The organism is Microbacterium sp. LMI1-1-1.1 (genome assembly GCF_040815675.1).
GTDB lineage: Bacteria > Actinomycetota > Actinomycetes > Actinomycetales > Microbacteriaceae > Microbacterium.
The window spans coordinates 1,127,224-1,183,582 of the sequence record NZ_JBFPNN010000001.1; the positions used below are offsets into that span (position 1 = coordinate 1,127,224).

53 protein-coding genes (2 of these 53 running past the window's edge) are annotated in these 56,359 nt (G+C 71.2%); 13 read left to right on the top strand and 40 right to left on the bottom strand.

Features of this window, described 5'->3' with window-relative positions; translation table 11 throughout:
- Positions 1–758 carry the 3' portion of an FUSC family protein gene (locus MRBLMI1_RS05290; protein WP_367727252.1) on the top strand. Its footprint begins 277 nt before the window's first position, so only the last 758 of its 1,035 coding nucleotides appear in the window; its start codon lies off the left edge, out of view; it ends in the stop codon at positions 756–758.
- An 81-nt stretch (positions 759–839) separates the two neighbouring features.
- Entirely contained in the window at positions 840–1,496 is a 657-nt protein-coding gene (locus MRBLMI1_RS05295) for an LON peptidase substrate-binding domain-containing protein (RefSeq protein WP_367727253.1), read from the top strand.
- A gap of 50 nt (positions 1,497–1,546) precedes the next feature.
- Here MRBLMI1_RS05295 and MRBLMI1_RS05300 read toward each other — a convergent pair whose 3' ends face one another.
- The 3 genes from MRBLMI1_RS05300 to MRBLMI1_RS05310 form a co-directional block, all read right to left on the bottom strand.
- Positions 1,547–2,323 carry an isocitrate lyase/PEP mutase family protein gene (locus MRBLMI1_RS05300; RefSeq protein ID WP_367727254.1) on the bottom strand — a complete coding sequence of 259 codons (777 nt, stop codon included), beginning with the start codon at positions 2,321–2,323 and terminating at the stop codon, positions 1,547–1,549.
- Positions 2,320–2,994 carry an SDR family oxidoreductase gene (locus MRBLMI1_RS05305; RefSeq protein ID WP_367727255.1) on the bottom strand — a complete coding sequence of 225 codons (675 nt, stop codon included), beginning with the start codon at positions 2,992–2,994 and terminating at the stop codon, positions 2,320–2,322. Before MRBLMI1_RS05305 ends, MRBLMI1_RS05300 begins: the two co-directional genes overlap by 4 nt.
- 544 nt (positions 2,995–3,538) lie before the next feature.
- Positions 3,539–3,952 (bottom strand): YchJ family protein, encoded by a 414-nt coding sequence (locus MRBLMI1_RS05310; RefSeq protein ID WP_367727256.1) that lies wholly within the window; start codon positions 3,950–3,952, stop codon positions 3,539–3,541.
- A 51-nt stretch (positions 3,953–4,003) separates the two neighbouring features.
- On the opposite strand from MRBLMI1_RS05310, the gene MRBLMI1_RS05315 reads away from it, so the two are divergent.
- The gene (locus MRBLMI1_RS05315; protein WP_367727257.1) at positions 4,004–4,924 is read left to right on the top strand and encodes a 5'-3' exonuclease; all 921 of its coding nucleotides are present in this window, start codon (positions 4,004–4,006) and stop codon (positions 4,922–4,924) included.
- A gap of 33 nt (positions 4,925–4,957) precedes the next feature.
- On the opposite strand, the gene MRBLMI1_RS05320 is transcribed toward MRBLMI1_RS05315, so the two are convergent.
- Entirely contained in the window at positions 4,958–5,950 is a 993-nt protein-coding gene (locus MRBLMI1_RS05320) for a PHP domain-containing protein (protein ID WP_367727258.1), read from the bottom strand.
- A 3-nt stretch (positions 5,951–5,953) separates the two neighbouring features.
- Positions 5,954–7,015, bottom strand: a complete 1,062-nt coding sequence (gene trpD / locus MRBLMI1_RS05325) for an anthranilate phosphoribosyltransferase (RefSeq protein WP_367727259.1) — start codon at positions 7,013–7,015, stop codon at positions 5,954–5,956.
- 182 nt (positions 7,016–7,197) lie between these two features.
- Between trpD and MRBLMI1_RS05330 the strand changes: the two genes are divergently transcribed.
- From MRBLMI1_RS05330 to MRBLMI1_RS05350, 5 genes are all read left to right on the top strand, one after another.
- Positions 7,198–7,827 carry a cytochrome c oxidase subunit 3 gene (locus MRBLMI1_RS05330; RefSeq protein WP_367727260.1) on the top strand — a complete coding sequence of 210 codons (630 nt, stop codon included), beginning with the start codon at positions 7,198–7,200 and terminating at the stop codon, positions 7,825–7,827.
- Between the two features lie 12 nt (positions 7,828–7,839).
- Complete coding sequence (locus MRBLMI1_RS05335; protein ID WP_367727261.1) at positions 7,840–8,649, top strand: c-type cytochrome; 810 nt, start codon at positions 7,840–7,842, stop codon at positions 8,647–8,649.
- Between the two features lie 39 nt (positions 8,650–8,688).
- Positions 8,689–9,747: a ubiquinol-cytochrome c reductase iron-sulfur subunit gene (locus tag MRBLMI1_RS05340; protein ID WP_367727270.1), complete on the top strand. Its 1,059-nt coding sequence runs from the start codon at positions 8,689–8,691 to the stop codon at positions 9,745–9,747.
- Entirely contained in the window at positions 9,744–11,582 is a 1,839-nt protein-coding gene (locus MRBLMI1_RS05345; RefSeq protein ID WP_367727271.1) for a cytochrome b, read from the top strand. Before MRBLMI1_RS05340 ends, MRBLMI1_RS05345 begins: the two co-directional genes overlap by 4 nt.
- A 251-nt stretch (positions 11,583–11,833) precedes the next feature.
- Entirely contained in the window at positions 11,834–12,268 is a 435-nt protein-coding gene (locus tag MRBLMI1_RS05350) for a rhodanese-like domain-containing protein (RefSeq protein WP_367727273.1), read from the top strand.
- A gap of 273 nt (positions 12,269–12,541) precedes the next feature.
- Here MRBLMI1_RS05350 and MRBLMI1_RS05355 read toward each other — a convergent pair whose 3' ends face one another.
- The 6 genes from MRBLMI1_RS05355 to MRBLMI1_RS05380 form a co-directional block, all read right to left on the bottom strand.
- The gene (locus MRBLMI1_RS05355; RefSeq protein WP_367727275.1) at positions 12,542–13,333 is read right to left on the bottom strand and encodes a PP2C family protein-serine/threonine phosphatase; all 792 of its coding nucleotides are present in this window, start codon (positions 13,331–13,333) and stop codon (positions 12,542–12,544) included.
- Positions 13,334–13,337: 4 nt separating this feature from the next.
- Entirely contained in the window at positions 13,338–13,754 is a 417-nt protein-coding gene (locus MRBLMI1_RS05360; RefSeq protein WP_367727276.1) for a cytochrome c oxidase subunit 4, read from the bottom strand.
- 4 nt (positions 13,755–13,758) lie between these two features.
- Positions 13,759–15,522 (bottom strand): cytochrome c oxidase subunit I, encoded by a 1,764-nt coding sequence (gene ctaD, locus MRBLMI1_RS05365; RefSeq protein WP_367727277.1) that lies wholly within the window; start codon positions 15,520–15,522, stop codon positions 13,759–13,761.
- Positions 15,523–15,524: 2 nt separating this feature from the next.
- Positions 15,525–16,409, bottom strand: coding sequence for a cytochrome c oxidase subunit II (coxB, locus tag MRBLMI1_RS05370; protein ID WP_367727278.1), 885 nt, complete (start codon positions 16,407–16,409; stop codon positions 15,525–15,527).
- A gap of 168 nt (positions 16,410–16,577) precedes the next feature.
- A complete protein-coding gene (erpA, locus tag MRBLMI1_RS05375; protein WP_367727279.1) occupies positions 16,578–16,943 on the bottom strand; it encodes an iron-sulfur cluster insertion protein ErpA in 366 nt (121 codons plus the stop codon).
- A 73-nt stretch (positions 16,944–17,016) separates the two neighbouring features.
- Entirely contained in the window at positions 17,017–18,411 is a 1,395-nt protein-coding gene (locus MRBLMI1_RS05380) for a dipeptidase (RefSeq protein ID WP_367727280.1), read from the bottom strand.
- 45 nt (positions 18,412–18,456) lie between these two features.
- Between MRBLMI1_RS05380 and MRBLMI1_RS05385 the strand changes: the two genes are divergently transcribed.
- On the top strand, positions 18,457–19,029 hold the full coding sequence (locus MRBLMI1_RS05385) for a DUF3043 domain-containing protein (protein WP_367727281.1): 573 nt from the start codon (positions 18,457–18,459) through the stop codon (positions 19,027–19,029).
- A 62-nt stretch (positions 19,030–19,091) separates the two neighbouring features.
- Here MRBLMI1_RS05385 and MRBLMI1_RS05390 read toward each other — a convergent pair whose 3' ends face one another.
- The 24 genes from MRBLMI1_RS05390 to MRBLMI1_RS05505 all read right to left on the bottom strand — a co-directional run bounded on the left by MRBLMI1_RS05390 (position 19,092) and on the right by MRBLMI1_RS05505 (position 45,910).
- A complete protein-coding gene (locus MRBLMI1_RS05390; protein ID WP_367727282.1) occupies positions 19,092–20,117 on the bottom strand; it encodes a quinone-dependent dihydroorotate dehydrogenase in 1,026 nt (341 codons plus the stop codon).
- A 49-nt stretch (positions 20,118–20,166) separates the two neighbouring features.
- Complete coding sequence (gene nrdR, locus MRBLMI1_RS05395; protein WP_367727283.1) at positions 20,167–20,652, bottom strand: transcriptional regulator NrdR; 486 nt, start codon at positions 20,650–20,652, stop codon at positions 20,167–20,169.
- Positions 20,653–20,664: 12 nt separating this feature from the next.
- Positions 20,665–21,966 (bottom strand): histidinol dehydrogenase, encoded by a 1,302-nt coding sequence (hisD, locus tag MRBLMI1_RS05400; protein ID WP_367727284.1) that lies wholly within the window; start codon positions 21,964–21,966, stop codon positions 20,665–20,667.
- A gap of 72 nt (positions 21,967–22,038) precedes the next feature.
- A complete protein-coding gene (locus MRBLMI1_RS05405; protein WP_367727285.1) occupies positions 22,039–23,220 on the bottom strand; it encodes a hypothetical protein in 1,182 nt (393 codons plus the stop codon).
- A gap of 213 nt (positions 23,221–23,433) precedes the next feature.
- Positions 23,434–26,898 (bottom strand): DNA polymerase III subunit alpha, encoded by a 3,465-nt coding sequence (dnaE, locus tag MRBLMI1_RS05410; RefSeq protein WP_387054856.1) that lies wholly within the window; start codon positions 26,896–26,898, stop codon positions 23,434–23,436.
- Positions 26,899–27,031: 133 nt separating this feature from the next.
- Positions 27,032–27,955 (bottom strand): RluA family pseudouridine synthase, encoded by a 924-nt coding sequence (locus MRBLMI1_RS05415; RefSeq protein WP_367727289.1) that lies wholly within the window; start codon positions 27,953–27,955, stop codon positions 27,032–27,034.
- Between the two features lies 1 nt (position 27,956).
- Positions 27,957–28,691 (bottom strand): signal peptidase II, encoded by a 735-nt coding sequence (gene lspA, locus MRBLMI1_RS05420; RefSeq protein ID WP_367727290.1) that lies wholly within the window; start codon positions 28,689–28,691, stop codon positions 27,957–27,959.
- Positions 28,692–28,697: 6 nt separating this feature from the next.
- Positions 28,698–29,321, bottom strand: coding sequence for a DivIVA domain-containing protein (locus tag MRBLMI1_RS05425; protein WP_367727291.1), 624 nt, complete (start codon positions 29,319–29,321; stop codon positions 28,698–28,700).
- 118 nt (positions 29,322–29,439) lie between these two features.
- The gene (locus MRBLMI1_RS05430; RefSeq protein ID WP_367727292.1) at positions 29,440–29,742 is read right to left on the bottom strand and encodes a YggT family protein; all 303 of its coding nucleotides are present in this window, start codon (positions 29,740–29,742) and stop codon (positions 29,440–29,442) included.
- A gap of 4 nt (positions 29,743–29,746) precedes the next feature.
- Positions 29,747–30,214: a cell division protein SepF gene (locus tag MRBLMI1_RS05435; protein WP_367727293.1), complete on the bottom strand. Its 468-nt coding sequence runs from the start codon at positions 30,212–30,214 to the stop codon at positions 29,747–29,749.
- Between the two features lie 31 nt (positions 30,215–30,245).
- On the bottom strand, positions 30,246–30,929 hold the full coding sequence (locus MRBLMI1_RS05440) for a YggS family pyridoxal phosphate-dependent enzyme (protein WP_367727295.1): 684 nt from the start codon (positions 30,927–30,929) through the stop codon (positions 30,246–30,248).
- A 61-nt stretch (positions 30,930–30,990) separates the two neighbouring features.
- Complete coding sequence (ftsZ, locus tag MRBLMI1_RS05445; protein ID WP_367727297.1) at positions 30,991–32,187, bottom strand: cell division protein FtsZ; 1,197 nt, start codon at positions 32,185–32,187, stop codon at positions 30,991–30,993.
- A 147-nt stretch (positions 32,188–32,334) separates the two neighbouring features.
- The gene (locus MRBLMI1_RS05450) at positions 32,335–33,288 is read right to left on the bottom strand and encodes an FtsQ-type POTRA domain-containing protein (protein ID WP_367727298.1); all 954 of its coding nucleotides are present in this window, start codon (positions 33,286–33,288) and stop codon (positions 32,335–32,337) included.
- Between the two features lie 3 nt (positions 33,289–33,291).
- Positions 33,292–34,698 (bottom strand): UDP-N-acetylmuramate--L-alanine ligase, encoded by a 1,407-nt coding sequence (gene murC / locus MRBLMI1_RS05455; protein WP_367727300.1) that lies wholly within the window; start codon positions 34,696–34,698, stop codon positions 33,292–33,294.
- Between the two features lie 120 nt (positions 34,699–34,818).
- On the bottom strand, positions 34,819–35,892 hold the full coding sequence (locus MRBLMI1_RS05460; protein WP_367727301.1) for a UDP-N-acetylglucosamine--N-acetylmuramyl-(pentapeptide) pyrophosphoryl-undecaprenol N-acetylglucosamine transferase: 1,074 nt from the start codon (positions 35,890–35,892) through the stop codon (positions 34,819–34,821).
- A 104-nt stretch (positions 35,893–35,996) separates the two neighbouring features.
- The gene (ftsW, locus tag MRBLMI1_RS05465; protein WP_414685790.1) at positions 35,997–37,229 is read right to left on the bottom strand and encodes a putative lipid II flippase FtsW; all 1,233 of its coding nucleotides are present in this window, start codon (positions 37,227–37,229) and stop codon (positions 35,997–35,999) included.
- Positions 37,230–37,257: 28 nt separating this feature from the next.
- Positions 37,258–38,763 (bottom strand): UDP-N-acetylmuramoyl-L-alanine--D-glutamate ligase, encoded by a 1,506-nt coding sequence (murD, locus tag MRBLMI1_RS05470; protein WP_367727303.1) that lies wholly within the window; start codon positions 38,761–38,763, stop codon positions 37,258–37,260.
- Positions 38,760–39,866, bottom strand: coding sequence for a phospho-N-acetylmuramoyl-pentapeptide-transferase (gene mraY / locus MRBLMI1_RS05475; protein ID WP_367727304.1), 1,107 nt, complete (start codon positions 39,864–39,866; stop codon positions 38,760–38,762). The genes murD and mraY overlap by 4 nt, the downstream gene beginning before the upstream one ends.
- Complete coding sequence (locus tag MRBLMI1_RS05480; RefSeq protein ID WP_367727324.1) at positions 39,863–41,275, bottom strand: UDP-N-acetylmuramoyl-tripeptide--D-alanyl-D-alanine ligase; 1,413 nt, start codon at positions 41,273–41,275, stop codon at positions 39,863–39,865. The genes mraY and MRBLMI1_RS05480 overlap by 4 nt, the downstream gene beginning before the upstream one ends.
- Before the next feature lie 47 nt (positions 41,276–41,322).
- Positions 41,323–43,116: a peptidoglycan D,D-transpeptidase FtsI family protein gene (locus tag MRBLMI1_RS05485; protein WP_367727365.1), complete on the bottom strand. Its 1,794-nt coding sequence runs from the start codon at positions 43,114–43,116 to the stop codon at positions 41,323–41,325.
- Between the two features lie 4 nt (positions 43,117–43,120).
- Positions 43,121–43,801 carry a hypothetical protein gene (locus MRBLMI1_RS05490; RefSeq protein WP_367727367.1) on the bottom strand — a complete coding sequence of 227 codons (681 nt, stop codon included), beginning with the start codon at positions 43,799–43,801 and terminating at the stop codon, positions 43,121–43,123.
- Positions 43,798–44,751, bottom strand: a complete 954-nt coding sequence (rsmH, locus tag MRBLMI1_RS05495) for a 16S rRNA (cytosine(1402)-N(4))-methyltransferase RsmH (RefSeq protein ID WP_367727368.1) — start codon at positions 44,749–44,751, stop codon at positions 43,798–43,800. Before rsmH ends, MRBLMI1_RS05490 begins: the two co-directional genes overlap by 4 nt.
- A 98-nt stretch (positions 44,752–44,849) precedes the next feature.
- Complete coding sequence (gene mraZ / locus MRBLMI1_RS05500; protein WP_367727680.1) at positions 44,850–45,281, bottom strand: division/cell wall cluster transcriptional repressor MraZ; 432 nt, start codon at positions 45,279–45,281, stop codon at positions 44,850–44,852.
- Positions 45,282–45,523: 242 nt separating this feature from the next.
- The gene (locus MRBLMI1_RS05505) at positions 45,524–45,910 is read right to left on the bottom strand and encodes a DUF3040 domain-containing protein (protein ID WP_367727370.1); all 387 of its coding nucleotides are present in this window, start codon (positions 45,908–45,910) and stop codon (positions 45,524–45,526) included.
- Positions 45,911–45,973: 63 nt separating this feature from the next.
- Between MRBLMI1_RS05505 and MRBLMI1_RS05510 the strand changes: the two genes are divergently transcribed.
- Positions 45,974–47,068, top strand: a complete 1,095-nt coding sequence (locus MRBLMI1_RS05510; RefSeq protein WP_367727378.1) for a polyprenyl synthetase family protein — start codon at positions 45,974–45,976, stop codon at positions 47,066–47,068.
- 93 nt (positions 47,069–47,161) lie between these two features.
- On the opposite strand, the gene MRBLMI1_RS05515 is transcribed toward MRBLMI1_RS05510, so the two are convergent.
- Positions 47,162–47,506, bottom strand: a complete 345-nt coding sequence (locus MRBLMI1_RS05515) for an Rv2175c family DNA-binding protein (protein WP_367727386.1) — start codon at positions 47,504–47,506, stop codon at positions 47,162–47,164.
- Positions 47,507–47,698: 192 nt separating this feature from the next.
- On the opposite strand from MRBLMI1_RS05515, the gene MRBLMI1_RS05520 reads away from it, so the two are divergent.
- Both MRBLMI1_RS05520 and pknB read left to right on the top strand, forming a co-directional pair.
- Positions 47,699–48,643, top strand: coding sequence for a LysM peptidoglycan-binding domain-containing protein (locus MRBLMI1_RS05520; RefSeq protein ID WP_367727396.1), 945 nt, complete (start codon positions 47,699–47,701; stop codon positions 48,641–48,643).
- 67 nt (positions 48,644–48,710) lie between these two features.
- Positions 48,711–50,660, top strand: a complete 1,950-nt coding sequence (gene pknB / locus MRBLMI1_RS05525; RefSeq protein ID WP_367727398.1) for a Stk1 family PASTA domain-containing Ser/Thr kinase — start codon at positions 48,711–48,713, stop codon at positions 50,658–50,660.
- Positions 50,661–50,741: 81 nt separating this feature from the next.
- On the opposite strand, the gene MRBLMI1_RS05530 is transcribed toward pknB, so the two are convergent.
- The 3 genes from MRBLMI1_RS05530 to MRBLMI1_RS05540 are packed head-to-tail and all read right to left on the bottom strand — an operon-like array spanning position 50,742 to position 53,740.
- Positions 50,742–52,079, bottom strand: a complete 1,338-nt coding sequence (locus tag MRBLMI1_RS05530) for a class II 3-deoxy-7-phosphoheptulonate synthase (RefSeq protein WP_367727402.1) — start codon at positions 52,077–52,079, stop codon at positions 50,742–50,744.
- Between the two features lie 9 nt (positions 52,080–52,088).
- The gene (locus MRBLMI1_RS05535) at positions 52,089–52,802 is read right to left on the bottom strand and encodes a lysophospholipid acyltransferase family protein (protein ID WP_367727404.1); all 714 of its coding nucleotides are present in this window, start codon (positions 52,800–52,802) and stop codon (positions 52,089–52,091) included.
- 2 nt (positions 52,803–52,804) lie between these two features.
- Complete coding sequence (locus MRBLMI1_RS05540; RefSeq protein WP_367727405.1) at positions 52,805–53,740, bottom strand: ROK family glucokinase; 936 nt, start codon at positions 53,738–53,740, stop codon at positions 52,805–52,807.
- A 127-nt stretch (positions 53,741–53,867) separates the two neighbouring features.
- Between MRBLMI1_RS05540 and MRBLMI1_RS05545 the strand changes: the two genes are divergently transcribed.
- Positions 53,868–55,724 carry an AMP-dependent synthetase/ligase gene (locus MRBLMI1_RS05545; RefSeq protein ID WP_414685793.1) on the top strand — a complete coding sequence of 619 codons (1,857 nt, stop codon included), beginning with the start codon at positions 53,868–53,870 and terminating at the stop codon, positions 55,722–55,724.
- A gap of 193 nt (positions 55,725–55,917) precedes the next feature.
- Here MRBLMI1_RS05545 and def read toward each other — a convergent pair whose 3' ends face one another.
- Positions 55,918–56,359 carry the 3' portion of a peptide deformylase gene (def, locus tag MRBLMI1_RS05550; RefSeq protein ID WP_367727408.1) on the bottom strand. Its footprint extends 50 nt past the window's final position, so 442 of the gene's 492 nt are visible here — the last part of the coding sequence; its start codon lies beyond the right edge, outside the window; the stop codon is at positions 55,918–55,920.

The window sequence follows — 56,359 nt, forward strand, 5'->3', positions numbered from 1 at the left end:
TCTCCGCGGGCGTCGCACTCGTCGTCGCCTGGGCGCTGCGCATGTCGCCCGGCACGACGAACCAGGTGGCGATCAGCGCCGTCCTCGTGCTGGCCCTCGGCACGGCGACCCCCAACTACGCCCTGGACCGCGTCCTCGAGACGCTCATCGGCGCCGTCATCGGGGTGATCGTGAACACCGCGCTCGTGCCGCCGGTCCTCGTCCCCGCCGCGCGCGCGAAGCTCGACGTCCTAGGCCGCGAGCTCGCGGGCGCCCTCGAACGCCTGGCCGACGCGCTTGAGCAGCCGCAGACGTCGCAGACCCTGGAGGGACTGCTCCTGGAAGCGCGTCTGCTGCGCCCGGTGCGGGACGCGGCGGCCGACGCGATCAACGACGCCGCCGACTCCCTCTCCCTCAACCCGCGGAGCCGCCGCCATCGTTCGGACCTCGCGACGATGCAACGCCTCCTCGACCGTTTCTCCCCCGTCGTCACGCAGGTCATCGGCATGACCCGGGCCGCCTACGACGGCTACGAGCAGAGCATCGCCGACGAGCCGTCCGTCCGCGCGATCGCCGAGCAGCTGCACCGCGCCGCCCACGACGTGCGCCTGGAGTTCGCGCTGCCGACGGGCGACCGCGACGAGCCCGTCGTCGAGGAGCCCGCGCTGACCCGGCCGCTGCAGATCCAGACGCCCTCCGCGGCGCACTGGGTGCTCGTCGGTTCCCTGCTCATGGACCTGCACCGCATCCACGAGACGCTGCGGGAGCCGCAGGGCTGAGAACCCGACGGCGCCTCCTCCGCCGTATCGTTCTCGCCCGATCCCGCGCCCACCCCCGAGAACGCTGCTTGACTGGGGGGCATGGGTACCGCGATGTTCCCGTTGGGCGCCGTCCTCTTCCCGCACACGCCGCTGGCGCTGCGCATCTTCGAGGAGCGCTACCTCGTGATGCTCGGCCGGCTGCTCGATGAGACCGACCCCGCCTTCGGCGTCGTCCTCATCGAACGGGGCGTCGAGACCGGAGGCGGCGATCAGCGCTTCGCGCTCGGCACGATCGCCCGCCTCAGCCACGTGGTGCCGCAGGCGGGGCAGATCCAGGTCGTCGCGCGCGGCGCGGAACGCTTCGAGATCGTCGAGTGGCTCGACGACGCGCCCTACCCGCGAGCCGACGTCCGCGCGCTCCCCGACCTGGAGTGGAACGAGGCGCTCGCGCCCCTGCTCGACGAGGCCGAGCGGATCGTACGTCGCGTCCTCGGACGCGCCCGCCAGTTCGGCGGCACGCGCTGGGACCCGGACGTCGAGCTCTCGGAGGAGCCGCTGGAACGGGCCTGGCAGGTCGCGGCGATCGCCCCGCTCGGCGAGCTCGACCAGATGGACCTGCTGCGCTCGGCCACCATGGGCGGGCTGCTGCGCGCGACCATCGATCTCACACTCGCGGCCGAGCCGCTGCTGGGCGACCCGGTCCCCGACGGCATCATCCTCACGGACGATCTCGACGATCCCGACGACGAGGACTGACGGCCCTCCCCGGACCCGGGGCACCGTGCCCGCCGGGTCCGGGGTCTCCCTCAGTTCAGGGCGCGGACCGTCGACGGGATGACACCGTCGGCGTAGAGGTCCTTCGCCAGATCCTGCAGCGCCGTCAGGGCGACGCGCTGGGTCTGCGGGCCGTAGGAGATGCGCGCCACACCCAGGGCCTCGTACTCGGCGGCCGTCAGCGCCCCGGGGACGCCGATGACGCTGAGCTTCCGCTCCCCGAGCCCGTCGACGAGCCGGCGCGTGACATCGGCGTCGAGCAGGCCGGGCACGAAGACCGTCGTCGCACCGGCGGCGAGGAAGGCGCGACCTCGCTCGATGGCATCCGCCACCTTCTCGTCCATGGGCCGGTCGCCGCCCTTCAGGACCGCATCGGTCCGCGCGTTGAGGACGAAGGGGACGCCCTCCGCCTCACCGGCGGCGATGACCGCCTCCACTGCGGCGACCGACTCGGCGAACGGCTTCATCCGGTCCTCGACGTTCGCGCCGACGACGCCGACCCCGATGGCGCGCCGGGTCGTCTCACCCGGGTCGCCGTAGCCGGAGTCCAGGTCGGCCGTCACCGGCACGTCGACCGCGGCGACGATGCGCCCCACCATGTCGAGCATCGTGTCGAGCGGGATGTTCTCGCCGTCCTCGTACCCGAAGGTCGCGGCGATCGAGTGGCCCGCCGTGGCGAGCGCGCGGGTCTCGGGAAGAGCGGCCACCGCGCGGGCGGAGACGACGTCCCACACGTTCACGACGCGCAGGATCTCCGGGGCGGTGTGCAGCCGGGCGAAGGCCTCGGCCGTGTCGTTCAGAGCGTTCATGCGTCCACCGTAGAGCCGGAGCCGGCCTCGCTCGCCAGGGCTTCCGCGATGAGCGTCCCCCCCTGTCCGAACCGGATGAACCGGCCGATCGTCGCAGACTGCACCAGGCTACCGGCGGCCACCGCCGCGACATCGGCCCGGCTGACGTCGCCCGATCCCTCCGGCGCCGTCGTGATCCGGCCGGTGGGCGGGTCGAGGGTGAGCGTCCCCGGTCCCAGGATCGTCCAGTCCAGGTCGCTCTGCCGCAGGTGATCGTCCGCGGCGAGCTTCGCGTCGGCGTAGGCGAAGAAGTCGTCGTCGGGCGAGATGCCGTGGTCGGGCGTCGAGCCGATCCACGACACCATCACGAAGCGTCGGACACCCGCTTTCGCCGCCGCGTCGATCGCGCGGATCGCCGCGTCCCGGTCGACCGCGTAGGTGCGCTCGGCACTGCCCCCACCGGCACCCGCCGACCAGACGACCGCATCGGCGCCGGCGAACGCGTCCGCCATGGCATCCAGGTCCGCCGTCTCCACGTCGAGCTCGAGGGGCTGACCGCCGGCCTCTCGCACGTCGGACGCGTGGTCCGGGTTGCGGATGACCGAGGTCGCCTCGTCCCCCCGCTCCGCCAGCAGGCGCGCCAGGTGCAGCGCCACCTTTCCGTGTCCTCCGATGATCACGATGCGTTCCATGTCGTCCGTCCTCCCGGGTTGCGGTGTCGTCATCGACGCTACGCAGGCGGCCCGCGGCGGCCGCCGGGGGTTGACGCGCACCCCGCCCCGGCCGACGGCGCCCCTTCCCCCTCCGCCCCCTCCACGCTGACTTGTCACAAATGCACGCGCCCGCGCCCTCCCCGCGTACATCTGCGCCCACTCACGGCAGGGCTCACTCACCGCCCGCCTACCCCGTCACGCTGACTTGTCGCAAATGCACGCGCCCGCGCCCTTCGCGCGTACATCTGCGCCACCTCACGGCAGGGCTCACTCACCACGCTGACTTGTCACAAATGCACGCGCCCAAGCCCTCCCCGCGTACATCTGCGCCACCTCACGGCAGGGCTCACTCCCCACGCTGACTTGTCACATATGCACGCGCCCAAGCCCTCCCCGCGTACATCTGCGCCCACTCACGGCAGGGCTCACTCCCCACGCTGACTTGCCGCAAATGCACGCGCCCAAGCCCTCCCCGCGTACATCTGCGCCACCTCACGGCCTCACGGGCCGCGCGCGCCCGCCCTCAGCGCTCTTCGACGTCGCCGTCGTTGTACACCCAGCGGCCGCCGCGCCGCACGAAACGGCTCGTCTCCGACAGCGCGCCGCGCTCCCCGCCCTGTCGCCAGCGGGCGGTGAACGACACGGTCGCCGCGTCGACGTCCTCGGCGGAGCGATGGACCTCCAGGCCGGTCCAGGTGGTCGCGGCATCCAGGTCCAGCGTCTCGGGGCGGGACCGGGGATGCCAGGACCGTCGCAGGTGCGGCTCGTCTCCGACCGCGAAGGCGGTGTACCGCGACCGCATCAGCCGTTCCGCGGTCGGCGCGGGCGTCCCGTCCAGGATCGGACCGCAGCAGTCCCCGAATGCTCCCCCGCCGCACGGACAGGGCTCCCCCGCCGACGGACGGCGGAACCGGGCGGACGCGTGGCCGAACGACATCGTCCCAGCCTAGGTCCGAGCTCACCGGGACCATCGTGGGAGACTGTGGCCGTGACCGACCGCCTCATGCTCCTCGACACCGCGTCGCTGTACTTCCGCGCCTTCTACGGGGTGCCCGACAAGGTGCGCGCGGACGACGGCACGTCCGTCAACGCCGTCCGCGGCCTGCTCGACATGATCGCCAAGCTCGTCACCACCTACGAGCCGACCCGGCTCGTCGCGTGCTGGGACGACGACTGGCGGCCCGCCTGGCGGGTCGAGCTGCTCCCCAGCTACAAGACGCATCGCGTCGCCGAGGCCGTCGCGACCGCGCCCGACGTGGAGGTCGTGCCCGACCCGTTGGAGGCGCAGATCCCGCTGATCCGCGAGGCGCTCGGCGTCCTCGGCATCCCCGTCGTCGGCGCGGCCGAGCACGAGGCCGACGATGTCATCGGCACCCTGGCCACCCGCGCGACGGTGCCCGTCGACATCGTCACCGGCGACCGCGACCTCTTCCAGCTCGTCGACGACGAGCGCGACGTCCGCATCGTCTATACCGCCCGCGGCATGAGCAATCTCGAAGTGGTGACCGACGCGACCGTCGTCGCCAAGTACGGCGTGCACGCGGCCCAGTACGCCGACTTCGCGGTGCTGCGCGGCGACCCGTCGGACGGCCTGCCCGGCGTGTCCGGCATCGGGGAGAAGTCCGCCGCGACGCTCCTCACCGCGCACGGCGACCTCGCCGGCATCGCCGCCGCCGTCGAGGACGGCACGGGCGGCACCCCCGCCCAGCGCGCGAAGATCCTCGCCGCCGCCGACTACCTCGCCAAGGCCCCGGCCGTGGTGCGGGTCGTCCGCGACCTCGCCCTCCCGGACCACGACGACGTCCTCCGTCCCCTCGACGAGGATGCGGCCGCCCGCGCCACCGACCTCGCTACACGATGGAACCTCGGCTCGTCGATGACCCGCGCCGTGGCCGCCCTCGCGCGCTGACCCCCGTCACCGGCCCGAACCGTCGCGGCCCTCTCAGCGTTCGCGGGTGAGCCACTCCCGCAGACGCGGCAGGTCCCACGTCGTCACGATGCGCTCGGCGGGGACGCCCGCGGCCTCGGCCCGAGCCGCTCCGTAGTCGAGCAGCGAGAGCTGTCCGGGCGCGTGCGCGTCGGAGTCGATGGAGAAGAGGCATCCCTCCTCCAGCGCGATGGCGAGCAGGTCGTCCGGCGGGTCCTGACGCTCCGGCCGCGAATTGATCTCGACCGCCACCCCCGAGGCCGCGCAGGCGGCGAAGACCGCCCGGGCGTCGAACTCCGACGGCGGACGGGTTCCCCGCGACCCTTCGACCAGGCGTCCGGTGACGTGTCCGAGCACGTCGACGCGGGGGTCCTGGGCGGCGGCCACCAGACGCCTCGTCATCGGCCCGCGCTCCATGCGCAGCTTGGAATGGACGGATGCCACGACCACGTCGAGCGCGTGGAGCAGCTCGTCCTCCTGGTCGAGCCCGCCGTCGTCGAGGATGTCGACCTCGATCCCCGTGAGGAGCGTGAACCCGTCGGACGACAGGCCGCGGACGACCTCCATCTGCGCGCGCAGCCGCTCCGGCGACAGCCCGTTCGCGACCGTCAGGCGCGGCGAGTGGTCGGTCAGCGCGAGGTAGTCGTGACCGAGCCGCCGCGCCGCGTCGACCATCGTCTCGATCGGGGTGAGACCGTCGGACCACTCGCTATGGCTGTGGAGGTCGCCGCGCAGACGCCCGCGGAGCTCGCCCCCCGCGGTGAGACCGGCCTCTTCCCGCAGCGTCGCCAGTCGTTCGGGGACCTCGCCCGCCAGCGCCTGCTGGATGACCGCGAAGGTGGAGGCGCCGATCCCCGGCCGCCGCTGCAGCGCCGGGTCACGCAGCGCGGCGTCGTCGAGCCCCTCGATCGCGGCGGCCGCCGTGCGGAACGCCTTCGACTTGTAGCGCGAGGACCGCTCCCGCTCGAGCAGGTACGCGATCTCGGTGAGCGCGTCGAGCGGGTGCACGGGTCAGCCCGCCAGCGCGCGGGTGGTGTCCACCCAGTCGTCGAGCTTGGCCGCGGCGCGGCCGTCGTCCACCGCCGCCGCGGCATCCGTCATCGCCTCGGCGAGACGTTCGAGGATCGGCCGCTGGACCTCGCCGGCGTCCTGGAACAGGCGGTACGACACGAGGCCGGCGGCGGCGTTCAGCAGCACGATGTCGCGGACCGGTCCCTCCTCGCCGGCGAGCACCCGGCGGACGACCGCCGCGTTGTGGTCGGGCTGGCCGCCCAGCAGGTCGTCGATGTCGGCGAGGGGGATGCCGAGATCGCGGGGGTCCAGGTCGTGCTCGTGCACGTCGCCGCGGCTGATCTCCCACAGCCTGCTGTGACCGGTCGTGGTGAGCTCGTCGAGTCCGTCGTCGCCGCGGAAGACCAGCGCCGTCGCCCCGCGGGTGCGGAACACGCCCGTGATGAGGGGGACGCGGTCGAGGTGCGCGACGCCCACGGCGTTCGCCTCGGCCCGGGCCGGGTTGCACAGCGGGCCGAGGAAGTTGAAGACGGTCGGCACCCCCAGCTCGGCGCGCGTGGGACCCGCGTGCCGGAACCCCGGGTGGAAGGCGGCGGCGAACGCGAAGGTGATGCCCGTGCGCGCCAGGGTCTCCGCGACCTGGTCGGGGTCGAGGGTCAACGCGATCCCGAGGGACGACAGGACGTCCGAGGACCCGGACGACGAGCTGGCCGCCTTGTTGCCGTGCTTCACGACCGGCACGCCGGTGGATGCCGCCACGACGGCTGCCATCGTGGAGACGTTCACGGTGCCGTATCGGTCCCCGCCGGTGCCCACGATGTCGAGGACGTCCGCCTGCACGGGGAGCGGCAGGGCCGCCTCCAGGATGGCGTCGCGGAACCCGACGATCTCCTCGACGGTCTCCCCCTTGGCGCGCAGCGCGACGAGGAAGCCGGCCAGCTGGGAGGGGGTCGCCTCGCCCGCCATCACCTGGCGCATCGCCCAGGTGGACTCCGACACGCTGAGGTCGCGCCCGGCGAGGAGCGAGGTGAGCAGATCGGGCCAGGTGAAGCGTTCCGCCATGCCCACGATCCTTCCACACCGTGTCGTGCGAACATGTGCGCGGATTCGCCGGAGGGGGGCCGACCGGGAACACCGGGCGCACCGGGGATTCCTTGGGGACTCTGAGGTTTCCCTAAGTCTCGACGTTGGAATATCGACAGGTTCGGATGGGAATATCCGTCCCGGGGATCGCGCATAATGGGATGGTGACGACCCCAGCGACGTATTCCCAGGCCGTGCGTGCCGTCAAGCGGCCCGATCCGGTCGCTGTCGGCACCATCGTGTGGCTGGGCAGCGAAGTCATGTTCTTCGCCGGCCTCTTCGCCATCTACTTCACGCTGCGCAGCACCTCCGCGGGGCTGTGGGCGGAGGAGACGCAGCTGCTGAACGTGCCGTTCGCGCTCGTCAACACGATCATCCTCGTGCTCTCCTCGGTCACCTGCCAGATGGGCGTGTTCGCCGCCGAGCGGTACCAGCCGTACCGCACCGGTCGCGGCATCCGCCGGTGGGGCATGGTCGAGTGGTTCTACGTGAGCTTCTTCCTCGGCGCGATCTTCGTGTCGGGCCAGGTCTGGGAGTACGCGACGCTCGTCGCGGAGGGCCTGTCGATCTCCACCAACCCCTACGCGTCCGCGTTCTACCTGACGACCGGCTTCCACGCCCTGCACGTCACCGGTGGACTCATCGCCTTCCTCCTGGTGATCGGCCGCGCCTACGCCGTGAAGAACTTCGGCCGCAAAGAGATGACCACCGCCATCGTCGTGTCCTACTACTGGCACTTCGTCGACGTCGTGTGGATCGCCCTCTTCGCCGTCATCTACTTCCTCAAGTAAGAGAGCTGCACCATGGCACGAGAGAAGAACAAGCGCCGCGCATCCGGACGCCGCAGTCCCCTGGCCGCCGCCGCCCTCATCGGCATCGGCCTGCTGCTGACCGGTGGCATCTACGCCGGCGCGACGGCCGCGATGGCGGCATCCGATGTCCCCGAGTCGCAGTCCACCTCCGCCACCGCGGTCGAGGACGGCGAGAAGCTGTTCCAGGCGAACTGCGCCACCTGCCACGGTCTCGACCTGCAGGGCTCCGACCAGGGCCCGTCGCTCTTCGGCGTCGGTGAGCTGTCGGTGCACTTCCAGGTGTCGACCGGACGCATGCCGCTGCAGGCGCAGGGACCCCAGGCCCCCGTCAAGCCGGTGCAGTTCACCGAGGAGCAGATCAACGCCCTCGCCGCTTACGTCCAGGCGTCGGCCCCCGGCCCCGCCTACCCGTCGGCCGAGCTGCTCGACGGCGAAGGCGACGTCTCGCACGGCGCCGAGCTGTTCCGCATCAACTGCGCGATGTGCCACAACGTCGCCGGCGCCGGCGGCGCGCTCACCGAGGGCAAGTGGGCCCCCGGGCTGCACGAGACGAGCGGTCTCAACATCTACGCCGCGATGGTCACCGGCCCGCAGAACATGCCGGTCTTCAACGACCTGAACCTGACGCCCGAAGACAAGCGCGACGTCATCTCCTACCTGATGTTCCTCCAGAAGTCCGAGTCCCCCGGCGGGTTCTCGCTCGGATCTCTCGGACCGGTTTCTGAGGGTCTTTTCATCTGGATCTTCGGCATCGGGGCACTGATCGCCCTCACCGTGTGGATCACGGCGAAGTCCAACTGATCGTCGTCACCGACGCAACGTAAACGTACGAGGAGCACCATGGCACACGAGGAAGACGCACTCGAGCACGGAAGGGCTTCGTGGAAGCCCTCCGCCGGGCTCGCCGTCGCGGTTCCCGACTCCGTGGAGAACCCGGGCCTGCCGCCGCACCGTCACCGTGCGACGGACCAGGACCCGCAGACGATGAAGCGCGCCGTTCGCACGGTCTACACGCTGTTCTACGTCTCGGTCGCCGCGAGCATCTGGGCGAGCATCGCCTACATGATCTTCCCGATCGAGTCGGGCGCGCTGATCGACATCCGCTACAACAACCTGTTCATCGGACTCGGCATCGCCTTCGCGCTGCTGGCCATCGGCATCGGCGCGATCCACTGGTCGAAGTCGGTCATGTCCGACAAGGAGTACATCGAGGACCGCCACGCCACGCGTGGGCAGGACACGACCCGCGAGGCCGCGGTGAACGTGTTCGTCGAGGCCGACAAGGACTCCGGCTTCGGTCGTCGCGAGATCATCCGCAACTCGCTCTTTGCCGCCCTGGCCGCCTCGGTCATCCCCGGCATCACCCTGTTCCGCGGCCTCGCACCGCAGGACCAGAACCCGGTCGCGCTCCTCAGCCACACCATGTGGGAGGAGGGCATGCGCCTGGCGCACGACCCCTCGGGCCGTGCCATCCGCGCCGCGGACGTCACCCTCGGCTCGGCCTTCCACGTCATCCCCGAGGAGCTCGCGGGCCTCGGCCACGACGAGGGCTACCTCGAGGAGAAGGCCAAGGCGATCGTGCTGCTCATGCGTCTGCAGCCCGAGCAGCTCAACCCCGAGACCAACAACCTCGACTGGTCGTACGACGGCATCGTCGCGTACTCCAAGGTCTGCACGCACGTCGGGTGCCCCGTCGCCCTGTACGAGCAGCAGACCCACCACCTTCTGTGCCCGTGCCACCAGTCGCAGTTCGACGTCGCGAATGGTGCGGCCGTCATCTTCGGCCCGGCCGCCCGTCCCCTGCCGCAGCTCCCCATCACCGTCGACGCCGAGGGCTACCTCGTCGCGAAGGGTGACTTCCAGGAGCCCGTCGGCCCCAGCTTCTGGGAGCGCTCATGAGTACCGGTACTCACCCCACCGAGAACGTCACCACCGAGCCGGCCGTCTACTCCGGTCCCCCGGCTGCCGGTCGTGACGGCAAGCCGCTCGGCGGCCGCTTCGTCGGCGCGGCGGCGAACTACCTCGACGAGCGCACGAGCCTCTCGGGCATCGTCAAGGAGATGGGTCGCAAGATCTTCCCGGACCACTGGTCCTTCATGCTCGGCGAGATCGCGCTCTGGAGCTTCGTCGTCGTGCTCCTCTCGGGTACGTTCCTGACGTTCTTCTTCCAGGCGTCCATGGTCGAGACGCACTACGACGGCGCGTACGAGCCCATGCGCGGCATCGCGATGTCCGCGGCGATGGAGTCGGCGCTGCACATCTCGTTCGACCTCCGCGGCGGCCTGCTGGTCCGTCAGATCCACCACTGGGCGGCGCTGGTCTTCGTGGCCGGCATCGGCGTGCACATGCTCCGCGTGTTCTTCACGGGCGCGTTCCGCAAGCCGCGCGAGCTCAACTGGGTGGTCGGATTCATCCTCTTCATCCTCGCGATGGCCGAGGGCTTCACCGGCTACTCGCTCCCCGACGACTTGCTCTCGGGCAACGGTCTGCGCATCATCGACGGCATGATCAAGGGCCTCCCGCTGATCGGCACCTGGACCTCGTTCCTGCTCTTCGGCGGCGAGTTCCCGGGCACGGCGATCGTCGGACGTCTCTACACGCTGCACATCCTCCTGCTGCCGGCGATCCTCGTCGCGCTGCTGGCCGTGCACCTGATGCTGATGATCATCAACAAGCACACGCAGTTCGCCGGCCCGGCCCGCACGAACAGCAACGTCGTGGGCTACCCGATCCTCCCGGTGTACGCGTCGAAGATGGGTGGCTTCTTCTTCATCACGTTCGGCGTCATCGTCCTCATCGCGGCGCTGTTCACGATCAACCCGATCTGGAACTACGGCCCGTACGACCCGTCCCCGGTGTCCGCGGGTACGCAGCCCGACTGGTACATCGGCTTCGCCGACGGCATGCTCCGTCTCATTCCGCCGCACCTCGAGTTCGTGCTGTTCGACCACACCTTCTCGTGGAACATCATCATCCCGGTCGGCATCCTGGGCCTGTTCATCGTCCTGGTGCTCATCTACCCCTTCATCGAGGCGTGGATCACCGGCGACAAGCGCGAGCACCACATCGCCCAGCGTCCCCGCAACGCGGCGACCCGCACCGCCATCGGCGCGGCCGGCGTCACCTTCTACGCGGTCATGTGGGCGGCGGCCTCGTCGGACATCATGGCGACCCACTTCCACCTCACGATGGAAGGCGTCATCCACACGCTGCAGGCCCTGCTGATCCTCGGCCCGATCCTCGCCTACTTCGTCACCAAGCGCATCTGTCTCGCGCTGCAGAAGAAGGACCGCGAGATCGCCCTGCACGGCTACGAGTCCGGTCGCATCGTCCGCCTCCCCGGCGGCGAGTACATCGAGGTGCACCAGCCGGTGGACGAGTTCGAGCGCTGGAAGCTCGTCGACAACGAGACATACGAGCCGCTCGTCGTGCGTCCCAACGCCAAAGGTCAGATCTCCCCGCTCCAGCACCTGCGTGCGGCCGCCTCGCGGTGGTTCTTCGAGGACCGTCTCACCCCGCTGACGCAGGCGGAGCTGGATGCCGCTATCGCACACCAGCACCACTCGCTCGACCACATCGACCGCGAGGAGGCCGACGAGATCGCCGGTGCGAACGCGCGGGCCGCGGAGGACGGACGTCTGCCGATGTCGCCGACGCACGAGAAGGCCGAGGTCGAGCTGCGTCAGCCGCGCGGTCTGGAAGAGCGCAACCGTCGCGACGACACGGGCGAGTAAGACCCGTCGTCCCTCTCGAAGCCCCCGGCGCCTCATGCGCCGGGGGCTTCGTCGTTCCCGTCCGCCCGCGGCGTTCTCCGGGCCGGCCCGCCGGCGGCGTTTCCCGGGCCGTGCAGGGCCGTGCCGCACGCCCGTCCGCCCGTGTGTGGCGGCTCCGCTCCCCTGCTCCCGCCAGGACGTGGCAGGAACCGGCGCATCGATGACGTTCGGCCGCCTCGGCAGCGCGCTCGGTGGGCCCTACCGTGGGGGTCATGACCGACGCTTTCGCCCACTTCTCCGCACGCCTCGCCTTCGAGACCGACTGTGCGGACGTCTACGCGGACCAGCGTGCCGGCGTCTCGTTCGCGCTCGTCGACGTCCGTGGCGAGGATGCATGGCGGCAGGGCCGTATCAGCGGGGCCGTGCACCTGCCTCACGCGGAGATCGCCGCACGCGCGCCACAGGAGATTGACAGGTCCCTCCCGGTCGTCGTGTACTGCTGGAGCCCCGGATGCAACGGTGCCCATCGCGGCGCCCGGGAGTTCGCCCGCCTCGGCTACGACGTGCGCGAGATGCTCGGCGGCTACGAGTACTGGGTGCGCGAGGGACAGCCGTGGGAGACCGACGACGGCCCTGAACAGCGTGTGTTCGACCCGCTCGTCATGGTCGTGCGGCAGAAGCCGCAGACGGCGTCCGCGACGGCGTGAGCGTTCCGTGACGGCGTGAGCGACTGTGCTGGCGCCCGAGCGTCTGTGCTTGCACCTGAGCGTCCGTGGAGGCGCCTGAGCGTCCGTGGAGGCGCCTGAGCGCCTGTGCTGGCTCCTGAGGATCTGTGGCGGACTCCGCCCGCCTTGACGGCCGGCGCTTCCGTGGAGGTGCCTGACCGTCTGCGACGACTCCTGAGCCTGCCCTGACGGCCAGACCTTCCGTGGAGGCGCCTGAGCGCGCCGTGGAGGCCGGCACGGCCGCCGACAGCGCCGTCAGGCCGTCTGCACGTCCTCGGCGAACCAGCGCGTCGCAGAGCCGAAGAACACCGGCTCCGGTCCTCCACGGTCGTCGTCATCGACGACGTCGCAGACGACGACGGTGACGTTGTCGCGGGTGCCCGCCTCGAGGGCGAGGGCAACGGCCGACGCCGCGGCGGCCTGCGGGTCCGGGGCGTCCGCGACCAGCTGCGCCACATCCGCTTCGGGGACGTAGTCCGTCAGACCGTCGCTGCACAGCAGCCAGCGGTCGCCGACGGTCGGACGCCGCTCGGCGACGGAGACGACGTCACCCTCCGCACCCGCGAGCGATGCAGTGATGATGTTGCGGCGCGGGTGAGCGGCCGCGGCCTCGGGCGGGATGATGCCGTGGTCGACGAGAGCCTGGACGTACGAGTCGTCGCGGGTCTCGCGCGAGAAGGCACCGTCCCGCAGGAGGTAGGCGCGCGAGTCTCCCGTGTGCGCGAGGAGCAGGTCTCCGGATGCCGCCAGGAAGACCCCCGTGAACGTGGTGGCCATGCCCTGCAGGGCGGGATCGCGCTCGACGTGGGCGCGGATGTCCCAGTTGGCCTCGCGGATGCGGACGAGGAGGTCGTCGGCATCCATCTCCGTCCCCCGTGTCGCCACGAGGCGGTGGATCAGCGCCGCGGAGGCCAGGTCTCCCGACGGTCCTCCCCCGACGCCGTCAGCCACCGCCGCACCCCAGGACGCCGCGAAGGCGGCGTCCTGGTTGGTGGGACGGTGGGCGCCGGCGTCGGAGACGGCGGCGACGTTCAGCCGGAGGGGCACGGGATCAGCGCGCGAAGTACCCGCGGTAGTACTCGTACACCCAGCCGACGATGGCGATCGCGAAGACGCCGAAGCCGATCGGGACGAGCCAGCTGCCGACCGCGAGACCCATGGCGGCGATCGCGGCCGAGGCCGCGAGCACGATGGGCCACCAGGACCAGGGGCTGTACTCGCCCATCTCGGGGTCGCCGTCGTCGATGTCCGCGGTGAGGATGTCCTCGGGCAGCTCGCCGCCCTGGGCCTTCTGCACCCGGCCCAGATAGAACGCGATCATTGTGCCCATGAGACCCGTGAAGACGAGGGCGACGGTGCCGACCCACTCCACCGAGCCGTGGCTGATGACGTTCCATACGGCGTACATGACCGCGACGGCGAAGAAGAACGCGGTGAGGATCCACCACAGTCCGACATTGGTGCGCATGGACTTACTTCACCTCTCCAGCAGCGGCGTCGACGACCGGGGCGTCCGGAGCGTCCTTCGCCGGGCCCACACCGACCGGGATGCCGGCCTCGGGGTGGTTCAGGTCGAACGCGGGCCGCTCGCTGCGGATGCGCGGGATGGACGTGAAGTTGTGACGCGGCGGCGGGCACGAGGTGGCCCACTCGAGGGAGGCGCCGTAGCCCCACGGGTCGTCGACGGTCACACGCGGCGCCTTGCGGGCGGTGATCCAGACGTTCAGGAGGAACGGGATCATCGATGCGCCGAGGATCATCGAGCCGATGGTCGAGACCTGGTTCTCCCACTGCCAGCCGTCAGCGGCCGCGTAGTCGGCGTAACGACGGACCATGCCGTCGACGCCCAGCCAGTGCTGGATGAGGAACGTCATGTGGAAGCCGACGAACAGCATCCAGAAGTGGACCATGCCGAGACGCTCGTTGAGCATCTTGCCCGTCCACTTCGGCCACCAGAAGTAGAAGCCCGCGAACATCGCGAAGACGACGGTGCCGAAGACGACGTAGTGGAAGTGGGCGACGACGAAGTACGAGTCCGACAGGTGGAAGTCCAGCGGCGGCGACGCGAGGATGACGCCGGTGAGACCACCGAAGACGAACGACACGAGGAAGCCGAGGGCGAAGACCATCGGGGTCTCGAACGTCACCGATCCGCGCCACATGGTGCCGATCCAGTTGAAGATCTTCACGCCGGTGGGCACCGCGATGAGCATCGTCATCAGGGCGAAGAAGGGCAGGAGCACACCACCGGTGACGTACATGTGGTGCGCCCACACCGCGACCGAGAGCGCCGCGATGGCGATCGTCGCGTACACGAGCGTCTTGTAGCCGAAGATCGGCTTGCGGCTGAAGACCGGGAAGATCTCCGAGACGATGCCGAAGAACGGCAGCGCGATGATGTACACCTCGGGGTGACCGAAGAACCAGAACAGGTGCTGCCAGAGCAGCACGCCGCCGTTCTCCGGGTTGTAGATCTGGGCGCCGAGCACGCGGTCGGCGGCGGCGGCGAAGATCGCGGCGGCCAGGACCGGGAAGGCCAGCAGCACGAGGATGCTCGTGATGAGGGTGTTCCAGGTGAAGATCGGCATGCGCCACATCGTCATGCCCGGGGCGCGCATCGTGAGGATCGTGGTGATGAAGTTCACCGCGCCGAGGATGGTGCCGAAGCCGCTGATGCCCAGACCCAGCATCCAGAGGTTTCCTCCGACGCCGGGCGAGAAGCTCGCGTTGGCGAGCGGCTGATAGGCGAACCAGCCGAAGCCGGCCGCACCCTGCGGGGTGAGGAAGCCGGAGACGGCGATGGTCGACCCGAACAGGAAGAGCCAGAAGGCGAAGGCGTTCAGACGCGGGAAGGCGACGTCGGGAGCGCCGATCTGCAGCGGCAGGAGCGCGTTGGCGAAGCCCGCGAACAGCGGCGTCGCGAACATGAGCAGCATGATCGTGCCGTGCATCGTGAACAGCTGGTTGTACTGCTCTTTCGTCGGGATGATCTGCATGCCCGGCTCGAACAGCTCGGCGCGGATGATGAGCGCCATCACGCCGCCGAGCATGAAGAAGATGACGGACGCGATCAGGTACATGTACCCGATGGTCTTGTGGTCGGTGGAGGTGATCCACTTGACGACCAGGTTGCCCTTCTGCTCGACACGCGTGGTGCTGAGCAGAGCGGCCTGACGCGGCGGGAGGGTCGTCGGTCGCCCGGCGCCCTTCTCCTGCAGAGGAAGCGTCGTCGCCATGATCACTCGTTCCCTTCGGTGGCAACCGTCGTGCTGAGGTTCTGCAGTCGCTGCAGGTCGCTGATGTCGCCCACGTCGCCGGCCGCCCGCAGGGTGTCGAGGTAGTCCTCGTACTCCTGCTCGCTCACGACCTTGACGTTGAACAGCATCGCGGAGTGGTACTCGCCGCACAGTTCGGCGCACTTGCCTTCGTACGTGCCCTCGCGGGTCGGCGTGAAGGACCAGTAGTTCTCGCGCCCGATGTACATGTCCTTCTTGTAGAGGAAGTCGACGATCCAGAAGGAGTGGATGACGTCGCGCGAGCGGAGCTCGATCTGCACCGTCTTGTCGACCGGCAGGTACAGCGTGGGGACGTCGTCGAGGTCGTAGCCGTCGGAGGTCTCCTGCGCCTGGACGCCCATGCTGTACACGGCGTCGGAGTTGTCCTCCTGCTCGCCGTTGTACTGGAAGTCCCAGGCCCACTGCTTGCCGTACGCGGTGATGGACACGTCCGGGTCCTCGTACTGCGTCTCGAGGATCGTCTGGTCGCGCGCGGTGAAGGCGAAGAAGCCGACCACGAGGATCAGCGGCACGACCGTGTAGAAGATCTCGACCGGCATGTTGTAGCGCAGCTGCACCGGGAGGCCGGACTGGCCCTTGCGACGCCGGTAGGCGATGACGGACCACAGCATGAGGCCCCACGTGATGACACCGACCGCGAGGAGGACGATCCACGAGTTGACCCAGAGACCGGCGACCATGTCGGTGTGGTTCGTGGCGGGCGTGCCGTCCTCGACGAAGCCGGGGAGGAAGCCGTGCAGCTGCGACGTGGTGCAGCCGGCCAGAAGCGTGGCCGAGGCGATCCCGACGGGGAGCGCTGCCCAGCGGAGGCGACGTTTGGAGGGCACAATGCACCTTTCCGAGTCAGGGATGTTGCTCTCGACAGTCTAGAGCAACCTCCTAGGGTCCTCAGGCCAATCGTCCAGCACCGAGACATCGAAAACCCCCGGAATCCACGGTGTGATCCGCGGTTCCGGGGGTTGTCGAATCGGCGAGGACGCCGGGCCCGTCGGGCGTCAGTGGAAGCTGTCGCCGCAGGCGCAGGAGCCCTGCGCGTTGGGGTTGTCGATCGTGAAGCCCTGCTCCGAGATCGTGTCCTTGAAGTCGATGCTCGCACCGTCGAGGTACGGCACGCTCATGTCGTCCACGATGACCTCGACGCCGTCGAAGTCGACGACCTTGTCGCCGTCGAGGTAGCGCTCGTCGAAGTAGAGCTGGTAGATGAGTCCGGAGCATCCGCCCGGCTGGACGGCGACGCGCAGACGCAGGTCGTCGCGGCCCTCCTGCGAGAGCAGGCTCTTGACCTTGTCGGCAGCGGCGTCGGACAGGGCGACGCCGTGCTCACGGGTGGCGGGGGCGGACGACAGGGTGGTGTCGGTCATGACGAAGCCCTTCGGATGAATCGGACGCGGACGGTCACGAGTCTACGCCCGCCGCGCCCGGATCGGTCCGAGATCACGCCGACCGCTCGTTCAACCGGGCCAGGAGCAGCGCCTCGGACACGACGGCGTTGCGGAAGGTGTCCAGGTGCAGCGACTCGTTCGGGCTGTGGGCGCGCGAGTGGGGGTCCTCCACACCGGTGACCAGGATCTGCGCGCCGGGGAACTCCGCGACGAGGTCGGCGATGAACGGGATCGACCCGCCCACGCCCACGTCGACGGACTCGACCCCGTAGCCGTCGGCGAACGCGGCGCGGACGTCCTCCACCGCGTAGCCCGAGGTGTCGACGAGGAACGCGTCGCCGCAGTCGACGTCGGCGAACTCGAGGTGCGCGCCGAACGGCGCGTGGGCGCGCAGGTGCGCCTCGATCGCCGCGAAGGCCTCCTCGGCCTTCTGCCCGGGGGCGACGCGCGCGCTGATGACGACGCGGGTCTGCGGGGCCAGGGTGTTGGACGCGGCCTCGACGGAGGTGGCATCCATTCCGGTGATGGTGATCGACGGCTTGTTCCACATCCGGCTGAGGATCGTGCCGCGGCCGATGGGCGAGACCCCGTCGAGGAGTCCCGACTCGGCGCGGAGGGTCTGCTCGTCGTAGGCGGGCGTCTCGGCGTCGCGCTCGTGGAGCCCCTCCACCGCGACCGCGCCGTCGTCGTCCCACAGCGTCGCGAGGAGCTTGACGGTCGCGAGCATCGCGTCGGGGACCGCGCCGCCGAGCATGCCCGAGTGGGACGCGTGGTCCAGGGTGCGCACCGTCAGCGTGAACCGGGCGTTGCCGCGCAGGGAGACCGTGAGCGCGGGGGTGCGCTCGTCCCAGTTGCCCGAGTCGGCCACGACGATCACGTCGGAGCGGAGCACGTCGGCGTGGTCGGAGAGGAACTGGCCGAACGAGCGGGAGCCGTACTCCTCCTCGCCCTCGATGAACATGGCGATGCCGAGGTCGAGGTCGTCGCCGAGCGCCTCGCTCACCGCGCGGACGGCCGCGACGTGCGCCATGACGCCGGCCTTGTCGTCGGCTGCGCCGCGACCGTACAGGCGGCCGTCGCGGACCGTCGGCTCGAACGGCGGCGACTCCCACAGCTCGTCGTCTCCCGGGGGCTGGACGTCGTGGTGGGCGTAGAGCAGGACCGTCGGGCGCCCGTTGCGGGCGGCACGGGATGCCAGGACGGCGGGCTGACCGACCTCGTCGGTGCCGGGGATTGCGGCGCGGGCCACCTCGACCCGGTCGAAGACGCCAGTGCCGCGCACGAGCTCGGCCACCGCCTCGGCGCTGCGGACGACGGCGGACTGGTCGAACGCCGGCCAGGCGATGGAAGGGATGCGGACGAGGGCGCCGAGGTCGGCGAGAGCGGTGGGGATGCCGGCGGATGCGGCCTCACGCACAGCATCCTGCCGGGACAGGTCGAGGGTCATGCGGGTAATCTTAAGTCTCCTGATCAGCGATCCCCGAGGTTTCCCGTGGCCAAGTCATCCGCCCCCGCCCCCAACGACACCCCCGTCGAGCCGACGGACCTCGGTTCGGGCAAGGGCCGCGCGACGCCGTCGCGCGCCGAGCAGGAGGCGGCGCGTCGGCGTCCCCTCGTCGCCGACACCAAGGAGGCGAAGCAGCGTGCGCGAGCCGAGCTCGCCGCACAGCGCGAGAAGGCGCGCGTCGGCATGGCCGCCGGCGAGGAGCGCTACCTCCCCGTCCGCGACAAGGGTCCGCAGCGCCGCTTCGCCCGCGACTTCGTCGACGCCGGGTGGCACCTCGGCGAAGGCGTGATGCCGTTCATGATCCTCGTCATCGTGGCCACGCTCATCCCCGTCGGCTTCTTCCAGTACTGGTCGTTCGTCGCGCTGTGGATCTTCATCCTGTTCGTGGTCGGCGACATGATCATCACCTCCATCCGCGTCAAGCGGGCCGCCAAGGAGAAGTTCGGCGAGACCAAGGTCGAGAAGGGCCTCGGCTGGTACGCGGCGATGCGCACGGTCCAGATGCGCTTCATGCGCCTGCCCAAGGCGCAGGTCAAGCGCGGGCAGTACCCGGTCTGAGTCCCCGGACAGACGGAAGCGGCGCGTCCCCTCGGGGGCGCGCCGCTTCCGTCTCCGCAGGCTCAGTGTCCGCGGGCGAGACCGCGGTTGATCTGCCGCGCCCAGAGCGGCCCGCGGTACAGGAACGCGGTGTAGCCCTGGACGAGCGTCGCCCCGGCGGCGAGACGCGCGCGGACGTCCGCGGCCGTGTCCACTCCCCCGGCCGAGACGACGACGAACTCCGACGGGACCGCGGCGCGCACCAGGCGCAGCACCTCGAGGGCGCGCGCCTTCAGCGGCTCGCCGGACAGCCCGCCGGCACCCATCGCCTCGACCGCGGCCGGGTCGGCCGTCAGCCCTGTGCGTGCGATCGTCGTGTTCGTCGCGATGATCCCGGCGAGTCCGGTATCCACCGCCAGATGAGCGATGTCCTGCACCTCGTCGTCCGCGAGGTCCGGGGCGATCTTCACGAGCAGCGGCGTCGAGCGGGCGGCATCCCGGACCGCGGTCAGCAGCGGACGGAGCGTCTCGACCGCCTGCAGACCCCGCAGGCCGGGGGTGTTCGGCGAGGAGACGTTGACGACGAGGTAGTCGGCCAGCGGTGCGAGCAGACGGGCGCTGCGGACGTAGTCGGTGGTCGCGTCCTCGACGGCGACGGCGCGGCTCTTGCCGATGTTGACCCCGAGGACCGGGCGGCGACGCGAGCGGCGCAGCGCCCGCAGTCGGCGCGCGGCGACGGCGGCACCGTCGTTGTTGAACCCCATGCGGTTGATGACGGCGCGGTCGGCGACGAGGCGGAACAGGCGGGGCTTCGGGTTGCCCGGCTGCGGCAGCGCCGTGATCGTGCCGACCTCGACGTGTCCGAAGCCGAGGGCGTGCAGGCCCTTGCCCATCGTGACGTTCTTGTCGAACCCGGCGGCCACGCCGAACGGCGAGTCGAAGCGCAGGCCCAGGGCGTGAACCTCGGCGCCGGGGGCGGGCGCGGTCAGACGCCGCGCGACGGCGGCGACGGGGGGAAGACCGACGGCACGGATGACGAGAGCGCCGAGGTGGTGCGCGCGCTCCGGATCCATGCGGGCGAGGACCGTGCGGAAGAGGAGGGGATACATCACCGCCAGGGTACTGGACCGTCGCGGGCGAGAACTCCCGGGGCGGGCGTCAGTCCGCGGCCGGGACGGGGCGGGCGGCCGCGCGGGCGGCGTGATCCGCGCGCAGCTGCGCGATCGCCGCGTCGAAGTCGTCCAGCGACTCGAACGCCTGGTACACGCTCGCGAAGCGCAGGTAGGCCACCTCGTCGAGCTCGCGGAGCGGACCGAGGATCGACAGGCCGATCTCGTTGGCCTCGATCTGCGACGACCCCGTCTGCCGGATCGCCTCCTCGACCTGTTGCGCGAGCATCGCCAGGTCCGCGTCCGTGACGGGACGGCCCTGGCAGGCCTTCCGCACCCCCGAGACGACCTTCTCGCGGCTGAACGGCTCGACGACCCCCGACCGCTTGATGACGTTCAGGCTCGCCGTCTCGACGGTCGAGAACCGGCCGCCGCACTTCGGGCACTGCCGACGACGACGGATGCTGAGACCGTCGTCGCTCGTGCGCGAGTCGATGACCCGGGAGTCCGGGTTCCGGCAGAAGGGACAATGCATGGGATCGCCAGACTACGCCGGGAAGCGGGCGGTGACGGCCTCGCCGTGCGCGGGCAGGGCCTCGGCCTCGGCGAGGGTGACGATGGCATCCCGGACCGCCGCCAGCGCGTCGCGGTCGTACTCCACGACCTGCTGCGGGCGCAGGAAGGTCGCCGCGGAGAGACCGGAGCTGTACCGCGCCTGTCCCCCGGTCGGCAGCACGTGGTTGCTGCCGGCGAGGTAGTCGCCGAGGCTGACCGGCGTGTACGGGCCGACGAACACCGCGCCCGCGTGCACGAAGTCTTCGGGACGCGGGTCGGACAGGTGCAGCTCCAGGTGCTCGGGCGCGTAGGCGTTGCTGAAGGCGGTCGCCTGCGCGATGTCGTCGACGAGGACGACGGCCGACTGCGGCCCGTCGAACGCGGTCGTCACGCGGGCGCTGTGCCGCGTCGCCGCAACGCGCTCCGGCAGCGCGGCGCGCACGGCGTCGGCCAGCTCGGGGTCGTCCGTCACGAGGACGGCGGACGCCTGCTCGTCGTGCTCGGCCTGGCTGACCAGGTCGGCGGCGACGAGACCGGGGTCGGCCGAGGCGTCGGCGACGACGAGGATCTCGGTGGCACCGGCCTCGGAGTCGGTTCCGACGCGTCCGGCGACGGCGCGCTTGGCGGATGCCACGAAGTTGTTGCCCGGCCCGGTGACCACGTCGACCGGGTCGAGGCCGATGGCGGACACCCCGTGGGCGAACGCGCCGATGGCGCCCGCTCCGCCCATGGCGTAGACCTCCGTGACGCCCAGCAGCCGGGCGGCCGCGAGGATCACGGGGTGCACGCGCCCGTCGAAGGCCGCCTGCGGAGGCGAGGCGAGGGCGACCTCGCGCACACCGGCGACCTGCGCGGGAACCGCGTTCATGACGACGCTGGACGGGTAGACGGCCTTGCCGCCGGGGACGTAGAGGCCCACGCGGCGCACCGGCTGCCAGCGCTGGGTGACGCGGGCCCCGGGACCGATCTCGGTGACCGTGGGCGGCGGCACCTGCGCGGCCGAGGCCGTGCGCACACGGCGGATGGCCTCTTCGAGCGCGGCGCGGATCTCGGGCGCGAGCTGGTCGAGGGCTTCGTCGAGGTGCTCCGCGGGGACGCGAAGGGCGTGGCCGGTCACGCGGTCGAATCGCTCGGCCTGGTCGCGCAGGGCCTGCTCGCCGTGGGCGGCGACGTCGTCGACGAGGCGGGCGGCCGTCGCGAGGGCCTCGTCGCGCGCGGCGTCGGCGCGGGGAACGGCGGCGAGCAGCTCGGCCGGCGTGAGGACGCGGCCGCGCAGATCGATGGTGCGGAGCATGAGTCCAGGCTACCGGCCGCCCGCGAGCCGCCCGCCCCGAGGCGGAGCGGCTCGCAGGCGCTGCTCAGGTGGTCAGCCGCGCGTGACGCCGGAGACGTCGTGCAGGTAGCCGATGCGGCCGTCGTCGTGGCGCACGACGAACGTCTCGCCGCGGTCCTCGACCACGAGCGCCCAGGCGGTGGGGCCGATGTGGAAGATGGGCGTGCCGTAGTCGTCGACGATCTCGCGCTCCTCCGGCACGAGCGCCCAGAACGCCTGCGCCGCGTGCGGGTGGGGCTCGTCGCCGTGGGTGTCGTGCACGGCCGTCTGCGCGCCGGTGTCGTCGCGCAGCGGCGCGAACACGTCCGTGTCGTGGGTGTCGGCGTCGTGACCGCCGGTGGAGGCCGGCAGCACCGTCGTCGCCGGTGCCCCGTCGTGGGGAAGATCGACGGAGCCCGTGTACGACCCGGGGGCGTCCCCCTCGTGGCGGACGTCGGACGGAGCCGGTGCGGCGGCGGGCTTCGACGCCGCGGCGCGCGGGGCGCGGGGCGCGCGGGGGGCGCGCGGAGCGCGCGGGCGCGGGACGACCCCGGCGATCGGCCGGGCGTTGCGGTGCGCGGGGATCTCGTCGCGACGCTGGAAGTCCTGCTCGAACGGCGGGATGAACGGCGCGAAGACGGTGAAGACGACACCGGCGACCATGAGGGCCGCCTCCACCCACACGACCCAGGAGCGGGGCCAGAAGCCGGCCTCGTTCGCGACGGCGACGGTGTCCCACACCCACGCCACCCACACGAGGGCCGCGACCGAGAACGCGACGGAGGCGAACTGGTCGATGCCGAGCGAGCCCACGCGCCGGATGCCCTGGGGCGACAGGCGGCGCAGCACGATGAGACCCACGGCGACCGTCGGCAGCGCAATGGCCGGGATCCACCACAGACCCGACAGCCAGACGTTCGACCCGCCGACCAGCACCCGGGCCGGAACGACGAGTTCGTTGAGGCGGAAGAACGACACGAGGAACGCGACGGCCCAGATTCCGAGGAGCACGACCTCGCGCACCGAGAACGGGCCGACGCCGTACTGCGGCGCGTCCGTCGAGTCGGGGCGGGCGGCGCCCGGTCGCGCGGATGCGTCGGCGTCGTGCGGGCGGGACGTGTGCGCCGCGCCGGCGGTGGGGGTCTCCCCCGCGGTCCCGTCGGGGGCGGGGCGCCCCGTGGCGCCGTCGTCCGAGGCCGCCACCGCGGCGATGTGGTCGTCGTTGCGATCAGTCACGATCATCCTTTCCGAGCGCCGGAGCGCGTCGTCACTGTATCGATGGTGCCGGAGCGCCAGGCGCACCGTCACGTATCCGGGGGTTTCGGAGCGCGCACGCACCGTCACGTATCCAGAGTGCCGGAACGCTCCCGGCGCACCGTCACATATCGAGCGTGCCGCGAGATCGCCGCCGGTCCGCCCGGGTTGACAGCCGTCGGCACGGCGGGGTGCTCAGCCGAGGCAGTTGGGGCCGAGGAGCCCCTTCAGCTCCCCGAACAGGTCGGCGGTGACGCGGACGGGCAGCGGCACCTCGAAGACCTTCGCCGTGCCCGCTTTGTGCAGTTTGAGCGTCACCTCTGTACTGCCTGAATGCCGACGGAGCATCTGCGCGAGCTCGCCCACGAGCGCCTCGTTGGCGCGCTGCTCCGGCACCATCAGCACCAGGCCGCTCGTCTCGTCGAGACCCTCGAGGTCGGGCGCGAACGCGCTCTGCGCGTGCAGATTGAGGCCGTCGTCCCGACGGGACACGCGCCCGCGGACGACCATGATGCTGTCGGCCACGAGCGCCGGGCCGAACTCCGCGTAGGTCTTGCCCATGAACATCACGGTCACCTCGCCGTTGAAGTCCTCGACGGTGACCATGCCGTACGGGTTGCCGCTCTGCTTCGCGACGCGGTGCTGCACGCTCGTGAGCAGTCCGGCGACGGTGACCTGATCGCCGTCCTGCACGTCCTCCGAGGCGAGCAGGTCGTGGATCGACGTCGACGCGTGCTTGGCGAGCGGCACCTCGAGACCCGCGAGGGGGTGGTCCGACACATACAGGCCGAGCATCTCGCGCTCGAACGCGAGCTTGTCCTTCTTCGTCCACTCGGGCCGCTCGGGGACCTTCTGCACCTGCTGGGGCTCGTCCCAGAGCGAGTCGAAGTCGAAGCCGACCTCGCCGTTGGCCTCGCGCCGCTTGTCGAGCACGGCGCCCTCGCAGGCGTCCTCGTGGATCTCGACCAGGGCGCGCCGTGTCGAGCCGAGCGAGTCGAACGCCCCGGCCTTGATGAGCGACTCCACCGTGCGCTTGTTCGCGACGTGGACGGGGACCTTCGACAGGAAGTCGTGGAACGACGTGTAGGGGGCCTCCTGCCGCGCGGCCACGATCCCGTCGACGACGTTCGTGCCGACGTTGCGGACCGCGCCGAGGCCGAAGCGGATGTCCTCGCCCACGGCGGCGAAGAAGCGGATGGACTCGTTGACGTCGGGCGGGAGCACCTTGATGCCCATGCGGCGGCATTCGTTGAGGTAGACCGCCATCTTGTCCTTCGAGTCGCCCACGCTCGTCAGCAGCGCGGCCATGTACTCGGCGGGATAGTGGGCCTTGAGGTACGCGGTCCAGTACGAGACGAGACCGTATGCGGCGGTGTGGGCCTTGTTGAAGGCGTAGTCCGCGAAGGACTCGAGCACCTTCCACAGCGTCTGCTGGGCGACCTCGCCGAAGCCGCGCTCGGTCATGCCGCCGAAGAAGATCTCCTTCTGCTTGTCGAGCTCGCTCTTCTTCTTCTTGCCCATCGCGCGACGCAGCAGGTCGGCCTGTCCGAGCGTGTACCCGGCGACGCGCTGGGCGACGGCCATCACCTGCTCCTGGTAGACGATGAGGCCGTAGGTCGTGTCGAGGATGTCGGCCAGCGGCTCCTCGAGCTCGGGGTGGATCGGCTCGATCTCCTGCTGCTTGTTCTTGCGCAGCGCGTAGTTGATGTGCGAGTTCACGCCCATCGGACCCGGGCGGTACAGCGCCAGCACGGCCGAGATGTCCTCGAAGTTGTCGGGGCGCATCAGGCGCAGCAGCGAGCGCATCGGCCCGCCGTCGAGCTGGAACACGCCGAGCGTGTCGCCGCGCGCCAGCAGCTCGTACGAGGCCGCGTCGTCGAGATCCAGGTCCTCCAGGACGAGCGGATGGCCGCGGTTGGCCTCGATGTTGTCGAGCGCGTCGTTGATGATGGTGAGGTTGCGCAGCCCGAGGAAGTCCATCTTGATCAGGCCGAGCGACTCGCACGCGGGGTAGTCGAACTGCGTGACGATCTGGCCGTCCTGCTCGCGGCGCATGATCGGGATGATGTCGATGAGCGGCTCGCTCGACATGATGACGCCCGCGGCGTGGACACCCCACTGCCGCTTCAGGTTCTCGAGCCCGAGCGCGGTGTCGAAGACCGTCTTCGCCTCGGCGTCGGTCTCGATGAGCGTGCGGAACTCGCTCGCCTCCTTGTAGCGCGGGTGCTCCGGGTTGAACATCCCGTCGAGGGGCATGTCCTTGCCCATCACCGCCGGCGGCATCGCCTTGGTGAGCTTGTCGCCCATGCTGAACGGGAAGCCGAGGACGCGACCGGCGTCCTTGAGCGCCTGCTTCGCCTTGATCGTGCCGTACGTGACGATCTGAGCGACGCGCTCGTCGCCGTACTTCTCCGTGACGTACTGGATGACCTCGCCGCGACGACGGTCGTCGAAGTCGACGTCGAAGTCGGGCATGGAGACGCGGTCGGGGTTGAGGAAGCGCTCGAAGATGAGGCCGTGCTGCAGCGGGTCGAGGTCGGTGATCTTCATCGCGTACGCGACCATCGAGCCGGCTCCCGATCCACGACCGGGACCGACGCGGATGCCGTTGCGCTTGGCCCAGTTGATGAAGTCGGCGACGACGAGGAAGTAGCCGGGGAACCCCATCTGCAGGATGACGTCGGTCTCGTACTCGGCCTGCTTCCGGACGGCATCCGGGATGCCGCCGGGATAGCGGTCCTGCAGGCCGTTCTCGACCTCCTTGATCATCCAGCTGCCCTCGGTCTCGCCCGGGGGCACGGGGAAGCGCGGCATGTAGTTGGCGGAGGTGTCGAACTCGACCTCGCACCGCTCGGCGATGAGCAGCGTGTTGTCGCAGGCCTCCGGGTTGTCGCGGAAGACCTGGCGCATCTCGGCCGGCGACTTGACGTAGTAGCCGTCGCCGTCGAACTTGAAGCGCTTCGGGTCGTCGAGCGTCGAGCCCGACTGGACGCACAGCAGCGCCGCGTGGCTCGTGGCGTCGTGCTGGTGCGTGTAGTGCAGGTCGTTGGTGCCGACCAGCGGGATGCCGAGGTCCTTCGAGATCTTCAGCAGGTCGCTCATGACCCGGCGCTCGATGGACAGGCCGTGGTCCATGATCTCGGCGAAGTAGTTCTCTTTGCCGAAGATGTCCTGGAACTCCGCCGCCGCCGCTCGCGCGGCGTCGTACTGGCCGAGGCGCAGCCGCGTCTGGACCTCGCCCGAGGGGCACCCGGTCGTCGCGATGAGCCCCTTGCCGTACGTCTGCAGCAGCTCGCGGTCCATGCGGGGCTTGAAGTAGTAGCCCTCCATGCTCGCCTTCGACGACAGGCGGAACAGGTTGTGCATGCCCTCGGTCGTCTCGGACAGCAGCGTCATGTGCGTGTACGCGCCCGAGCCGGACACGTCGTCGCCCTGCTGCTCCGGTGTGCCCCAGCGCACACGCGCCTTGTCCGAGCGGTGGGTGCCGGGGGTGACGTAGGCCTCGATGCCGATGATCGGCTTGATGCCCGCGTCCTTGGCGGTCTTGTAGAACTCGAAGGCCGCGAACGTGTTGCCGTGGTCGGTGACGGCGATCGCCGGCATCCCCTGCGTGACGGCCTCCTGGACCATCGGGCCGATGCGCGCAGCGCCGTCGAGCATCGAGTACTCGCTGTGCACGTGGAGGTGAACGAAGGAGTCTGCTGCCACGCGTCGAGTCTACGGTCGACCTCCGACATCGCCTCGCGATGTTCGTGGCGGACACCCAGTCGGAGGACGTCTCCCGCGCGTGTCGTCAGATTCCGTCGCTCAGCAGCTCGAGAGCGTGCGCGAGGTCGGCGGGGTAGGCGGACTCGAATGAGACCCACTCCCCCGTCGCCGGGTGGGCGAAGGCGAGCCGATGGGCGTGCAGCCACTGCCGGGTCAGCCCCAGCCGGGCGGCCAGCGTCGGGTCGGCTCCGTAGAGCGGGTCGCCGACGCACGGGTGACGGTGGGCGGCCATGTGCACCCGGATCTGGTGGGTGCGTCCGGTCTCGAGGTGGATCTCCAGCAGCGAGGCGCGCGGGAAGGCCTCGAGCGTCTCGTAGTGGGTGACCGAGTCCTTGCCGTCCGGTGTGACGGCGAACTTCCAGGAGTGGCTCGGGTGCCGTCCGATGGGGGCGTCGATCGTCCCCGCGAGCGGGTCCGGGTGCCCCTGGACGACCGCGTGGTAGACCTTCTCGACCTCGCGCTCTTTGAACGCGGCCTTGAGGAGCGTGTACGCCCGCTCGCTCTTGGCGACGACCATGAGGCCGCTGGTGCCGACGTCGAGACGGTGCACGACCCCCTGCCGCTCGGCGGCGCCCGTCGTCGCGATCCGGTATCCCGCCGCGGCGAGGGCGCCCAGGACCGTGGGCCCGTCCCAGCCGACCGAGGGGTGCGCGGCCACGCCCGCGGGTTTGTCGACCACCACGATGTCGTCGTCGTCGTAGGCGATGCCCAGATCGGGCACCGCGACCGGGACGATCTCGGGGTCGCGCTTCGGCTCCCACTCGACGAGGAGCCACGACCCGGCCCGCAGGCGGTCGGAGCGGGCGGCGGTGCGCCCGTCGACGGTCACGCCGCCGGCGTCGGCGACGTCCGCCGCGAAGGTGCGCGAGAACCCGAGCATCTTGGCGAGCGCCTGGTCGATGCGCGTTCCGTCGAGCCCGTCGGGGACGGGGAGGCTCCGCGACTCCATGTCAGCGGGTCCCCGGCTCGGCGGTGTCCGCCGCCTCTCCGGGCTGGGCGCGTCGGCTGTCGTCGGCGGGTCGCTCGGACGTCGCCGGACGGCGGTCGGCGGGCGCGACGGTGTCAGCGGCCGCAGCGGCGGGCGCGGCGGTGTCAGCGGCCGTAGCGGCCTCACCGGCGGGCGCGGCGGTGTCGTCGGCCGCCGCGGCGGCCTCGGCCTCGCGCGACGCCCGCGTCTCGCGCGTGCCGTCGAGGCGGAGCCCGAACAGGACGAGGAGCGCGACGGAGATCATCATCGTGACGATGAACATGTCGGCCACGTTGTAGATGGCGGGCATCATCCAGGGCGTCGAGATGAAGTCGACGACGTGCCCGACCGGGAAGCCCGGGTCGCGCAGCAGGCGGTCGGTGAGGTTGCCGAGCACGCCGCCCAGCAGCAGACCGAGCACGGTCGCCCACAGCCGCGACCGCACGCGGGTGACGGCGAGGAACACGATCACACCCGCGACCACCGCGAGGGCGATCGTGAACAACCACGTGACGCCCTCGCCGAGGGAGAACGCGGCGCCCGGGTTGCGGACGAGGTAGAACTGCAGGAACTCGCCGAGGATCGGCACCACCTGCTCGGGTGGCAGGGACGCGATGGCGAGGACCTTGGTGAACTGGTCGGCGGCCAGCACCGTCACCGCGAGGATCGCGATGAGGATGCCGGCCGCCGCCGCACGCAGGGGGGGTCGACTGCGCAAAAGGGTTTACAGGCCGATGGCCGACACCGGGGTCGAGCCCGAGGTGGACGCCGAGGTGTCGAGGTCGCGGAGCTGGCCCTCGATGTACGAGCGCAGCTGTGCACGGTAGTCGCGCTCGAAGGTGCGGAGCTCGGTGATACGACCCTCGAGGGTCGTGCGCTCCTTCTCGAGACGGGCGCGCTCCTCGCGGCCCTTCTGCTCGGCCTCGGCGACGATGGATGCCGCCTGCGCCTGCGCCTCGGAGATGAGCTGGTCGCGCTGCGCCTTGCCCTCGGCGACGTGCTCGTCGTGCAGGCGCTGGGCCAGCTCGATGATGCCGGCGCTAGCGGCGGCGGGGGCCGTGTCGGGCTCGGCGGCGGGGGCCGGGGCAGCGGCGGCCGGGGCCTCGGCGGCGGGCTCCTCGGCGGCGGCGGGCTCCTCGGCGGCGGGAGCGGCGGCGGCGGCCGGAGCGGCCTCACCGTTCTCGTACGCGGCGAGCTTGGCCTTCAGCTCCTCGTTCTCGGCGATGGTCTTGCGCCACTCGACGACGATCTCGTCGAGGAAGTCGTCGACCTCGTCGGGGTCGAAGCCCTCCTTGAACCGCACGTGCTGGAACTGCTTGGTGACGACGTCATCGGGGGTCAGTGCCATGGTGTTTCCTCTTTCGAGAGCTCTGAGTCGGAACTGTGGGGGTGTCGCACCGGGGCGTACCGCTTCGGAACAGCATAGCCGCCGCCCTTCTCCGGTGTCGAAGGGCGGCGGCGGATCGTCACAGGGCCGCGAGGGACCGGGTGACGCTCAGAAGCAGGAAGCAGAGGAACATCGTGATCGCGAAAGCGAAGTCGATCGCGATGCCCCCGATGCGCAGCGGCGGGATCACCCGGCGCAGGAGCTTGATGGGCGGGTCGGTGACCGTGTAGACGATCTCCGCCGCGACCAGGCTCGCTCCGCGCGGGCGCCACTCGCGATTGAACAGCGGGATGTACTCCAGCACGAGACGCGCCAGCAGCACGATGATGTAGATGAAGAGGAGCGTGCTGAGGATGGAGCCGACCAGGCTCAGGACGGCCACAGGATTACGGCTGCGCGAACGGCGCGACCTCGGGGTCGGCCTGAGCGATCGCACCGTCGCCGGAGACGGCGATGTTCTCGGGCGAGAGCAGGAAGACCTTGCTCGTCACCCGCTCGATGCGGCCGTACAGTCCGAGCGAGAGTCCGCTCGCGAAGTCGATCAGACGACGTGCGTCCGCATCGCTCATCTGCGACAGGTTGATGATGACCGGGATGCCCTCGCGGAAGTTCTCGGCGATCGTCTGAGCGTCGCGGTACTGCTTGGGGTGCACCGTCAGGATCTCGCTGACCGGTCCGGCCGTCGGCTGACGCACCACGGCGGGGCGGTGCAGCGGCGTCACGGGCGCGGTCTTCTCGACAGCAGCCGGCTGCGGCTGCTTGCGAGCGACCGGCTGCGCGGCAGGCTCCTCATAGGTCTCCTCCTCGTCGGCGAGTCCCAGGTACACCATCGTCTTCTTGAGCGGGTTCGACATCGCATCCTCCGTTCGCTCGTCTGGTTCGAGGCTAGCCGCGCACGGGCCGCGGACCCGTGATTGCCGAGCCGATCCGTAGGTGTGTCGCGCCCATCGCGATCGCCTCCGGGAAGTCGTTCGTCATGCCGGCCGAGATCCACCCGGCGGCGGGGTCGAGGGTGCGCAGCACGTCCGAGGCGGCGCGCAGCCTCTCGAAGGCGCGCGCCGGGTCCTCGTCGAGCGGGGCGACGGCCATCACGCCCCGCGTGCGCAGCCCGGGAAGCGCGTGCACGTGCGTCGCGAGCGCCTCCACCTCCGCGGGCGCGACGCCGCCGCGACCCGGGTCCTCGGTGAGGTTCACCTGCAGCAGCACGTCGAGGACGTCGTCGCCGCCGGCCGCGTCGAGCGCGTCGGCGATCCGGGGGCGGTCGACGGAGTGGACGACGTCCGCCGCGGCGCGGACCGCGCGGGCCTTGTTCGTCTGCGCCTGGCCGATGAAGTGCCAGGTGAGACCGGGCAGATGCGCGAGCTCCTCCCGCTTGGCGCTCAGCTCCTGCTGACGGTTCTCGCCCACGTGTCGGACGCCGAGCGCGTGGAGCTCCGCCACGAGCGCCGCGGGGTGGAACTTCGTCACGACGATCCGGGTGATCTCCGCGGGGTCCCGGTGCGCGGCACGGGCGGCCTCGACGATGCGGGCGTCGACGTCCGCCAGCCGGTCGGCGAGGGTGGCATCCATGGGTCTCCTTCGACGGCAGAGCGGGCCCGGTCGGAACCGGACCCGCTCGCTGCCGCGCGGCTTACTTGAGGAAGTCGGGCACGTCGAGGTCGTCGTCGGCGTAGCCGTCGAACGAGCTCTCGGGCACGCGGGCGACGACCGGGGCCGGCTCGGGCGCGCGCTCGGGGGTGCGCTCGGTCCCGCGATCGGTGGCCGCCTTCTGCTCCTCGGCGGCGTCGAGGTCGCGCGCCACGTCGTCCGCGGGGATGGACGGCAGGACCGGGGTCGCGGCCGGGCGCGCCGCACCGACGGCGTCGATGCGCAGCGAGGGCTCGCCGCCGTCGAAGCCGGCCGCGATGACCGTCACGCGCACCTCGTCGCCCAGCGTGTCGTCGATGACCGTTCCGAAGATGATGTTCGCCTCGGGGTGCGCGGCCTCCTTGACGAGCTGGGCCGCGTCGTTGATCTCGAAGATGCCGAGGTTCGATCCGCCCTGGATCGACAGCAGCACGCCGTGGGCGCCCTCGATGGAGGCCTCGAGCAGGGGCGACTCGACGGCCAGCTCCGCGGCCTTGATGGCGCGGTCCGCACCGCGGGCCGAGCCGATGCCCATGAGGGCCGAACCGGCGCCCTGCATGACCGACTTGACGTCGGCGAAGTCGAGGTTGATGAGACCGGGGGTCGTGATGAGGTCGGTGATGCCCTGGACACCGGCGAGCAGCACCTGGTCGGCCGTGGCGAACGCCTCGATCATCGAGATGCCGCGGTCGCTGATCTCGAGCAGACGGTCGTTCGGGACGACGATGAGGGTGTCGACCTCCTCCTTCAGGCGGGCCACACCGCCCTCGGCCTGGCTCTGGCGACGACGGCCCTCGAAGGAGAACGGCTTGGTGACCACACCGATGGTGAGGGCGCCGATCGACTTCGCGATCTTGGCGACGACGGGCGCGCCGCCCGTGCCGGTCCCGCCGCCCTCGCCCGCGGTGACGAAGACCATGTCGGCGCCGCGCAGCGCCTCCTCGATCTCCTCGGCGTGGTCCTCGGCGGCGCGACGGCCCACCTCGGGATCCGCACCGGCGCCGAGGCCGCGCGTCAGCTCTCGGCCGACGTCGAGCTTGACGTCCGCGTCGCTCATCAGCAGCGCCTGCGCGTCGGTGTTGATCGCGATGAACTCCACGCCGCGCAGGCCCAGCTCGATCATGCGGTTGACGGCGTTGACGCCGCCTCCGCCCACACCGACGACCTTGATGACGGCGAGGTAGTTCTGGTTGTGGCTCATGCCGGCCTCCGTTATCCCCGAACCCGAAACTCTAAACCTCATGTTGAGGGTTAAAGAATTGCCCGGTATGCAATTCCTTAGCTCGAAGGTAGGCGGCGCTTCCCGCCCCGACCGATCGACACGCGGCGTGTCGGAACATCGCCCCGACTATCCGCGGACGACGCCGGCCTCGGGGGATGTGACGTCGTACTCGCGACCGGCCTGCGGCGGGCTCTTCTGCAGGAGGAGGTTCAGGACGACGGCCTTCTCCGCCGACTCGTCCGCGCTCCCCCACACCACGCGGGACCCGCTCCCGGTCAGGGTGAACGCGACGTCGTCCGCCGTCGTGGCGGTGACCTCCGCCACCTGGGAGCGGATGCCGTCGGGCAGCGCCCGCACCACGCGGCCCGCCGCGCGGAACGCGGTGGAGTCGGCGCCGCCGTCGACCCGCAGCAGGGGCACGCCCGACGGGGCCTGGGACGAGGTCGAGAGCGCCACGCCGGCGGCATCCACCACCGTGAAGACGCCGTCGGACTCGATCGCGCCGACCGGGGTGCGCTCCACGATGCGCACGACGAGGTCGTGGGGCGGACGCGCCTCGAGGGTGTAGGACTCCACGAGCGGGAACCGCACGAGCGCCGCCTTCACGGCGCTGTCGTCCACGAGCGCGAGGGGCGTGCCGAGCTGGTCGTCCAGCGCCGCCGTCACCGCGGCCGCGTCCAGCTGCGACGTGCCGACCACCTCGACGCGTTCCAGGGCGAAGAGCGGGCTGTAGGCCGCGCCCGCGGTGCCCAGGACGGTCACCAGCACGGCGACGCCGACGCCGATCCAGACGCGCCGCCGCCGGCGCTGCCGGACCGTGAAGCGCTTGACCTCGGCCCGGAGGGCGCGGCGCCGGGCCCGCGAGGCCCGCCACACGTCGCGCAGGCTCGTGCCCGTGGCATCCGTCTCCGGGTCGACCGCGGTCTCCCGGGGGACTGTCCGGTCCGCCGCGGCGACGGCCGGACGGGACGGGGCCGCATCATCCGGACGAGCGGATGCCGTCGGCCTCGCCTCCCGTGCCGGGGCGGGAGCCCGGCGCTCCGCCGCGGGCGGGGTGGGCAGGGGCGAGGGCCGGTCCATGGCTCAGACCGCCGCGCCGTCCGTGCGCGCCAGCGCGTCGAGGACCTGCGGGATGAGCTGGTAGACGTTGCCGCAGCCGAGGGTGATGACGTAGTCGCCGGGACGCGCGATGGAGGCGGTGTAGTCGGCGGCCTGCTGCCAGTCCGGCACGTAGTGCACGTGGGCGGGGTCGGCGAAGGCGCCGCTGACGAGCTCTCCCGTCACGCCGGGCACGGGGTCCTCGCGGGCGCCGAAGACGTCGAGCATGACCGTGTGGTCCGCGTGCGTCTCGAGGACCTCCGCGAACTCGCGGTACATCTCCTGCGTGCGGGAGTAGGTGTGCGGCTGCTGGATCGCGATCAGACGGCCGTCCCCGACGACGGTGCGGGCCGCCGACAGCGCCGCGGCCACCTCCGTCGGGTGGTGGGCGTAGTCGTCGAACACGCTCACCCCGCGCTGCACGCCGTGCAGCTCGAACCGGCGCACCGTGCCGCCGAAGCCCTCGACGGCGCGCGCGGCGTCGGCGAGGGGATGTCCGAGCACCCGCAGGACGGCGACCGCCCCCGCGGCGTTCACCGCGTTGTGGGCGCCGGGCACCCTCAGCTGCACGTCGACGGTCTCGTCGCCGGCGGTGAGGGTGAAGGCGACGGGCCCGTCGGTGCGGATGCCGCCGAGACGCACGTCCGCGTCGGCGTCCTCGCCGAAGGTGACGACGGTGCGGTGGGTGATCCGCTCGCGGACCGACCGCGCCCCCGGGTCGTCGGCCGAGATGACGACGGCCTCCCCCGCCGCGTCGGCGAAGCGCGCGAAGGCGGCGTCGAACGCGTCACGGGAGCCGTAGTGGTCGAGGTGGTCGGGATCGACGTTGGTGATGAGCGCGACGGACGTGTCGTACAGCAGGAACGTGCCGTCGGACTCGTCGGCCTCGATGACGACGAGGTCGTCCGAGCCCGTGCCGCTGGAGGCGCCGAGGTCGGCGATGACGCCGCCGTTGACGAAGGTGGGATCGAGCTCGAGGGCCCGGAGCGCGGTCACGATCATGCCGGTCGAGGTCGTCTTGCCGTGCGCGCCGGCGACGGACACCAGGCGCCGGCCGCCGATCAGCCAGTGCAGCGCCTGGGACCGGTGGATGACGTGGAGGCCGCGCTCCTTGGCCGTGACGAACTCGGGGTTCTCGGGCCAGATCGCCCCCGTGTGCACGACGGTGTCGGCGTCGCCGAGGTGGGCGGCGTCGTGGCCGATGTGGACCGTGGCGCCGCGGGCGGCGAGGTCGCGGAGGGCCGCGCTGTCGGCGCGGTCGGACCCCGAGACGCGGATGCCGCGGTCGAGGAACATGCGGGCGAGGCCGGACATGCCCGAGCCGCCGATCCCGATGAAGTGGGCGGCGGTGATGGACTCGGGGATGGGGAGGCTCAGGTCGGGTCTGATCATGGCGTTGCGATCCTACGTCGCCCGGCCGAGGGGGCCGTCCTGGCACGCCCAGCGGGGCTGCCCTCGCCGGCGCCGCGGGTCGAGCCAGCGCTGCCGGTCGTGTCAGCGCTGCCGGTCGTGTCAGCGCGCGAGGGCGCGGTCCACGAGGGCGATGACGTTCTCGGTGCCCGCGCGCGTCCCCGTCCGCGCCGTGGCGGCCCGCATGGCCGCGCGGCGCTCTTCGTCGCGCAGCAGCGGCACGATGTCCGTCCGCACCCGGTCCGCGGTGAAGTCCGCATCCGGGATCAGCAGCGCGGCGCCCGCCCGCACCGCGGACGCGGCGTTCAGGCGCTGCTCCCCGTTGCCGACGGCGTAGGGCACGTACACCGCCGGGATGCCGAGGGCGCTGATCTCGCTCACCGTCGCCGCCCCCGAGCGCGAGACGATCAGGTCGGCGAGCGCGAAGGCGAGGTCCATCCGGTCGACGTAGCGGACGACCGCGTAGCCGGGCTCCCCCGGATCGGCCAGGTCCGACTTCTCCCCCGTCACGTGCAGCAGCTGCCAGCCGGCCTCCCGCACGTCGCGCCACGCGCCGCCGAAGGCCTCGTTGAGACGCAGCGCCCCCAACGAGCCGCCGAAGACGAGGAGCGTCGGGGCGGCGGCATCCAGTCCGAAGTGCCGCGCCGCCTCCTCGCGGAGACCGGAGGCCTCGAGCTCGACGATCTCGCGACGCAGCGGCATCCCGACCACCTCCGCCCCGCGCAGCGGGGTGCCCTCGAACGCGACGCCAACCGCCGCCGACCCACGGGCCCCGAGGACGTTGGCGAGCCCGGGCTTGGCGTTGGCCTCATGCACGACGTACGGGATGCGCTCCCGCCGTGCCGCGACGTAGGCGGGGGCGGACGCGTAGCCGCCGAAGCCGACGACCACGTCCACGCCGCGCTCGCGGATGTAGCGGCGGACTAGCGCGACGGCACGGAGGAAGGCGGACGGGAAGGCGGCGGCGGCACGGTTCGGCCGGCGCGGGAAGGGGACCTTGGGGACGACGAGCAGCTCGTACCCGCGCAGCGGCACGAGACGCGCCTCGAGCCCCTCGCGGGTGCCGAGCACGAGCACGTCGGCCGCGGCGTCGCGGGCGCGCAGCCCATCGGCGACGGCGAGCAGGGGGTTCACGTGGCCGGCGGTGCCGCCGCCGGCGAGGAGGTAGGTCGTCACCGTTCCACCGTAGTCAGCGACGCCGGCTCCGCCGTCCTCGGCGAGGTCGGCGCGGCGGCTTCTCCGGCGTCCTCAGCGGCGCCGGCGCGGCTTCTCCGGCGTCCTCAGCGGCGCCGGCGCGCCGACGCCACGGGAGCGTCCGCGGGGCGCCGCTCGGGCAGCCCGCGAGCGAACGACAGCAGCACGCCGCACGCGATGAGCACCGACAGCAGCGACGTCCCGCCCTGCGACATGAACGGCAGCGGCACACCCAGCACGGGGAACACCCGTAGGACCACGCCGATGTTGATCAGAGCCTGACCGACGATCCAGATGGTGATCGCGCCCGACACGATGCGGACGAACGGGTCGTCGGTGCGGCGGATGACGTGGAACGCGCCCACCGCGAAGAGGGCGAACAGCAGCAGCACGACGATGCAGCCGATGAGTCCCAGCTCCTCGCCGACGATGGCGAAGATGTAGTCGTTGGCGGCCGCGGGGAGCCAGTCGTACTTCTCCGCCGAGTTGCCCAGTCCGACCCCGAACACGCCGCCGGCAGCGAGCCCCCAGATGCCGTGCAGCGGCTGGTAGCAGTCGCCGAGGTACTGCGCGAGGCAGTCCTGGTCGAGGAAGCTCATGATGCGGCGCATGCGGTCGGCGCTCGTCACCGCGAGCACGGCCACCGCGCCGAGCGCGGCGATCGCCGGCAGCACGAAGATGCGCAGCTTGACGCCCGAGAAGAACAGCGCGCCGAGCAGCACCAGCACCAGGACCATGGCCGTGCCGAGGTCCCGGCCGCCCATGACCGTGGCGATGACGAGGGCGGCGACGGGGACCACGGGGATGAAGACGTGGTGCCAGACGCCCAGCAGCGTCTGCTTGCGGAAGAGCACGTACCCCAGCCACAGCGCGAGGGCGAGCTTGAGGAACTCCGCCGGCTGCGCTTGGACGAACCCGAGGTCGATCCAGTTGCGGTTTCCGTTGGCCTCGACGCCCAGCGGCGTGAACACCAGCAGCTGGAACAGCAGCGCGCCGATGAGGGCGGGCCACGCGATCCGCTTCCAGAACTTCAGCGGAGCACGGCTGAGGACGAACATCAACGGCACGCCCAGCAGCGCGAACACGCCCTGCTTCATGACGTGCTCGAACGGGCTCTGTCCACCGTCGAGCGCCGAGGTCGCCGAGAGCACCATGACGAGGCCGAAGCCGGTGAGCAGCAGTGCCGTCGAGGCGATCAGCAGGAACTCGCTCGGCACGGGCGCGAAAGCCTTGCCCAGCGACACCCGCGCCATGAGGCCGCCGCGCTCACGCGGAGCCTCGTCGGGGCTCTGGTGGGGAGGAGGTGCCGTCGTGGTCACGGTGTCCCCTTCCGGTCCGCTCGTTCGGTCAGTCGTCCTGGCTCGCGATCCACGACCGCACCGCGTCCGCGAAGCGTTCGCCGCGGTCCGCGTAGGACGCGAACTGGTCGAAGGACGCCGCCGCGGGAGCCAGGAGAACGGTGTCTCCGTCCCGGGCCACGCCCGCCGCCAGATCGACGACCCGGGCCATGACGTCCTCAGTCTCGGCGTGGTCGACCTCGAACAGCGGCACCGCCGGGGCGTGTCGCGCGAACGCCGCGACGATGTCGGCGCGCTCCGTGCCGATGACGATGACCGCGCGCGCCGCTCCGCCGCGGGCGCGGACGAGGTCGCTCAGGTCGACGCCCTTCAGCAGACCCCCGACGACCCACACGGCACCGGGATAGGCCGCGAGGGACGACGACGCGGCGTGCGGGTTGGTGGCCTTGGAATCGTCCACCCAGGTCACGCCGCGATGCGCGGCGACGACCTGGATGCGGTGCGGGTCGAGCGTGAAGCGCAGGAGCGCGTCGCGGATGGCCGCCGGCGGCACGTCCAGGGAGCGCGCGAGGGCGCTCGCGGCGAGGACGTTCGCCACGATGTGCGGCGCGGCGAGACCCCGCGCGGCGAGGTCCTCGACCGTCGTCAGCTCGAGCGCGGAGGTCGCCCGCTCGGCGAGGAACGCCCGGTCGACGAGGATGCCCTCGACGACGCCGAGGTCGCTCGGACCGGGGATGCCGAGGTCGAACCCGATGGCCCGGGCTCCCTCGATCACCTCGGCGTCCTCGACCATGCCGCGGGTGGCCTCGTCGGCCTTGTTGTAGACGCAGGCGACGCGTGTGCGGGCGTAGATCCCGGCCTTCGCGTCGTGGTACTCCTGGGCGCCGCCGTGCCACTCGAGGTGGTCGTCGGCGAGGTTCAGGCAGACGGCGGCGTGCGGCGAGAGAGCGTCGTCGCCGGTCTGCAGGTTGAGGTACCAGAGCTGGTGGCTGGACAGCTCGACGACGAATGCGTCGAACCCGGCGGGGTCGCGCACCGCGTCGAGCACCGGCGTGCCGATGTTGCCGACGGGGGCGGCACGGAGACCGCCCGCGACGAGCATCTCCGCGGTCAGGCGCGTCGTCGTGGTCTTGCCGTTGGTGCCGGTGATGAGGACCCAGTCCGCGGGGCGTCCGTCGGGCCGCACGACCTTGTCGCGCACGCGCCAGGCGAGCTCGACGTCGCCCCAGAGGGCGATGCCGTTCTCCTGCGTCCAGCGGATGACCGGATGCGACGGCGGGAAGCCCGGCGAGGCGATGACGACCTCGGGCGCGAAGTCGACCAGCTCGGCCGGCGGCGCGTCGAGAGGACCGACGTGGAGCCCTGCGCCGATGACCGGCAGCAACCGCGCATACTCCTCCGCGGCCTTCTCGGTGACGACGAGCACCTCGGCACCGAGCTCGGCGAGGGTGTCGGCGACGGAGAAGCCCGTCACCGACAGGCCGAGCACGGCGACGCGGAGGCCGCGCCACTCGGCGTACCAGCTGGTCAGGGAGTCCAGACGAGGGGAGCTCATGCGCGCGACAGCCATTCGACGTAGAAGAAGCCGACCCCGGAGACCGCCAGCAGTCCGGCGATGATCCACATGCGGACGACGATGGTGACCTCGGGCCACCCCCGCATCTCGAGGTGGTGGTGCAGCGGGCTCATGAGGAACAGGCGCTTGCCGCGGGTGACCTTGAAGTAGGCGCGCTGCAGGATCACCGAGCCGGAGGCGATGACGTAGACGCCCGCGACGAGGATGAGCAGCAGCTCCGTGCGAGTGAGGATCGCCATCGCGGCGATCACGCCGCCGATGGCCATCGAGCCGCAGTCGCCCATGAACACCTTCGCCTTCGGCGCGTTCCACCACAGGAACCCGACGAGGGCGCCGACGAACGCCGCGGACACGATCGCGAGGTCGAACGGATCCCGGACGGCGTAGCAGGCCGGCTGCACGGCCGGGTCGAGCGCTCCGGTGCAGACCTGCTGCACCTGCCAGAACGCGATGAGGCTGTAGGCGCCGACGACGAAGATGCCGGAACCCGCGGCGAGGCCGTCGAGTCCGTCGGCGACGTTGACCGAGTTCGACGTGGCCGTGCCGATGAGCGAGATCCACGCGAGGTAGAGCAGCCATCCGAGGATCGGGCCGAGCGCGAAGAACGACAGCAGCTGGATGTCCCGGAACACCGAGATGTAGGCGGAGGCGGGCGTCTGTCCGAAGTTGTTGGGGAAGTTCAGCGCCACGATGGCGAACGGCACCGCCACGATGACCTGGCCGGCGATCTTGCGCCAGCCCGACAGCCCGAGGCTGCGCTGCTGACGGATCTTCATGTAGTCGTCGATGAATCCGACGACGCCGAAGCCGACCATCAGCCAGAGGACGAGCAGACCCGACACCGTCGGCGGGTTGTTGCCGGCGAAGGAGCCGATCAGGTACCCGACGATCGTGCCGAGGATGAAGATGGTGCCGCCCATCGTCGGCGTGCCGCGCTTGGCGGCGTGCGACGGGTTGTGCACGTTCTCGGGGGTGCGGATGACCTGCCCCCAGCCCCACTTGCGGAACCACCGCAGGAAGACCGGGGTGAGGAAGAGGGTGAAGGCGAGCGAGATCGCTGCCGCCGTCAGAAGTGACCTCACGCGAACGCCTCTCCCAGACGGTCGCCGAGCAGCCTGAGCCCGGCGGAGTTGGACGACTTGACCAGCACGCGGTCGCCGTCGCGCAGCTCGGTGAGCAGGTAGTCGTACGCGGCGTCGGCGTCGGCGAAGAACACCGCCTCACCGTCCCACGACCCCTGCGCGATGGCCTCGAGGTACATGCGGCGGGCGTCCTGACCGATCACGACGATGCGCTGGATGCGCAGCCGGACGGCCAGGAGTCCGATGCGGTCGTGCTCCTCCTCGGCGTACTCGCCGAGCTCGCTCATCGCGCCGAGCACGGCGACGGTGCGCTCGTGCGGGGCCGTGATCTGCGCGAGCGTACGGAGGGCCGCGGCCATCGAGTCGGGGCTCGCGTTGTAGGCGTCGTTGATGATGCGCACGCGGTCGGAACCGAGCGGCTGCATCCGCCAGCGCTCGGCGATCTCGACGGTCTCGAGTCGCGCGATGGCGTCGGCCGGGGTCACGCCGAGCGCGATCGCCGCGGTGAGGGCGGCGAGGGCGTTCATGACGTGGTGCTCCCCGAGCACGCGCAACGTGAGGTCGAACTCCTGGCCGTCGACGAGCAGGCGGGCCCGGGTGCCGGATGCCGAGACCTCGACGTCCGTCGCCCGCACCTGCGCGCGCTCGCCCCGGCCGAACCAGCGGACGTCGATCCCGCGCTCGCGCGCGATCGGCTCCATGGCGGCCACACGGGGGTCGTCGGCGTTGAGGACGGCCAGGCCGCCCTCGCGGGTGGCCTTCACGAGCTCGCTCTTGGCGTGGAAGGTCGACTCGATGCCGCCGAAGCCGCCGGCGTGCGCCATGCCGACCATGAGCACCACGCCGATGTCGGGCGTCACGAGTCCGGCCAGGCGCGCGATGGCCCCGGGCGCGCTCGCCCCGAACTCGCTCACGAGGAAGCGCGTGTCGTCGGTGACCCGCAGCATCGTCAGGGGGGCGCCCACCTCGTTGTTGAAGGAGGCGCGCGGAGCGACGGTCTCGCCCTCGTCCGCGAGGATGCGCGCGAGCAGGTTCTTGGTGGTGGTCTTGCCGTTGGACCCGGTGATGCCGACGACGCGCAGATCCCCGCGGGCGCGCACGCGCGCGACGACCTCGCGCGCCAGAACGGACAGGGCGCCCACGGCATCCGGGACGACGATCTGCGACACCGGGTCGTCCACCTCGCGCTCGACGATGGCGAGGGCGGCCCCGCGTTCGACGGCGGCGGCGACGAACAGGTGCCCGTCGGTGGTCTCGCCGGGCTTGGCGACGAAGACGTCGCCCGGCTCGATGAGACGGGAATCGGTGTCGACGAGACCGGAGACGAGGGATGCCTCGGTGTCGGCGCCGCGCAGGACGAGACGCCCGCCGAGCACGGCGGAGATGTCGGAGAGGCTCAGAGAGATCATGGCTGTGTGCGGACGCCCTTCCTGTGGGGGGACGGCATCCGGCGGGGTCAGCCGAACTTGGGGAGTTCGGGGGTGGTCGTTCCGGACGGGATCACTCGATAGTTCTTCAGGACCTGGGTGAGGGCCTTCTGGAAGGCAGGCGCGGTGGCCGCAGACGACTTTACCGTCCGGGGTTCGTCGAGGTTGACCGCGACGACGTACTGGGGGTCGTCGGCGGGCGCGAAGCCGATCATGGTCGTGTAGTACGCGCCCTGCTTGTAGGCCCCGGTCTCGGGGTCCGACTTCTCGCCCGTTCCGGTCTTGATCGCGACCCGGTAACCCGGGATCGACACCTGCGATGCGAGCGTGCCCTGGGTGGCCACGTTCTCGAGCATGAGCGAGACCTGGTCGGCGACGCCCTCGGAGAAGACGCGCTCCCCCTCGGCGTCGGGCACGTCGGTCACGGTCCCGTCCGCCGCGGTGCAGCTCTCCACCAGCGACAGCGGCATCTTCACGCCGCCGTTGGCGATGGTCTGATACGCCCCGACCAGCTGCGGCACCGTGACCGCGAGCCCCTGGCCGAACGTCGTGTTGTAGAACGTCTGGTTTTCCCAGTCGGCGACCGGACGCAGGATGCCGCCGGACTCGCCGGGGAAGCCGATCGCGGTGGGCGTGCCGATGCCGAGCTTCTTCAGGTAGTCGTAGCGCGTCTCGACGGGAATCATCTCGCCGAACTTGCTGATGCCCACGTTCGAGGAGTCGATGAGCACGCCGGTCAGCGTGTAGTTGTTCGCCGGGTGGACGAAGGCGTCGCGGACGCGCGCGCCGTTCGGCATCGTCTCGGACGACGACGCGGTGACGGTCGTGCTCGCGTCGAAGGCCCCGGTCTCGAGCCCGATGGCGGCCGTGAGGGCCTTGAAGGTCGAGCCGGGTTCGTTGGGCCCGGCGAAGGCGCGGCTCTCGCGGTCGGCCGCGGGCGTGGCGGTCGGGTCGTTGGGGTCGACGGCGGGGTACTCCGCGAGCGCCCGGACCTTGCCGGTCTTGGCCTCGACGACCGTGATGGTGCCGCCGAGCGAGCCGGTGTTCTGCACCTGCTCGGCGATCAGCTGGCTGAGGTACCACTGCAGGTCGCGGTCGATCGTGAGCTTGAGCGTACCGCCGTCGATCGCCGGCGCGGTCTCCACCTCGGTGCCGGGCAGCACGCCGCCGTAGCGCCCCCGCTGGTAGACGACCGAGCCGTCGGTGGACTGCAGGCAGGAGTCGTCGGCGGACTCGAGCCCGGCCAGCGGCTGACCGTCGCTGCCGACGAACCCGATGAGGTTGCCGGCCACGGCGCCGTCGGGGTACACCCGCGCCGGCTGGGGCGTGAAGCTGAGGAACGGCACGCCGAGGTCGGCGAGCGCCCGGTACTGCTCGGTCGAGACGTTCTTGACGATCTGCGCCCACTGCGACGACGGGTTCGCGGCGTGCGCGTCGACGACGATCTTCTCGACCTCGGCCACGTCCTGCTTCGTGATCGCCGCGATCTCTCCGGCGATGTCGGCCCACGACCGCGTCACCTTCTGGCCGTCGTCGTCGCGGTAGCTGATCCCGTCGACGGCGAGGGACGGGTCGATCGCCACGTCGTAACGGCGGACGCTGGATGCCAGCGTGACGCCGTTCTCGTCGACGATCGAGCCGCGCGTGCCGTACACGGTGCGCTGGCTCTGCATGCCCATGGCCTTGGCGTCGTCGACGTGCTCGCCGGCGTTGACCACCTGGATGTCGACCAGGCGGATGATGAACGCCGTCAGCACGATGAGCACGACGGCGAGGGCGACCACGGTACGGCGGCGCGGGGACCGCGTGAGCATCGTCGTCATGGGCTTATCGTGTCGCCGGAGTCGGGAGACCGTCGGAGATCGACGGGGGTGTCGTGATCGTGGGGGCCGGAGTGCGCGAGGCGTCGCCGGGCCCCTCGACCGCGACCACTCCCCCGGCGGCATCCGTCGACGCGGCGGGGTCGGTGCCTGCGGCGGGGTCCGAGGTCCCGGCGGCGTCGGATCCTGCGGCGGGAGCCTCGGCGTCGGCGGCCGGGTCGGTCACGAGGGGGACGCCGGCGATCAGGGCGTTGCGCACCGAGCCGCGGCCCAGCGCGTCGATGGACGAGGCGCCCTCCGCGGGCTGTCCGGAGCCGATCACCGCGCCGTCGCTGAGGCGCAGGTAGGTGGGCGACTCGTCGATGACCATCCCGAGGGCGGACGCGTTGGCGGCGAGGTACTGCGGCGAGCTGAGCCCCGCGACCTCGTCGTAGAGGATCTGCTTCTGGTACGTGAGGTCGCGCTGCTGCTGGGTGAGCGTGGAGATCTCGAACGTGCTCTGCGTCGTGAGGATCGACAGACCCATCTGCACGAGCGCGATCAGCACCGCCCCGGTGACCGCGATCACACCGAACGCCCGGCGCGGGGCGCGCCGGCGCGCGGGCGCGGCGGGGACGGGCTGCAGGCGCCGCGGGGTGCGGACGGGGGTGGGGAACTCCGGCAGCAGGGCGGCGTTCGACGTGCTCATGCGGCCTCCTCGACCCGTTCGGCGGCGCGCAGACGCACCGGGGTGGCGCGGGGGTTGGCCGCGCGTTCTTCCTCGCTCGCGAGCTCGGCGCCGCGGACGAGGAGTCGGAACTTGGGGGCGTGCTCGGGCAGCTCCACGGGCAGACCGCGCGGGGCGGTGGACGTGGATGCCTCGGCGAACACGCGCTTGACCAGTCGATCCTCGAGCGACTGGTACGACAGCACGACGATGCGACCGCCCACGCCGAGCACGTCCAGCGCGGCGGGGATGGTGCGCTCGAGCACGGACAGCTCGGCGTTCACCTCGATGCGCAGCGCCTGGAAGACGCGCTTGGCGGGGTGGCGCTCGCGCAGGACCGCCGCCGGCGTCGCGGCCTGCAGCACGTCCACGAGCTGACCCGACCGCTCCAGCGGGGCCTGCGCCCGTGCGGCGATGATGGCGCGGGCGTAGCGCCCGGCCAGCTTCTCCTCGCCGTACCGCTCGAAGATGCGTCGCAGGTCGCCTTCGCCGTAGGTCGCGAGGACGTGGGCGGCGGTCACGCCGCTCGTCTGGTCCATGCGCATGTCCAGCGGGGCGTCCTGGGCGTAGGCGAAGCCGCGGTCGGCGACGTCGAGCTGCAGGGACGAGACGCCGAGGTCGAAGAGGATGCCGTCGACCTTGTCCACTCCCGCCGAGGCGACCGCCGCGGCGATGCCGTCGTAGACGGTGTGCACGAGGGTCACGCGATCGCCGAACCGCGCCAGCCGCTGCCCCGCGATGCGGAGGGCGTCGGTGTCGCGGTCGAGGCCGATGAGTCGCGTCGTCGGGAAGCGCTCGAGGAACGCCTCGGAATGGCCGCCCATGCCGAGGGTGCCGTCGACGAAGACGCTGCCCTCGCGCTGCAGCGCGGGGCCGAGGAGCTCGGCACAGCGCTCGAGGAGGACGGGGGTGTGGATGTCGCGGATGTCCATGATTCTCCGGATCCGGTCCCGGGCTCTGATCCCCATCCGCATCGACCTGGCGCCGGGGAAGTGCGTCAGGGCGTGCGGCTGGGAATCACAGCCGAGGATCAGAACAGTCCGGGGATCACCTCCTGCTCCATCTCGGCGTACGTCTCTTCGTTGCTCTCGGCGTAGGTGTTCCACGCCTCCGCGTCCCAGATCTCGGCGTGGGCGCCGACTCCGGTGACGACCAGCTCGCGCCCCAGGCCCGCGTAGGCCCGGAGGGCCGGCGGAACGGTGATGCGGTTCTGGCTGTCGGGCTTCTCGGCGCTGGCCCCCGAGAGGAACATGCGCAGGAAGTCGCGGGCCTGCTTGTTGCTGAGCGGGGCCTCGCGGATCCGCTCGTGGACGCGCTCGAACTCCTCCGTGCTGAACACGTAGAGGCAGCGGTCCTGCCCCCGGGTGATCACCACACCGGCGCCGAGATCGTCCCGGAACTTCGCGGGCAGGATGACCCGACCTTTGTCGTCGAGCTTGGGCGTGTGCGTGCCGAGCAGCATCCGGGACACACCCCCCTTCGTCCGGCCAGCGAAGTTTCCCCCACTTTACTCCACTGCCCTCCACTTAGCCATCGTCACTCAGCCTCTTCTGGGCGAACGCTCCCCCGTGTACTCTCTGCACCCACGCCGCGGGCCACCTCGCGAGGCGCGCGAGCCCCGGAAAGACGCGGGAGAGAACCTCGCGGGCACAAAAAAACACCGGCTCCGAAGAGCCGGTGTTTGGAGTGGAGGGGGGTGGAGGGTCAGCGACCTTCGTTGCGACGATCCCAGCGCTCGTTCATGCGGTCCATGAAGGACGAGCCGGAGGCGCGGGGGGCGCGGGACGAGGCCGCCTTGGGTGCGGACGCCGTCTGCGCGGCGCCGCGCGTCGGGGTGACCGCGAAGACCACACCGCCGAGCATGACGAGGAAGCCCACGACGCCGACGGCGATCCCGAGGAAGCCCGTGTTGAAGCCGATGGACACGCCCGCGATGAGGGCGCCGAGTCCGGCGAGCACGAGGATCGAGCCGATGACGATGTTGCGATAACTGAGGGCACGCCCGGGAGCCGTGACGACATCCGCGTCGTTGCTCATGAGATGGCGCTCCATCTCGTCCAGCAGGCGCTGCTCCTGTTCGGAGAGTGGCATGCATCCCCCTCTTTTGCTCGTACCGTCGATCTTACGCGCGGCGTAGATCACTAGGCTAGGCCCGTGCCGCCCTCCTCGGAACCGATCGAGGCTGTTTCTCAGCGACTCGACAACTTCCTCTCCGACCAGCTATCGTTCGCCGCCTCTCTGGGGCCCGAGGCCGAGACGATGACACGTGCGGGCGCCGCCGCTCTGCAGGGCGGGAAGCGTCTGCGCGCACGATTCTGCATCTCCGGGTGGAGGGCTGTGGAGGAGCACCGCCGCCCGGCCCCCGCCGCCCTGATCCCCGCGCTCGTCGCCGTCGCGGCATCCCTCGAGGTCTTCCACGCCGCGGCCCTCGTCCACGACGACATCATCGACAACTCGGACACCCGCCGCGGACAGCCCGCCGCGCATCGCGCGCTCGAGGCCGCGCACCGTGCCGCCGGGTGGGCGACCGACCCCGCCGCCTTCGGGCGCTCGGGCGCGGTGCTCCTCGGCGACCTGCTCGTGGCCTGGAGCGACGACCTCCTCGAGGAGGGACTGACGGATGCCGCCGCCACCGCCGCCGCGACCCGGCGGCACTACGCCCACATGCGTCGCGACGTGACGATCGGCCAATTCCTCGACGTCGCCGAGGAGTCCGCCTACGTCGTCCACCCCGACGGCGACCACGCCGACCGCGCGCTGCGCGTGGCCTCGTACAAGTCGGCCCGCTACAGCATCCAGCAGCCCCTGCAGATCGGCGCGGCGCTGGCCGGAGCCGAGGGCGACCAGCTCGACGCGCTCGGACGCTTCGGGCACGACGTCGGCATGGCCTTCCAGCTGCGCGACGACGTGCTCGGCGTCTTCGGCGACACCGCCGTCACGGGCAAGCCCTCCGGCGACGACCTCCGCGAGGGCAAGCGCACCGTCCTCGTCGCCTACGCCCGCGAACGGCTCGACGCCGGAGCGCGGCGCACGGTCGACGAGCTCCTCGGCGACCCGGACCTGGATGCCGCCCAGATCGCGGCCCTGCAGCGGACGATCGTCGACACGGGCGCTCTCGCCCGCACGGAGGAGCTCATCGCCGAGTACGCGCGTCGCGCGGACCGCGCCCTCTCCGGCGCGCGTCTCGGCGACGCCGCGGTCAACGAGCTGCGCGAGCTCGCCCGCGCGGCGACCCAGCGCACCTCATAACAGGCGGGCGCCGCAGCTCAGCCGGACCCGGCTAGGCATGTCCCCTTTCGTGCAGGTCCACGCCTCCGAACCCGCACAGAAGGGGACACGGTCTCAGGCGAGGGTGGCGGCGACCCGCCGGACCTCGCTCTTGCGACCCGCGAGCAGCGCCTCGATGGGGGCGACGCCGATGGTGTCCTCCGGCGTGAGCAGCCAGTCGATCGCCTCGTCGTCGTCGAAGCCGACGTCGTGGAGCACGATCGCCGTCCCGCGCAGCGACGACAGCGGACGGCCGTCGACGATGAAGACGGAAGGCACCTGCAGCACGCCGTTGCGACGCGAGCCGATGAGGTAGTGGTCGTCCAGCAGGCGCCGGACGCGGCCGAGCGACTCCCCCAGCACCTCCACGAGGTCGGGAAGGGCCAGCCAGTCGGTCTCGTAGCGTGAAGAGTCGGTCACGCTCCCAGTCTCTCACCGACGAGGGCTCGGGATGCCGCGGTCTCGCGGCACCGGCCGGTGGCATCCCTTCCCCGCCCTTTCCACACCAGCCGAGGGCTGCTTGGTCACACGAGTCACATCAGTCACACGCGTTGACACTCGCAACAGGTCCGTGGCAACGTGTCGGCAGTCGGAAGAACGGAATCCCCCACCATGCGACGACGCCTCCCTGTATCCGCCCCCGCCGCCCTGGCCGGCTCCATCGCGCTCGCCCTGGCGGGCGAGCACGCGGCCCATGCCGTCCCGCCGGCGCCCGCCCCGGCGACCCTCCCCGGCCCGCATCCGGTGCCGACGACCCTCGCACCGCGCGTGGCCGCTCTGCCCGCTCCCGCGGTCCACGTCGTCCAGTCCGGCGACACCGTGTCGTCCATCGCGGCGCGGTACGGCCTCGACACGAACGCGGTCCTCGCGGCCAACGGCCTCGGCTGGTCGAGCATCATCCGGCCGGGCCAGGAGCTGGTGCTCTCGGCACCCGCCGCCGCCCCCGCCCCGGCGCCTGCGCCGGCCGCGGCCTACGAGGTCCGCGCGGGCGACACGCTCTCGGGGATCGCCTCCGCCCACGGCGTCGGGCTCGACGCCGTCCTCTCGGCCAACGGCCTGACCCGGGCGTCGATCATCTACCCCGGCGAGACGCTGCAGATCCCGAGCGGCATGGTCGCCGTGGCATCCGTCGCCCCCGTCCTCGCGCCGGGACTCGACGCCGAGCAGAGCGCCAACGCGCGGACGATCATCCGCATCGGCCGCGAGCTCGGCGTGCCCGAGCGCGGCATCGCCATCGCCCTCGGCACCGCGATGCAGGAGTCCTGGCTGCGCAACCTCGACTGGGGCGACCGCGACTCCGTCGGCCTGTTCCAGCAGCGGCCGAGCACCGGATGGGGCGCACCGGAGCAGCTGATGGATCCCGACTACGCGACGCGGGCGTTCTTCCTCGGCGTCGCGGACGCCGGCGGGACCGTCACTCTCGGCCTCGTCGACATCCCGGGCTGGGAGGTCCTGCCGTACGCCGACGCCGCCCAGGCGGTGCAGATCTCCGCCTATCCGGACCGCTACGGGCAGTGGGAGCAGCCCGCGACGGTCTGGCTGGCCGCGCTCGGCTGAGCATGCATGCGGCTTTGGGGGTGAGCCGCTCCCCGAGCTCACAGGAGGCGCTCCGTAGACTCTCCCCGTGAGCACGAGTCAGCAGGCCGACCCGCTGATCGGCCGTCTCGTCGACGGCCGGTACCGGGTCCGTGCGCGCATCGCGCGCGGCGGCATGGCGACCGTGTACGTCGCGACCGACCTGCGCCTCGAGCGCCGCGTGGCACTCAAGGTCATGCACGGCCACCTGAGCGACGACACCGTGTTCCAGAGCCGGTTCATCCAGGAGGCGCGCTCGGCGGCCCGGCTGGCGGATCCGCACGTCGTGAACGTCTTCGACCAGGGCCAGGACGGCGAGATGGCCTACCTGGTCATGGAGTACCTCCCCGGCATCACCCTCCGCGAGCTGCTGCGCGAGCAGCGCCGGCTCACGGTCGATCAGACCCTGACGATCATGGATGCCATCCTGTCCGGGCTGGCCGCCGCGCACCGCGCGGGCATCGTCCACCGCGACGTCAAGCCGGAGAACGTGCTGCTCGCCGAGGACGGCCGCATCAAGATCGGCGACTTCGGCCTGGCGCGGGCCACGACCGCGAACACCGCCAGCGGCGCGCAGCTGATGGGCACGATCGCCTACCTCGCGCCCGAGCTCGTCACGCGCGGCACCGCCGACGCCCGCAGCGACATCTACTCGCTCGGCATCATGCTCTACGAGATGCTCACCGGCGAGCAGCCCTACAAGGGCGAGCAGCCGATGCAGATCGCCTATCAGCACGCCACCGACTCCGTGCCGCGCCCGAGCGCGAAGGTCTCCACCGTCCCCGAGCAGCTCGACGAGCTCGTGCTGTGGTCGACGGAGCGCTCCCCCGACGACCGGCCCGTCGACGCCGGAACCATGCTCTCCCGTCTGCGCGAGGTCGAGAAGGAGCTGGGGCTCGCGCCGCAGGTCGCCCGCGCGGTGTCAGTCGGCATCGCCACGCCCGCGACGGCGGCCGAGTCGCGCGAGCTCACCAAGGTCCTCCCGCAGACCGCATCGCTCCCCCAGGCCTCCGTCGACGACCACGACAACGCCACTCACCTCCGGGCCCGCACGCGGCGCCGCACCGCTCGCGGCGCCTGGATCGTCGCCCTCGTGCTGCTGCTCGCCGGATCCGCGGCGGGCCTCGGCTGGTGGTTCGGCTCGGGCCCCGGCTCGCTCGTGGCCGTCCCCGACGTGGCGCAGCGCAGCTTCGACGACGCCGCCACCGCCCTCGCCCTGGAGCAGCTGCAGGCGCAGCCGCAGGAGGTGAACGACTTCGACGTCCCGGCCGGCACCACGGTCGGCAGCGACCCGGCCGCCGGGCAGCGGGTCGACAAGGACAGCGTCGTGACGGTCTTCGTGTCGGTCGGCCCCGCCACCCACCAGATCCCCGGCCTCGCCGGGGTGCAGGCGGACGAGGTGCGCGGCATCCTGGAGTCCGCCGTCGTCACGGTCGGCGACGAGGCGACGGAGTTCACCGACGCCGACGAGGGCGCCGTGCTCGGGGTCACGATCACCCCGCGCTCCGGCGCCGAGCCCTTCGCCTGCACCGACGGCTGCACCGTGTACGAGGGCGACACCGCCTCGATGGTCGTCTCGCTCGGCCCGATCCCCGACGTCGTGGGACTGACCGCCGGCCAGGCGGAGCGCGCCCTCGACGACGTCGAGCTGCAGTCGACCCGCGTCGAGGAGTACAGCAACAGCGTCGACTCCGGCGACGTCATCTCCTACGACGCCCGCTCCGGCGGCGGCAACTGGCGGCCCGGCGACACGGTGACCCTGCGGGTGTCCATCGGCCCGCGTCCCGTGCAGATCCCCGAGAACGTCATCGGCAAGTCCATCCGCGACGCGGTGGCGCAGCTGCAGGGCCTCGGCTTCGAGGTCAACGCCGGCATCGAGGACGGGACGCTCCCCCTCGGCTTCCGCTACTGGGACATCTACAAGGTGCGCGCCACCAACCCCGCGGCGGGCTCGACCGCCCCGCAGGGTGCGACGATCACCCTCACCCCCACGCTCTGACCCCGGCGCGCGCCCTCGCCGGACGCGCCGGTGACGACGAAGGCCCCGACCGGACGGTCGGGGCCTCCTCTGTCGCGGGGCTCAGCGCTTCTCGAGCTCCTCGGCCACGAGGAACGCCAGCTCGAGGCTCTGACGGTGATTCAGGCGCGGGTCGCACAGGCTCTCGTAGCGCGTCGCGAGGGTGGCCTCGTCGATCTGCTCCGACCCGCCCAGGCACTCGGTGACGTCGTCGCCGGTGAGCTCGACGTGGATGCCGCCCGGGTGCGTCCCGACGGCGCGGTGCGCCTCGAAGAAGCCGCGGACCTCGTCCACCACGTCGTCGAACCGGCGCGTCTTGTAGCCGGTCGGCGTCGTGATGCCGTTTCCGTGCATCGGGTCGGTGACCCACAGGGGCGTCGCACCGGAGTCGCGGACGGCCTCGAGCAGCGGCGGCAGCGCGTCGCGGATCTTGCCCGCGCCCATGCGCGTGATGAACGTCAGGCGACCGGGCTCGCGCTCCGGGTCGAGCTTGTCGATCAGGGCGAGCGCGGTGTCGGTCGTCGTGGTCGGACCCAGCTTGACGCCGATCGGGTTGCGGATCTTGGAGAAGTAGTCGACGTGCGCGCCGTCGAGCTCACGCGTGCGCTCCCCGATCCACTGGAAGTGCGACGAGGTGTTGTACGGCAGGCCGGTACGCGAGTCGATGCGCGTCATGGGCCGCTCGTAATCCATGAGCAGGCCCTCGTGGCCGGTGTAGAACTCGACGCGGGTGAGCTCGTCGAAGTCGGCGCCGGCCGCCTCCATGAACTTGATCGCGCGATCGATCTCGGTGGCGAGACGCTCGTAGGCCTGGTTGGCGGGCGTGCTGGCGAAGCCCTTGTTCCAGCTGTGGACCTCGCGGAGGTCGGCGAAGCCGCCCTGGGTGAACGCGCGGATGAGGTTCAGCGTCGACGCGGCCGTGTGGTAGCCCTTCAGCAGACGCGCCGGGTCCGCCTTGCGCGACTCCTCGGTGAAGTCGTAGCCGTTGACGATGTCGCCGCGGTAGGCCGGAAGCGTCACATCGCCGCGCGTCTCGGTGTCGCTGGAGCGCGGCTTGGCGAACTGGCCCGCCATGCGGCCCATCTTGACCACCGGCATGGACGCCCCGTAGGTGAGCACGACGGCCATCTGCAGGACGGTCTTGATGCGGTTGCGGATCTGCTCGGCCGTGGCTCCCGCGAAGGTCTCGGCGCAGTCGCCGCCCTGCAGCAGGAACGCCTGGCCGGCGGCCGCGCGGGCGAGACGGTCGCGGAGGATGTCGACCTCGCCGGCGAAGACGAGCGGGGGCAGGGTCGCCAGCTCCGCGGACGCCGCAGCGACAGCGGACTCGTCATACCACTTCGGCTGCTGCTTGATGGGCAGGGTTCGCCAGTGGTCGAGTTCGTGGAGCTGCTGATTCACCCCGCAAGTCTAGTGGCGCGCCGCGGGCGCCTTCGCCGCCTGCGCCGTCGCGAGACGGTCCTTCACGGTCGAGGCGTAGACGTCCTCGTACCGCTGCTCGCCGAGGCGCTGCAGGGCGACCATGATCTCGTCCGTGACCGACCGGAGGATGTAGCGGTCGCTCTCCATCCCCTCGAAGCGGGAGAAGTCCAGCGGCTCCCCGATGACGATGCCGACGCGGCCCACCCGTGGCAGGCGGTGGCCGATGGGCATGACGGCGCCGGTGTCGACCATCACCACGGGGACGACCGGCACGCGCGCCTCCAGCGCCATGCGGGCGATGCCCGTGCGCCCGCGGTACAGCGTGCCGTCGGGGCTGCGCGTGCCCTCGGGGTAGATGCCGAGCAGCTCCCCGCGTCCCAGCACGCCGAGGCCGGTGTTGAGGGATGCCTCCGACGCCTTGCCGCCGGACCGGTCGATCGGCAGCTGGCCGGTCGCGGTGAAGAAGACCCGCGTGGCCCAGCCCTTGAGGCCGCGGCCCGTGAAGTAGTCGCTCTTGGCGAGGAACGCCATCCGCCGGTCGATCATCAGGGGAAGGAAGATCGAGTCCGAGAACGACAGGTGGTTGCTGGCGAGGATCGCCGCGCCCTCCCGGGGGATGTTCCGCCGGCCCACGACCCACGGGCGGAAGACGGCCTTGATGACCGGGCCGATCACCACGTACTTCATGAGCCAGTAGAACATCGTCAGCGGTCCTTCCCGGCGAGGTCGGCGACCCCGATGAGGCCGGCGTCGTTGCCCAGACGCGCGATCGTGAACTGCGCGACGGGACGCTCACCGTACCCCGGGAGCGACGTCTCGTAGGCCAGCTGCACCGGCGCGAGCAGGTCGGCCCCGAGCTGGGCGACGCCGCCGCCGATGACGAAGAGCTCGGGGTCGAGCACGGCCTGGAATCCGCCGCACGCCTCGCCCAGCGCCGTCGCCACGCGACGGAGCGCCTCGATCGCGCCGGCGTCCCCCGCCAGCACGAGACGCGAGACAGCGGGCCCGGGGATCGCTCCGCGCTCCTCGCGGACCGCCGCGAGGGCAGCGCCGATGCCGCCGCCGTCGGCGATGGCGTTGGCCTCGCGCTGCAGGGCGCGTCCCGACGCGTACTGCTCGAGGCATCCGTTCTGGCCGCACCCGCAGGGAAGCCCGCCGCGGACGAATCGCATGTGGCCGAGCTCGCCGCCGATGCCGTGACCGCCGCGGAACAGCTCGCCCCCGGTGATGATCGCCCCGCCGACGCCCGTCCCCATCGTCAGCATGACCATGTCGTGCACGCCCTGGCCCGCGCCGAAGCGGTACTCGCCCCAGCCGGCGGCGTTGGCGTCGTTCTCGATCGTGACCGGGGCCCCGAGCCGGTCCTCCAGGCGGGCGCGCAGCGGCTCGTCGTGCCAGTCGATGTTGGGGGCGTGGATGACGGTGCTGCGGTCGAGGCTGATGAACCCGGCGGCGGCGACGCCGATCGCGTGGATCTCGTGCGCCCGGCGCAGATGCTCGGCCATGTCGACGACGGCATCGACGAGGGCGGCGGGGTCGATGGGGGTGTCCACCCGCAGCTTCTCGACGATGGTGCCGTCCTCCTCGACGACGCCTCCGGCGATCTTCGTGCCACCGATGTCGATCCCGACGTTGCGCACAGCGCTCCCCTCCGGCCCGCCCCGTAGCACGGCCCGAAGCAGTCTAGTCATCCGGCGCAGCCCGCCGCGGACCCTGTGTGACGGCGGGGACGCCGCATCCATGCGGATAGACTCGTCGCACCGATCGATGATCTTTTCCGGTACCGAAGGAGTTGCCGTGATCCACTTCGACCTTGCCCCCGTCGTCCCCGCCGACCCGAGCGCGAACGTGTCCGACCTGCTCGCCGAGCGGGTCGCTGCGACCCCCGACCGCGCGCTGTTCGCCGTCCCCGACGCGGGCGGCTGGCGTGACGTCTCCGCCGCCGCGTTCGAGAGTCAGGTCATCGCGCTGGCCAAGGGCTTCGTCGCCGCGGGCGTCGCCCCCGGCGACAAGGTGGCCTTCATCGCCCGCACGACGTACGACTGGACCCTCGTCGACTTCGCGCTGTTCTACGCCGGCGCCGTCATGGTCCCGGTGTACGAGACCAGCTCGCCGTCGCAGATCTCCTGGATCCTGTCCGACTCGGGTGCCGTCGCCGCGATCGTGGAGACGGCCGAGCACGAGTCGCGGCTCGGCGAGGTGCGCGGGGACCTCCCGCTCATCCGCGAGGTGTGGACCATGCACGGCGGCGGGCTCGACGCCCTCGTCGCGCAGGGCGCCGGCGTCGACGACGCCGAGGTCCAGCGCCGCCGCGCGCTCGCCAATGGCTCGGACATCGCGACGCTCATCTACACCTCGGGCTCCACCGGACGGCCGAAGGGCTGCGTCCTCACCCACAGCAACTTCGTCGAGCTCGCACGCAACTCCGCCAAGGCGCTCCACGAGGTCGTGGAGACGCCGGACGCGTCGACCCTCCTCTTCGTCACGACCGCCCACGTCTTCGCGCGGTTCATCTCGCTGCTGAACGTGCACGCGGGAGTCAAGACCGGTCATCAGCCCGACACCAAGCAGCTGCTGCCTGCGCTCGGCACGTTCCGGCCGTCGTTCCTTTTGGCCGTGCCGCGCGTGTTCGAGAAGGTCTACAACTCCGCGGAGCAGAAGGCCGAGGCCGGCGGGAAGGGCAAGATCTTCCGCGCCGCCGCCGCCGTGGCGGTCGAGCACTCCCAGCGCGAGCAGGACGGCCGCAGCATCCCCCTCGGGCTCAAGCTCAAGTTCACCCTCTTCGACAAGCTCGTCTACTCGAAGCTCCGTGACGCCATGGGCGGGCGCGTTGTCTACGCCGTCTCCGGATCCGCTCCGCTCGGCCCGCGTCTCGGCCACTTCTTCCGCAGTCTCGGCGTCGTCATCCTCGAGGGGTACGGCCTGACCGAGACGACGGCACCGGCGACGGTCAACCTCGCCTCGAAGTCAAAGATCGGCACCGTCGGTCCCGTGCTCCCCGGCGTCGGGGTCCGCGTCGCGGACGACGGCGAGATCCAGGTGCGCGGCATCAACGTCTTCTCCGAGTACTGGCGCAACCCCGAGGCGACCGCCGAGGCGTTCGACGGCGACTGGTTCAAGACGGGGGACATCGGCGCCTTCGACGCGGACGGCTTCCTCACCATCACGGGCCGTAAGAAGGAGATCATCGTCACCGCCGGCGGCAAGAACGTCGCCCCCGCGGCGCTCGAGGACCCCATCCGCGCCAACCCGATCGTGGGCCAGGTCGTCGTGGTGGGCGACCAGAAGCCGTTCATCTCCGCGCTCGTCACCCTCGACTCCGAGATGCTGCCGACGTGGCTGGCGAACAACGGCCTGCCCGCCGACATGTCGCTGAAGGATGCGGCCGCGAACGAGAAGGTGCGCGCCGAAGTGCAGAGCGCCATCGACCGCGCCAACACGGCCGTCTCGCGCGCCGAGTCCATCCGCAAGTTCGAGATCCTCGCGACGGAGTGGACGGAGGCCAGCGGTCACCTCACCCCGAAGATGAGCATCAAGCGCAACGTCATCGTGTCCGACTTCGCCGAGACGATCGAGGACATCTACGCCGTGCCGATCAACACGACGAACGTCTCGCTTCCCTGAGCACGCACGCGGCCCGGCTCCTCGAGCCGGGCCGCGTCGTCTCCCGCGTCACCGCGACAGGAAGAATCGCCGGCGCAGGCCGATCCGGCACGGTAGCGCCTGTTCCGGACGCATCGCCTGCGTCGGCACCGCGACACTCCGGCGGAGGGATGCCACCGGCACCGGCCGCGCTCCGGAGCGGAAGCGGCGCGGGTCAGAACCAGTCGCTCTCGCGGATCTGCTTCATCGCCTCGCGGCGGGTCTCCGCGGGGAGCCGCGACAGGTAGAGCATCCCGTCGAGATGGTCGGTCTCGTGCTGCAGCGCCTGCGCGAGCAGGCCGTCCCCCTCGAGCACGACCTCGTTGCCGTCGAGGTCGGTGCCGACGACCTTGGCCCAGGGGTACCGCAGCGCCTCGTGCCACAGGCCCGGGACCGAGAGGCATCCCTCCCCCACCGGCTCGGGCTCGCCGCGGGTCTCGACGAGCTCCGGGTTGAGCACGTAGCCGATGTCGCCGTCGATGTTGTAGCTGAACGCCCGCAGGCCCACGCCGATCTGCGGGGCCGCGACGCCCGCGCGTCCGGGCGGCTCGACGGTGTCGAGGAGGTCCTGCACGAGGGCGCGGACGCCGTCGTCGATCGTCTCGATGCGTGCACTG

Excerpts from the sequence above, each read along its gene's own strand:
- MRBLMI1_RS05295 (WP_367727253.1), top strand. The coding sequence starts at position 840 with ATGGGTACCGCGATGTTCCCGTTGGGCGCCGTCCTCTTCCCGCACACG.
- MRBLMI1_RS05300 (WP_367727254.1), bottom strand. The coding sequence starts at position 2,323 with ATGAACGCTCTGAACGACACGGCCGAGGCCTTCGCCCGGCTGCACACC.
- MRBLMI1_RS05305 (WP_367727255.1), bottom strand. The coding sequence starts at position 2,994 with ATGGAACGCATCGTGATCATCGGAGGACACGGAAAGGTGGCGCTGCAC.
- MRBLMI1_RS05310 (WP_367727256.1), bottom strand. The coding sequence starts at position 3,952 with ATGTCGTTCGGCCACGCGTCCGCCCGGTTCCGCCGTCCGTCGGCGGGG.
- trpD (WP_367727259.1), bottom strand. The coding sequence starts at position 7,015 with ATGGCGGAACGCTTCACCTGGCCCGATCTGCTCACCTCGCTCCTCGCC.
- MRBLMI1_RS05330 (WP_367727260.1), top strand. The coding sequence starts at position 7,198 with ATGGTGACGACCCCAGCGACGTATTCCCAGGCCGTGCGTGCCGTCAAG.
- MRBLMI1_RS05335 (WP_367727261.1), top strand. The coding sequence starts at position 7,840 with ATGGCACGAGAGAAGAACAAGCGCCGCGCATCCGGACGCCGCAGTCCC.
- MRBLMI1_RS05340 (WP_367727270.1), top strand. The coding sequence starts at position 8,689 with ATGGCACACGAGGAAGACGCACTCGAGCACGGAAGGGCTTCGTGGAAG.
- MRBLMI1_RS05345 (WP_367727271.1), top strand. The coding sequence starts at position 9,744 with ATGAGTACCGGTACTCACCCCACCGAGAACGTCACCACCGAGCCGGCC.
- MRBLMI1_RS05350 (WP_367727273.1), top strand. The coding sequence starts at position 11,834 with ATGACCGACGCTTTCGCCCACTTCTCCGCACGCCTCGCCTTCGAGACC.
- MRBLMI1_RS05360 (WP_367727276.1), bottom strand. The coding sequence starts at position 13,754 with ATGCGCACCAATGTCGGACTGTGGTGGATCCTCACCGCGTTCTTCTTC.
- ctaD (WP_367727277.1), bottom strand. The coding sequence starts at position 15,522 with ATGGCGACGACGCTTCCTCTGCAGGAGAAGGGCGCCGGGCGACCGACG.
- erpA (WP_367727279.1), bottom strand. The coding sequence starts at position 16,943 with ATGACCGACACCACCCTGTCGTCCGCCCCCGCCACCCGTGAGCACGGC.
- MRBLMI1_RS05380 (WP_367727280.1), bottom strand. The coding sequence starts at position 18,411 with ATGACCCTCGACCTGTCCCGGCAGGATGCTGTGCGTGAGGCCGCATCC.
- MRBLMI1_RS05390 (WP_367727282.1), bottom strand. The coding sequence starts at position 20,117 with ATGTATCCCCTCCTCTTCCGCACGGTCCTCGCCCGCATGGATCCGGAG.
- nrdR (WP_367727283.1), bottom strand. The coding sequence starts at position 20,652 with ATGCATTGTCCCTTCTGCCGGAACCCGGACTCCCGGGTCATCGACTCG.
- hisD (WP_367727284.1), bottom strand. The coding sequence starts at position 21,966 with ATGCTCCGCACCATCGATCTGCGCGGCCGCGTCCTCACGCCGGCCGAG.
- dnaE (WP_387054856.1), bottom strand. The coding sequence starts at position 26,898 with ATGCTCGACGGCGCTGCGCGCATCGGCCCGATGGTCCAGGAGGCCGTC.
- MRBLMI1_RS05415 (WP_367727289.1), bottom strand. The coding sequence starts at position 27,955 with ATGGAGTCGCGGAGCCTCCCCGTCCCCGACGGGCTCGACGGAACGCGC.
- MRBLMI1_RS05425 (WP_367727291.1), bottom strand. The coding sequence starts at position 29,321 with ATGGCACTGACCCCCGATGACGTCGTCACCAAGCAGTTCCAGCACGTG.
- MRBLMI1_RS05435 (WP_367727293.1), bottom strand. The coding sequence starts at position 30,214 with ATGTCGAACCCGCTCAAGAAGACGATGGTGTACCTGGGACTCGCCGAC.
- MRBLMI1_RS05440 (WP_367727295.1), bottom strand. The coding sequence starts at position 30,929 with ATGGATGCCACCCTCGCCGACCGGCTGGCGGACGTCGACGCCCGCATC.
- ftsZ (WP_367727297.1), bottom strand. The coding sequence starts at position 32,187 with ATGAGCCACAACCAGAACTACCTCGCCGTCATCAAGGTCGTCGGTGTG.
- MRBLMI1_RS05450 (WP_367727298.1), bottom strand. The coding sequence starts at position 33,288 with ATGGACCGGCCCTCGCCCCTGCCCACCCCGCCCGCGGCGGAGCGCCGG.
- murC (WP_367727300.1), bottom strand. The coding sequence starts at position 34,698 with ATGATCAGACCCGACCTGAGCCTCCCCATCCCCGAGTCCATCACCGCC.
- murD (WP_367727303.1), bottom strand. The coding sequence starts at position 38,763 with ATGAGCTCCCCTCGTCTGGACTCCCTGACCAGCTGGTACGCCGAGTGG.
- MRBLMI1_RS05480 (WP_367727324.1), bottom strand. The coding sequence starts at position 41,275 with ATGATCTCTCTGAGCCTCTCCGACATCTCCGCCGTGCTCGGCGGGCGT.
- MRBLMI1_RS05485 (WP_367727365.1), bottom strand. The coding sequence starts at position 43,116 with ATGACGACGATGCTCACGCGGTCCCCGCGCCGCCGTACCGTGGTCGCC.
- MRBLMI1_RS05490 (WP_367727367.1), bottom strand. The coding sequence starts at position 43,801 with ATGAGCACGTCGAACGCCGCCCTGCTGCCGGAGTTCCCCACCCCCGTC.
- rsmH (WP_367727368.1), bottom strand. The coding sequence starts at position 44,751 with ATGGACATCCGCGACATCCACACCCCCGTCCTCCTCGAGCGCTGTGCC.
- mraZ (WP_367727680.1), bottom strand. The coding sequence starts at position 45,281 with ATGCTGCTCGGCACGCACACGCCCAAGCTCGACGACAAAGGTCGGGTC.
- MRBLMI1_RS05505 (WP_367727370.1), bottom strand. The coding sequence starts at position 45,910 with ATGCCACTCTCCGAACAGGAGCAGCGCCTGCTGGACGAGATGGAGCGC.
- MRBLMI1_RS05520 (WP_367727396.1), top strand. The coding sequence starts at position 47,699 with ATGCGACGACGCCTCCCTGTATCCGCCCCCGCCGCCCTGGCCGGCTCC.
- MRBLMI1_RS05535 (WP_367727404.1), bottom strand. The coding sequence starts at position 52,802 with ATGTTCTACTGGCTCATGAAGTACGTGGTGATCGGCCCGGTCATCAAG.
- MRBLMI1_RS05545 (WP_414685793.1), top strand. The coding sequence starts at position 53,868 with ATGATCTTTTCCGGTACCGAAGGAGTTGCCGTGATCCACTTCGACCTT.